The 57671-nt window shown below is 55.3% G+C and carries 45 protein-coding genes (1 of these 45 running past the window's edge); 16 read left to right on the forward strand and 29 right to left on the reverse strand.

Going from position 1 to position 57671, the window contains the following annotated elements; all coding sequences use genetic code 11:
- Positions 1-192 precede the first annotated feature (192 nt).
- Positions 193-4473 (forward strand): DNA-directed RNA polymerase subunit beta', encoded by a 4281-nt coding sequence (rpoC, locus tag ACILP3_RS03395; protein WP_395615267.1) that lies wholly within the window; start codon positions 193-195, stop codon positions 4471-4473.
- 94 nt (positions 4474-4567) lie between these two features.
- On the opposite strand, the gene ACILP3_RS03400 is transcribed toward rpoC, so the two are convergent.
- The 7 genes from ACILP3_RS03400 to ACILP3_RS03430 form a co-directional block, all read right to left on the reverse strand.
- Positions 4568-6700 carry a hypothetical protein gene (locus tag ACILP3_RS03400; protein ID WP_395615268.1) on the reverse strand — a complete coding sequence of 711 codons (2133 nt, stop codon included), beginning with the start codon at positions 6698-6700 and terminating at the stop codon, positions 4568-4570.
- Positions 6701-6885: 185 nt separating this feature from the next.
- Positions 6886-7161 (reverse strand): hypothetical protein, encoded by a 276-nt coding sequence (locus ACILP3_RS03405; protein WP_395615269.1) that lies wholly within the window; start codon positions 7159-7161, stop codon positions 6886-6888.
- Between the two features lie 61 nt (positions 7162-7222).
- Positions 7223-8092 carry a UTP--glucose-1-phosphate uridylyltransferase GalU gene (gene galU, locus ACILP3_RS03410; protein ID WP_395615339.1) on the reverse strand — a complete coding sequence of 290 codons (870 nt, stop codon included), beginning with the start codon at positions 8090-8092 and terminating at the stop codon, positions 7223-7225.
- A gap of 31 nt (positions 8093-8123) precedes the next feature.
- Positions 8124-8663: a peptide-methionine (S)-S-oxide reductase MsrA gene (msrA, locus tag ACILP3_RS03415; protein WP_395615270.1), complete on the reverse strand. Its 540-nt coding sequence runs from the start codon at positions 8661-8663 to the stop codon at positions 8124-8126.
- 4 nt (positions 8664-8667) lie between these two features.
- The gene (locus ACILP3_RS03420; protein ID WP_395615271.1) at positions 8668-11736 is read right to left on the reverse strand and encodes an efflux RND transporter permease subunit; all 3069 of its coding nucleotides are present in this window, start codon (positions 11734-11736) and stop codon (positions 8668-8670) included.
- A 3-nt stretch (positions 11737-11739) separates the two neighbouring features.
- A complete protein-coding gene (locus tag ACILP3_RS03425; protein ID WP_395615272.1) occupies positions 11740-12795 on the reverse strand; it encodes an efflux RND transporter periplasmic adaptor subunit in 1056 nt (351 codons plus the stop codon).
- A 162-nt stretch (positions 12796-12957) separates the two neighbouring features.
- Positions 12958-13917 (reverse strand): L-threonylcarbamoyladenylate synthase, encoded by a 960-nt coding sequence (locus tag ACILP3_RS03430; RefSeq protein ID WP_395615273.1) that lies wholly within the window; start codon positions 13915-13917, stop codon positions 12958-12960.
- A gap of 51 nt (positions 13918-13968) precedes the next feature.
- Between ACILP3_RS03430 and ACILP3_RS03435 the strand changes: the two genes are divergently transcribed.
- Both ACILP3_RS03435 and ACILP3_RS03440 read left to right on the forward strand, forming a co-directional pair.
- Positions 13969-15705, forward strand: a complete 1737-nt coding sequence (locus ACILP3_RS03435) for an acyl-CoA dehydrogenase (RefSeq protein ID WP_395615274.1) — start codon at positions 13969-13971, stop codon at positions 15703-15705.
- Positions 15702-16517, forward strand: coding sequence for an ATP-binding protein (locus tag ACILP3_RS03440; protein WP_395615275.1), 816 nt, complete (start codon positions 15702-15704; stop codon positions 16515-16517). Before ACILP3_RS03435 ends, ACILP3_RS03440 begins: the two co-directional genes overlap by 4 nt.
- Here the strand turns inward: ACILP3_RS03440 and ACILP3_RS03445 are convergent.
- The 4 genes from ACILP3_RS03445 to ACILP3_RS03460 all read right to left on the reverse strand — a co-directional run bounded on the left by ACILP3_RS03445 (position 16514) and on the right by ACILP3_RS03460 (position 21599).
- The gene (locus ACILP3_RS03445) at positions 16514-17836 is read right to left on the reverse strand and encodes a PQQ-dependent sugar dehydrogenase (protein ID WP_395615276.1); all 1323 of its coding nucleotides are present in this window, start codon (positions 17834-17836) and stop codon (positions 16514-16516) included. The two genes, ACILP3_RS03440 and ACILP3_RS03445, sit on opposite strands and share 4 nt — an antisense overlap.
- A gap of 13 nt (positions 17837-17849) precedes the next feature.
- The gene (locus tag ACILP3_RS03450; RefSeq protein ID WP_395615277.1) at positions 17850-18032 is read right to left on the reverse strand and encodes a hypothetical protein; all 183 of its coding nucleotides are present in this window, start codon (positions 18030-18032) and stop codon (positions 17850-17852) included.
- Between the two features lie 49 nt (positions 18033-18081).
- Positions 18082-21051, reverse strand: a complete 2970-nt coding sequence (locus tag ACILP3_RS03455) for an L-glutamate gamma-semialdehyde dehydrogenase (protein ID WP_395615278.1) — start codon at positions 21049-21051, stop codon at positions 18082-18084.
- 170 nt (positions 21052-21221) lie between these two features.
- On the reverse strand, positions 21222-21599 hold the full coding sequence (locus ACILP3_RS03460) for a glycine zipper 2TM domain-containing protein (RefSeq protein WP_395615279.1): 378 nt from the start codon (positions 21597-21599) through the stop codon (positions 21222-21224).
- Between the two features lie 164 nt (positions 21600-21763).
- Here ACILP3_RS03460 and ACILP3_RS03465 point away from each other — a divergent pair, with 164 nt between their 5' ends.
- Positions 21764-22735 carry an esterase-like activity of phytase family protein gene (locus tag ACILP3_RS03465; RefSeq protein ID WP_395615280.1) on the forward strand — a complete coding sequence of 324 codons (972 nt, stop codon included), beginning with the start codon at positions 21764-21766 and terminating at the stop codon, positions 22733-22735.
- Positions 22736-22818: 83 nt separating this feature from the next.
- Here ACILP3_RS03465 and rpmB read toward each other — a convergent pair whose 3' ends face one another.
- Positions 22819-23109 carry a 50S ribosomal protein L28 gene (gene rpmB / locus ACILP3_RS03470; RefSeq protein ID WP_125230549.1) on the reverse strand — a complete coding sequence of 97 codons (291 nt, stop codon included), beginning with the start codon at positions 23107-23109 and terminating at the stop codon, positions 22819-22821.
- Between the two features lie 130 nt (positions 23110-23239).
- On the opposite strand from rpmB, the gene tadA reads away from it, so the two are divergent.
- Positions 23240-23695 carry a tRNA adenosine(34) deaminase TadA gene (tadA, locus tag ACILP3_RS03475; protein WP_395615281.1) on the forward strand — a complete coding sequence of 152 codons (456 nt, stop codon included), beginning with the start codon at positions 23240-23242 and terminating at the stop codon, positions 23693-23695.
- On the opposite strand, the gene yghX is transcribed toward tadA, so the two are convergent.
- From yghX to ACILP3_RS03490, 3 genes are read right to left on the reverse strand one after another with little or no spacing between them, the layout of a single operon-like run.
- Positions 23692-24594, reverse strand: coding sequence for a YghX family hydrolase (gene yghX / locus ACILP3_RS03480; protein ID WP_395615282.1), 903 nt, complete (start codon positions 24592-24594; stop codon positions 23692-23694). The genes tadA and yghX overlap by 4 nt on opposite strands.
- A gap of 10 nt (positions 24595-24604) precedes the next feature.
- Positions 24605-25405, reverse strand: coding sequence for a LytR/AlgR family response regulator transcription factor (locus ACILP3_RS03485; RefSeq protein WP_395615283.1), 801 nt, complete (start codon positions 25403-25405; stop codon positions 24605-24607).
- The gene (locus ACILP3_RS03490) at positions 25402-26538 is read right to left on the reverse strand and encodes a sensor histidine kinase (RefSeq protein ID WP_395615284.1); all 1137 of its coding nucleotides are present in this window, start codon (positions 26536-26538) and stop codon (positions 25402-25404) included. Before ACILP3_RS03490 ends, ACILP3_RS03485 begins: the two co-directional genes overlap by 4 nt.
- A gap of 89 nt (positions 26539-26627) precedes the next feature.
- On the opposite strand from ACILP3_RS03490, the gene ACILP3_RS03495 reads away from it, so the two are divergent.
- Both ACILP3_RS03495 and ACILP3_RS03500 read left to right on the forward strand, forming a co-directional pair.
- Positions 26628-27221, forward strand: a complete 594-nt coding sequence (locus tag ACILP3_RS03495) for an HD domain-containing protein (RefSeq protein ID WP_395615285.1) — start codon at positions 26628-26630, stop codon at positions 27219-27221.
- Positions 27222-27341: 120 nt separating this feature from the next.
- Positions 27342-27467 (forward strand): hypothetical protein, encoded by a 126-nt coding sequence (locus ACILP3_RS03500; protein WP_295444678.1) that lies wholly within the window; start codon positions 27342-27344, stop codon positions 27465-27467.
- A gap of 336 nt (positions 27468-27803) precedes the next feature.
- On the opposite strand, the gene ACILP3_RS03505 is transcribed toward ACILP3_RS03500, so the two are convergent.
- Positions 27804-32453: an NAD-glutamate dehydrogenase gene (locus ACILP3_RS03505; protein ID WP_395615286.1), complete on the reverse strand. Its 4650-nt coding sequence runs from the start codon at positions 32451-32453 to the stop codon at positions 27804-27806.
- A 185-nt stretch (positions 32454-32638) separates the two neighbouring features.
- Here ACILP3_RS03505 and ACILP3_RS03510 point away from each other — a divergent pair, with 185 nt between their 5' ends.
- The gene (locus tag ACILP3_RS03510) at positions 32639-33982 is read left to right on the forward strand and encodes a dicarboxylate/amino acid:cation symporter (RefSeq protein WP_395615287.1); all 1344 of its coding nucleotides are present in this window, start codon (positions 32639-32641) and stop codon (positions 33980-33982) included.
- On the opposite strand, the gene ACILP3_RS03515 is transcribed toward ACILP3_RS03510, so the two are convergent.
- Entirely contained in the window at positions 33979-34716 is a 738-nt protein-coding gene (locus ACILP3_RS03515; RefSeq protein ID WP_395615288.1) for a class I SAM-dependent methyltransferase, read from the reverse strand. The two genes, ACILP3_RS03510 and ACILP3_RS03515, sit on opposite strands and share 4 nt — an antisense overlap.
- Before the next feature lie 173 nt (positions 34717-34889).
- On the opposite strand from ACILP3_RS03515, the gene ACILP3_RS03520 reads away from it, so the two are divergent.
- Positions 34890-36191 carry a spinster family MFS transporter gene (locus ACILP3_RS03520; protein ID WP_395615289.1) on the forward strand — a complete coding sequence of 434 codons (1302 nt, stop codon included), beginning with the start codon at positions 34890-34892 and terminating at the stop codon, positions 36189-36191.
- 9 nt (positions 36192-36200) lie between these two features.
- On the opposite strand, the gene ACILP3_RS03525 is transcribed toward ACILP3_RS03520, so the two are convergent.
- From ACILP3_RS03525 to ACILP3_RS03550, 6 genes are all read right to left on the reverse strand, one after another.
- Positions 36201-37490: an adenylosuccinate synthase gene (locus ACILP3_RS03525; RefSeq protein WP_395615290.1), complete on the reverse strand. Its 1290-nt coding sequence runs from the start codon at positions 37488-37490 to the stop codon at positions 36201-36203.
- Positions 37491-37628: 138 nt separating this feature from the next.
- Positions 37629-38741, reverse strand: coding sequence for an ATP phosphoribosyltransferase regulatory subunit (locus ACILP3_RS03530; protein WP_395615291.1), 1113 nt, complete (start codon positions 38739-38741; stop codon positions 37629-37631).
- A 53-nt stretch (positions 38742-38794) separates the two neighbouring features.
- Entirely contained in the window at positions 38795-40378 is a 1584-nt protein-coding gene (serA, locus tag ACILP3_RS03535; RefSeq protein WP_395615292.1) for a phosphoglycerate dehydrogenase, read from the reverse strand.
- Positions 40379-40475: 97 nt separating this feature from the next.
- A complete protein-coding gene (locus tag ACILP3_RS03540) occupies positions 40476-41606 on the reverse strand; it encodes a phosphoserine transaminase (protein WP_395615293.1) in 1131 nt (376 codons plus the stop codon).
- A gap of 103 nt (positions 41607-41709) precedes the next feature.
- The gene (locus ACILP3_RS03545; RefSeq protein ID WP_395615294.1) at positions 41710-42024 is read right to left on the reverse strand and encodes a PepSY domain-containing protein; all 315 of its coding nucleotides are present in this window, start codon (positions 42022-42024) and stop codon (positions 41710-41712) included.
- A 30-nt stretch (positions 42025-42054) separates the two neighbouring features.
- Positions 42055-42627 carry a sulfite oxidase heme-binding subunit YedZ gene (locus ACILP3_RS03550; RefSeq protein WP_395615295.1) on the reverse strand — a complete coding sequence of 191 codons (573 nt, stop codon included), beginning with the start codon at positions 42625-42627 and terminating at the stop codon, positions 42055-42057.
- 238 nt (positions 42628-42865) lie between these two features.
- On the opposite strand from ACILP3_RS03550, the gene ACILP3_RS03555 reads away from it, so the two are divergent.
- Both ACILP3_RS03555 and ACILP3_RS03560 read left to right on the forward strand, forming a co-directional pair.
- The gene (locus tag ACILP3_RS03555) at positions 42866-43420 is read left to right on the forward strand and encodes an extensin family protein (protein WP_395615296.1); all 555 of its coding nucleotides are present in this window, start codon (positions 42866-42868) and stop codon (positions 43418-43420) included.
- A 39-nt stretch (positions 43421-43459) separates the two neighbouring features.
- Positions 43460-44326 (forward strand): LOG family protein, encoded by an 867-nt coding sequence (locus ACILP3_RS03560; protein WP_395615297.1) that lies wholly within the window; start codon positions 43460-43462, stop codon positions 44324-44326.
- A 10-nt stretch (positions 44327-44336) separates the two neighbouring features.
- On the opposite strand, the gene ACILP3_RS03565 is transcribed toward ACILP3_RS03560, so the two are convergent.
- Positions 44337-44972: a c-type cytochrome gene (locus ACILP3_RS03565; RefSeq protein WP_395615298.1), complete on the reverse strand. Its 636-nt coding sequence runs from the start codon at positions 44970-44972 to the stop codon at positions 44337-44339.
- A gap of 146 nt (positions 44973-45118) precedes the next feature.
- Here ACILP3_RS03565 and ACILP3_RS03570 point away from each other — a divergent pair, with 146 nt between their 5' ends.
- Complete coding sequence (locus ACILP3_RS03570) at positions 45119-46012, forward strand: prephenate dehydratase (RefSeq protein WP_395615299.1); 894 nt, start codon at positions 45119-45121, stop codon at positions 46010-46012.
- A 379-nt stretch (positions 46013-46391) separates the two neighbouring features.
- Positions 46392-46646, forward strand: coding sequence for a DUF2171 domain-containing protein (locus tag ACILP3_RS03575; RefSeq protein ID WP_395615300.1), 255 nt, complete (start codon positions 46392-46394; stop codon positions 46644-46646).
- A gap of 21 nt (positions 46647-46667) precedes the next feature.
- On the opposite strand, the gene polA is transcribed toward ACILP3_RS03575, so the two are convergent.
- Together polA and ACILP3_RS03585 are read right to left on the reverse strand one after the other, a co-directional pair.
- Complete coding sequence (gene polA / locus ACILP3_RS03580) at positions 46668-49484, reverse strand: DNA polymerase I (protein ID WP_395615301.1); 2817 nt, start codon at positions 49482-49484, stop codon at positions 46668-46670.
- A 69-nt stretch (positions 49485-49553) separates the two neighbouring features.
- Complete coding sequence (locus tag ACILP3_RS03585) at positions 49554-50432, reverse strand: DMT family transporter (RefSeq protein WP_395615302.1); 879 nt, start codon at positions 50430-50432, stop codon at positions 49554-49556.
- A gap of 165 nt (positions 50433-50597) precedes the next feature.
- On the opposite strand from ACILP3_RS03585, the gene ACILP3_RS03590 reads away from it, so the two are divergent.
- Complete coding sequence (locus tag ACILP3_RS03590; RefSeq protein ID WP_395615340.1) at positions 50598-52148, forward strand: CpaF family protein; 1551 nt, start codon at positions 50598-50600, stop codon at positions 52146-52148.
- Here the strand turns inward: ACILP3_RS03590 and ACILP3_RS03595 are convergent.
- Together ACILP3_RS03595 and ACILP3_RS03600 are read right to left on the reverse strand one after the other, a co-directional pair.
- Positions 52145-52273, reverse strand: coding sequence for a hypothetical protein (locus ACILP3_RS03595; RefSeq protein WP_395615303.1), 129 nt, complete (start codon positions 52271-52273; stop codon positions 52145-52147). The two genes, ACILP3_RS03590 and ACILP3_RS03595, sit on opposite strands and share 4 nt — an antisense overlap.
- A 108-nt stretch (positions 52274-52381) precedes the next feature.
- A complete protein-coding gene (locus tag ACILP3_RS03600) occupies positions 52382-53209 on the reverse strand; it encodes a carbon-nitrogen hydrolase family protein (protein ID WP_395615304.1) in 828 nt (275 codons plus the stop codon).
- Positions 53210-53466: 257 nt separating this feature from the next.
- Between ACILP3_RS03600 and hslV the strand changes: the two genes are divergently transcribed.
- Together hslV and hslU are read left to right on the forward strand one after the other, a co-directional pair.
- On the forward strand, positions 53467-54033 hold the full coding sequence (hslV, locus tag ACILP3_RS03605; RefSeq protein ID WP_125230572.1) for an ATP-dependent protease subunit HslV: 567 nt from the start codon (positions 53467-53469) through the stop codon (positions 54031-54033).
- 72 nt (positions 54034-54105) lie between these two features.
- Entirely contained in the window at positions 54106-55410 is a 1305-nt protein-coding gene (gene hslU, locus ACILP3_RS03610; protein ID WP_395615305.1) for an ATP-dependent protease ATPase subunit HslU, read from the forward strand.
- A gap of 11 nt (positions 55411-55421) precedes the next feature.
- Here hslU and ACILP3_RS03615 read toward each other — a convergent pair whose 3' ends face one another.
- Positions 55422-57671, reverse strand: the 3' portion of a protein-coding gene (locus ACILP3_RS03615; RefSeq protein ID WP_395615306.1) for a M16 family metallopeptidase. It continues 624 nt past the right edge of the window; 2250 of the gene's 2874 nt are visible here — the last part of the coding sequence; its start codon lies beyond the right edge, outside the window; the stop codon is at positions 55422-55424.

Genomic DNA, 57671 nt, shown 5'->3' on the forward strand with positions numbered 1-57671 from the left:
GAAAGCTTCAACGTTCTGGTCAAGGAAATGCGTTCATTGGGTCTCAATGTAGAGCTGAAAGCGCATGATTTGATCGAAGGTGACGAGGGCTTTGCCGAAGCAGCGGAATAAAGCAGAGATGGGCGGATTTCGGTCCGCCTCCTGCCCCCGCCTTTAGGTTTTCATGGGCACATGCCCAATGAGGAAAAGAATATGAACGAACTGAGCAAATTCAACAATCCCGTCGCCAAGGTCGAAACCTTTGACCAAATCCAGATCGGGATCGCATCGCCGGAGAAAATCCGCAGCTGGTCTTTTGGCGAAATCAAAAAGCCGGAAACCATCAATTACCGGACGTTCAAGCCAGAGCGTGACGGCCTGTTCTGCGCACGGATCTTTGGTCCGGTAAAGGATTATGAGTGCTTGTGCGGCAAGTATAAGCGCATGAAATATAAGGGCGTCGTCTGCGAGAAATGCGGCGTTGAAGTTACCGTCACCAAGGTGCGCCGTGAGCGTATGGGCCATATCGAATTGGCTGCGCCGGTTGCGCATATCTGGTTCCTGAAATCGCTGCCTTCGCGCATTGGCTTGTTGCTCGACATGCAGTTGAAGCAGCTTGAGCGCGTATTATACTTCGAAAACTATATCGTGACGGAACCTGGCCTGACCGCGCTGGAGAAGTTCCAGTTGCTGAGCGAAGACGAATTGCTCGACGCGCAGGACGAATATGGCGAAGATGCTTTCACCGCCAGCATTGGTGCCGAAGCCGTTAAGACCATGTTGATGGACCTCGACCTTGAACAAGAGCGCACAGATTTGCTCGACGAGTTGGCGGTCACCAAGTCCGAACTCAAGCCAAAGAAGATCATCAAGCGTTTGAAGGTCGTCGAAAGCTTCATCGATTCCGGCAACAAGCCAGAGTGGATGATCTTGGACGTCATTCCGGTCATTCCACCAGAGTTGCGCCCGCTGGTACCGCTCGATGGTGGCCGCTTTGCAACCTCCGATCTGAACGATCTCTATCGCCGCGTCATCAACCGTAACAACCGTTTGAAGCGCCTGATCGAGCTTCGCGCGCCGGACATCATCGTCCGGAACGAAAAGCGTATGTTGCAAGAAGCTGTCGACGCCTTGTTCGACAATGGCCGTCGCGGTCGCACGATTACGGGTGCCAACAAGCGTCCGTTGAAGTCGCTCTCCGACATGCTCAAGGGCAAGCAGGGCCGTTTCCGCCAGAATCTTTTGGGCAAGCGCGTCGATTATTCGGGTCGTTCAGTCATTGTGACTGGTCCTGAACTGAAATTGCACCAATGCGGCCTGCCAAAGAAGATGGCGCTCGAACTGTTCAAGCCGTTCATTTACTCACGTCTGGATGCCAAGGGTCTTTCGATGACCCTGAAGCAAGCCAAGAAGTGGGTGGAAAAGGAGCGTAAGGAAGTTTGGGACATCCTCGATGAGGTTATCCGCGAACATCCCGTATTGCTCAACCGCGCACCAACGCTGCACCGTTTGGGCATTCAGGCGTTCGAACCTGTCCTGATTGAAGGCAAGGCTATTCAGCTTCACCCGCTCGTTTGTTCGGCATTTAACGCTGACTTTGACGGTGACCAGATGGCCGTCCACGTTCCATTGAGCCTTGAGGCGCAATTGGAAGCACGCGTCTTGATGATGTCGACAAACAACATCCTGTCGCCAGCCAATGGTAAACCAATCATCGTTCCTTCGCAGGACATGGTCTTGGGTCTCTATTATCTTTCAATGGATCGTCGCGGCGAACCCGGCGAAGGTATGATGCTGTCCGATATGGCCGAAGTGCATCAGGCGCTTGAAGTGGGTGCGGTCACGCTCCACTCCAAGATCATCGCCCGCGTGCCACAGACGGGTGAAGACGGCGTAGAGCGCATGGTTCGCTTTGACACCACACCCGGCCGTATGTTGCTCGCTGAAACGCTGCCAAAGAGCCACCGCGTGCCTTTCGAAACGGTTAACCGCCTTCTCACCAAGAAGGAAATCGGCGACGTTATCGATCAGGTCTACCGCCACACCGGTCAGAAAGACACGGTATTGTTCGCAGACGCCATCATGTCGCTTGGCTTCAAATATGCGTTCAAGGCCGGTATTTCGTTCGGTAAGGACGATATGATCATTCCGGAAGAAAAGACGGAAATGGTTGCAGAAACCAAGGCAATTGTTGCCGATTTCGAGCAGCAATATCAGGACGGTCTGATCACGCAGCAAGAAAAATACAACAAGGTGATCGACGCCTGGTCCACGTGCGGTGACAAGGTCGCCAGCGCCATGATGGATAAGCTGAAGGCTTCACCAATGGACGAGCATGGCCGCGAATTGCCTGTCAACTCGGTCTATATGATGAGCCACTCCGGTGCGCGTGGTTCGCCAGCGCAGATGAAGCAGCTTGCCGGTATGCGTGGATTGATGGCCAAGCCTTCGGGCGAAATCATTGAAACGCCAATCATCTCGAACTTTAAGGAAGGTCTGACCGTTCTCGAGTATTTCAACTCGACCCACGGTGCCCGTAAGGGTCTGGCCGATACAGCATTGAAGACGGCTAACTCAGGTTATCTGACACGCCGACTGGTGGACGTATCGCAAGATTGCACCATCGTTGAAGTCGATTGCGGTACAGAGCGTGCTTTGGAAATGCGTTCGATCGTTCAGGGTGGTTCGACTATCGCCTCGCTGGGTGAACGTGTCCTTGGCCGTACTACGGCAGAGGACATCATCGGCCTTGATGGCAAAGTGTTGATCCCATCGGGAACCTTGCTCGACGAGCCAATGGTTGTGGCGATGGAAGAAACCGGCATTCAAGCCCTTAAGATCCGCTCGCCATTGGTGTGCGAATCCAAGGTCGGCGTTTGCGGCACATGCTATGGCCGCGACCTTGCACGCGGTACGCCCGTGAACATCGGTGAAGCGGTCGGCGTCATTGCTGCCCAGTCCATTGGTGAGCCTGGTACCCAGTTGACCATGCGTACGTTCCACATTGGTGGTGCAGCGCAGCTGAACGAGCAGTCCAACCTTGATGCTACGGCATCGGGTAAGGTCATGTATCGCGACCTGCCAAGCATCGTCGATAAGCGGAAGAAGCGTTTGGCAATGGCGCGTAACGGTGAATTGATCATCGTTGACAAGGATGGCCGTGAGATGGAAATCCACCGTCTGCCTTATGGTGCGACTTTGGCATTCCCGGATGGCGCCGACGTCAATGTGGGTGACCGTCTGGCCGAATGGGATCCATTCACCATGCCAATCATCACCGAAAAATCAGGTATTATCAAATATCAGGATTTGATCGACGGCAAGACGCTAACCGAACAGACCGACGAAGCAACGGGTATTGCCCAGCGCGTCGTTATCGAAGATCGTGCCGGTAGCCGTACCAAGAAGGAAGACCTTCGTCCGCGCATTACCTTGTTGGATGACGATAGCGGCGAAGCTGCACGTTATCTGCTTGGCGTTGGCACGATGCTGTCGGTCGAAGACGGTGCCACGGTGCAGGCGGGCGATGTCATCGCACGTGTGACCCGCGAATCCGCCAAGACCCGCGACATCACCGGTGGTCTGCCACGCGTTGCCGAATTGTTCGAAGCGCGCATTCCAAAGGACAATGCGATCATCGCCAAAATCTCGGGCCGCGTTGAGTTCGTCCGTGACTATAAAGCGAAGCGTAAGATTGCGATTGTGCCGGAAGAAGGCGATCGGATTGAGTATCTCATCCAGAAGTCCAAGGTACTTGACGTTCAAGAAGGCGATTTCGTTCGTAAGGGCGATAACCTGATTGCTGGTTCGCCGAACCCGCATGATATTCTTGAAGTCATGGGCATTGAAGCACTGGCTGAATATCTGGTTGCCGAAATTCAGGAAGTGTATCGTCTGCAGGGCGTGAAGATCAACGATAAGCACATCGAAACGATCGTTCGTCAGATGCTGCAAAAGGTTGAGATCACCTTCGGTGGCGACACGACTTTGCTTCCTGGCGAACAGGTCGACCGCGAAGAAATGGACGCGATCAACGCAAAGCTGACCAAGGGCCAAGCACCAGCAACGGGTAACCCTGTATTGCTCGGCATCACCAAGGCTTCGTTGCAGACACGCTCGTTCATCTCGGCAGCATCCTTCCAAGAAACCACACGCGTCCTTACACAGGCCGCTGTGGAAGGTAAGAAGGACATTCTGACCGGTCTGAAGGAAAACGTCATCGTGGGTCGTCTGATCCCTGCGGGAACTGGTTCTGCCATGAACCGTATGCGGATTGCGGCGACAAGCCGCGACGTTGCGCTTCGCGCCAGCTACAAGAAGCTGCAGGAAAGCCTGATTGCGCCAGAGACAGCGGCTGAAGAGCATGCTGCCGAATTGGCTCAGGGTCCTGAAGCCGCGATCGGCGACGATGTGTTGGCAAAGGTCATTTCAGATGACCTGACCACCACCGACGCCGCTATCGACGATGTCGTTGATACGAGCGAAGAAGAATAAACTTCGCTTATAAGGCAAACAAAAACCCGCCGGATGCATTTCCGGCGGGTTTTTTGTTGGTCCGCTTTGCCTCAAACAATAAGGGGGTAAAGACCTAGAATTTACCCGACAACGATAGTTGCAACAACGGGTCTAAGCTGTTTTTACGGTTTACAATCTGCCCAAGGCTGCCCGATGCCCGTGTTCCTGCATAAATGAAGCGGTCACGTCGAAACCCTGCCGTATCGGTCACTTGAAAGCGGATTGTTCCCAATTTAAACTTGCTATATTCTATAAAAATCGTGGTCCGATTATCCTCTTTCTGTCGACGCTTTTCATTGAAAAAATAAGCAAAATTAGCGTCCTGAATGCCGAACGATGTGCCAAAGACGAGCCCTAAATCGGCCATGTCATAGCGAATGTCCCATTGCTGATGCCACAATGGCCGGTGTGATACGCGTCGGTTAAAACCCGTTACGGGGTCTGTGACGCGGCTGCCATGATAATGGCTAACATGGCGAACTTCGACACCGGTAAAGCCGATAGGCTTAGTTAGCCAATCCAGAGGCAGCGTGATTTCTAACTCGCCATTCCACTTTGTGCTTTTGCCAATATTACCAGTGCCATCAAATTGGGCCGTAATATTGCCGCCCGCGTCGCGAACAGTAATCGGCACCAGATCCTGCGTATCGCTGACCAGCTGATAGTCGCCACGAAACTGGACACTGCCACGGTCCAGGAACTTATGCCGGATCAGCGCGGATAATGTCGTGGTCTTCTCTGGTACCAGATCGGCATTACCCGCATCCACCTGATTGCCGACGGTCACGTCCACCGATGTTGCGAATTCGTTGAAGTCTAATTGCGCCACTTGACGTTCGGCACGCAGTTCTAGCGTGGTCTGCGGGTTGATGGTCCAAGTGGCGATTGCGCGGGGCTTGATAAAAAAGAAGCTGCGCTTGGCGGTGCTGTCACCGGATAGCGTTAGCTTGGAAAATTCGGCGATCGCCCCAGCTTCAATCTTCCACGCTGGCCCAACCGTCCATACATCGCTGACAAAAGGTTCAAACCGCGTTTCTTCGACCAACACATTTGATGCTGGGAAATTCGTAACGGCGCCTGCTACCGAGTTAGTCACACTAAACTGCGCATCTAAGCGATTATAAGCGATCTCAGCGCCGAATTGGACAGCGTGCCTGCTAAGTCCAGCCCAATCATTTTGCATGCGCACAACGGCTTCCATGGGCTCGTTTCGGCTTCGTGTCTCAAACAGCGACACTGGCTGCGCAATACGGGCTGTCTCAATACTACTGAATCTGCTTTGTTCCCCGGTGCGGTATAGTCCAACAATCTTGGTATTGGTTTTCGGTAACGCAGAAAATTCAATGTCGCCGCCCAATTCGTAACTCAGGTCGCCAATCGGCCCCTCGCGCCTCAAAAATTCTTCGCCCGTGCGGATCTGCGCTGCATTGGAATATTCGGCCTTGCGAATGTCAAACTTGTCGTCCCAGCGCACTTGTCCATTGATGTTGAGTTTTGCTCCCCCTAATCTGGTTTTAATGGCGCCCCCGAGTGCAGCTTCGTCATTGCCGCCTTTCCCAGCATAGGATCGCCGCTCCACAAGTGCTCCGGATGCAGTCTTAAAGTCCTCCGGACCAAAACCATAAAACCGTTCCGAAGAAGACGAAAAGTTTAATTCATAGCTTGTGTCGCCACGGCGCATCGTCGCCGATGTATGGAGTGATGGCTGGAACCCATAACGCGTTCCCGCCACGATGGTGGCTTCATAGGTTCCGTTGACCTTTGTGGTGCGCTTGCGGACAACATTGATCACTTGACCCTGCCCTTGCGTTTCGCTGTCTGCACCCGCTTGCTCCGAAAGCGATATGAAGGCCACTTGGCTTGCGGGTATTCGGGAGAGGATGGTCATGATGTCATCCGATTTGGTTGATGGGCGATCACCGTCAACCAAGACATTGCCGGCATTTTCACCGAAACCTCGGCGGCCTTCACCGCGATCAATTGAAAAGCCGGGAATGCGTTTCACCATATCGAGCGCAGTCACGGGCGCATAAGCTGCAAAAAATTCAGGGTCGAATTTCCGGCCGCCCGTTGGTGTTACGGACATGTCAGCGTTGGCGTTGGCGTCGGCGTTGGCGTTATCGACATGGGCATGTGCAACGCTGGGCATAACCAGCATAGCCGCTGCTGTGGTCAGCAACGCCCACCGAATTTTCAAACCAAACATTAAAAAACCTCCCGCAAGCCCCACGACATTCCCGACCATCATCGTATGAACATGGGGTAGCAGTGCGGGATGCTGTTGCGCCAGCCGCCTTCGACCAACGGGCTATTGGGTCGACAAGCCGCAAAACGTACGCCGCTTCGGCCCTATGTCGATGTTTCTAATACGTTAGCGGAAAGATGGCGTTGTTACCCGCCGCTCCGCTCATCCTCAATCTGGTCACGAATGTCTCTTGCTTTTTTGCAAGCATCTCTGTCGCCATCAGCGCAGCGTTCTTGGACTTTTTTCAGCTGCCTGGACAGTTTACCAACATTTTCTTCACGCTTACGCATGTCACGTCCACGTTTTTCATCGGACTCAGACTGGCTGGTAGTGAGTATATCGGTGGTTTTAGATACGATCTTCACTGGCGCTGTGACAACGTTTGAGACCATGGACGCGACGCATCCTTGCAACAAAATCATGGGCGCAATCGCCAACACCAACCTTACATTCCGTCCCACAATATATCCTCTCAGAAACCAATTATTTAAGCAAATTCAATGTAATAGTGCGTATTTGCTCTGCCATATCTGGGCGCTGCAGCGCTAAGGCTAAATTTGCCTCAATATATCCGACTTTTGACCCGCAATCATAACGATTGCCGTTAAATGTCAGGGCATTAAAGGGTTGCTGACCAATCAACTGTGCCATGGCGTCGGTAAGCTGTATTTCACCGCCAGCGCCTTTTTCCTGCCCTTCAAGTATGCGCATAACCTCCGGCTGAAGGATGTAACGCCCAGACATGATCAAGTTCGAAGGCGCATCCTCAACCTTCGGCTTTTCAACTAAGCCCAATACTTCGGTCACCGCGCCAGTCGCCGCGCCCGGTGCAATCACACCATAGCTGGAAACAGAATTACGCGGCACTTCAAGCACGCTGATAACGTTCCCGCCAATCTGGTGATACGCATCGACCATCTGCTTCATACATCCCGGCGATCCGTGCATAAACTCGTCGGGCAGGAAGATCGCAAAAGGCTCATCCCCAATGATATCACGCGCGCACCAAATGGCGTGGCCAAGGCCCAAGGGCTCTTGCTGCCGAACATAGACACAATTGCCGGGGCTCAGCCGCGTGCTCTCCAAAACCGACACATCTTTACCGCGTGCGGTCATGGTGTGCTCAAGTTCAAACGCGATGTCGAAATGATCCTCAATGACGCTTTTGCCGCGACCCGTGACAAAAATCATCTGCTCTATACCGGCCTCGCGGGCTTCATCCACCGCATATTGAATGAGCGGGCTGTCGACAATCGGCAGCATTTCTTTGGGAATGGCTTTTGTCGCGGGCAGGAACCGTGTTCCCAATCCAGCAACGGGAAAGATAGCTTTTCGAACAGGTTTATGTGTCATCATATCTGATTAACGCACGCAACAACAAAGTCTATGCAGAGTTGGCAATCCGTGCGGCAAATCCCTTTTTCAACTTTGCCAATTTTGGCGGAATAACCGCGAGGCAATATGGGTTACGCTGCCCTTCGCCGCCCCAATATTCTTGGTGATAATCTTCGGCTGGATACCAAGTGGCGAGAGCTTCAATTGTCGTTACAATGGGTGCCGGCCAATCGGCTGCGGCCTTTTTTATACCCGCTTCGGCCTCTGCGCGCTGTTCGTCGGACAATGGAAAAATTGCCGAACGATATTGGGTGCCAATGTCATTACCCTGCCGATTAAGCTGGGTCGGATCATGCGTTGCAAAGAATATTTCAAGCAAATCGGCATAGCTTATGACATCTGCATCAAATGCGATGCGAATGGCTTCGGCATGCCCCGTATTTCCGCCGCACACATCTTTGTAAGTGGGATCAGCCGTATGGCCACCAATATAACCGCTCACGACGCTGCTAACGCCGTTCAATTGGCCAAAGACCGCTTCGGTGCACCAGAAACAACCTCCGGCAAAAATAGCTTCTTCTTGTGGCATGGACCTATCCTTGAACTTGGACGGGATCTACGGTCTTTGCTGCATCCCCGCGCACCACCAGCAGATACATCGCCGGCGTAACAATACGTGATAGCAAAGTTGAGGAAATCAACCCCCCGATTAACACGATTGCCAACGGCGAATACAGGCTGCCGCCAAATAAAGCGAGCGGCATGAGGCCGCCAATAGCTGTCACAGACGTCAGCAGTACCGGAAGAAAACGTACTTCGCCGGCCTTTTCAATCGCTTCACGCAAGCCGTATCCACGTTGTCGCAACTGCGTGGTGAAGTCGACCAATAATATGGAGTTTTTAATCTCGATTCCGACCAAAGCAATAAATCCAATGATCGCGAGGAAGGACAGGTTGTTGCCAGTCAAAACTAAAGCGATAAGCCCGCCGAAGGTACCCAAAGGAATAACACCGGCGACGACCAACGCCTCTTTAAACCGGCCAAATTCAGCGACTAATATCGCAAAAATGCTGAACAATGCGACCATCACGACAGGACCAAAGCCAGCGAATGTATCGTTGATTTTTTCCGCTTCACCGCCAACGGCGATGGAGTAGCCAAGCTTGAGCGGAATCTGATCCATCTTTTTCTGCGCGTCAGCATTGACTTTGGAGACAACGACGCCTTCGTTGATCTGGGCCGTAACGCCAACATAACGTTGCAGATTGTATCGATAAATCGCCGCGGGCGTTGATTCCAGCGTCGGGTTTGAAATCTCCGCCAATTGCACAGCCTGTCCGCTACGGTTCGAAACATAAATCGATTCCAAGGCAGAAACCGGCTGTGTCCCTGCAAGCGGCAAGCGAACCACAACCGGATAGCTATCCCCTTCCGCGTCGCGATAAGTGCCTGCCCGCTCGCCGCTGAGCGCAAGCCTTATGGCCCGCCGCGCCGCGCCAGCAGGTATATCCAGCAACGCCGCTTTGGAATCGTCAACGCGTATGTCCAAATCGACCTTATCAAATGCAACAGGGTTGTTAATGTCGCGGGTACCGGGCGTTTCGCGCAAGACTTGCTCCATTTGCCCCGCGAGGCGTTTTAGCTCGTCCTGATCCGGACCATAGACTCGGAATTCGACAGGTGCGTTGATGGGCGCGCCATTTTGAAACAACACCAGCTTGATCCGCGCGCCCGATATCTGGTCCAATTGCTTGCGCAACCTGCCCACCATCGCCTGCGATTTTGCCCCTTGCCAATTATCCATGATGGCGAGGACTTCTCCATGGGTCGGGTTTTCGCCCCGCTGAAAAACATTGTAAAAAACGGGCGGATTGTAACTGCCGACATTTTCAGCCCGCACTTTGATCGCAGGTTCGGTTTTTAGTATCGCGGACACTTGCCGTACGATGCGACCCGTTTCGGCAACGCTCGCGCCCTGCTCCGCTTCTATTGTGACTCGGAAATAGGATGTGTCCGCGTTTGGAAAAAGGCTGAAGCCAAGCAATGGCACCAAAAGAAATGCGGCGCAGGTGCCAATCAACGCGCCCCATACAGAGCGGCGCGGCCGGTCTAGCGCCCAATGGAGCATTGGGTGGTAGAAACGGTCAATTTTGCGCATCAGCCATTGCAAGAGCGGGCTGCCTTCCTCCGGCTCATCGCCTTTGAGAATTCGGCTCGCCAAAAATGGTATGATCGTGAGCGAAACAATCATCGATGCCGTAATTGTTGCAACGATGGTGGCGATGAAGCTCTGGGTAAATTTGCCCGCACCTTCGGGCAAGAAGAACAAGGGCAAAAAGGCAAAGACCAACACGCCGGTTGACCCCAAAACCGCCATCGTAATCTCTTTGGTGCCGTCAATGGCCGCTTCGCTGCGGCTTTTCCCCATGCGTAGGTGTCGGGCGATATTTTCAACCACAACAATCGAGTCATCGACTAACAATCCCAATGTCAGGATGAAGCCTGCGACAACCAATTGACTAAGGTTAAAACCATAAGCCGATATCGCCAGCAATCCCGATGCAATCGACAGCGGGATCGATATCATCACGATGACCGACGCCCGCCAGCCCAAGGGCAACAAAGTGATCAGCACCAGAAACAAGGCAATTGCAAAGTCGCGCGCGAGCTCGTTTAGGCGCTTTCGAATATCCCTGCTTTGGTCAAACTGGATGACGGCCTTTATATCGGGCGGCAACAATGCCTGTTGTCTTGCAAGCTCTTCGACCAACCTATTGCGTAACTTCGTGGCATCGGTGCCCTGTTTTTGATTGGCCGTAATGAAGACGGCGCGCTGGCCATTATGGCTGACTTTCACACGCTGTTCTGCGGCGCTCATGTTCACGTCGGCGACATCACCGACACGGATTATCGACCCGTCATTTGTCCGGATTGGAAGATTACGAATTTTTTCGAGGTCGCGAAACGCGCCGCCTGTTTCCACATTGAACCTGCGTGCGCCGCTAATGACTGCGCCAGCGGGCACATCCGCACCGCCAACGCGGATTGCATCGACCACAACGCTGGCGGGCAAACGCAGTTCGGCAAGCCTACCTGAATTCATCGCCACGCTTATTTCCGGTTGGGGCAGGCCGTAAATTTCAGCTTGCCGAACCTCTTTATACCGCCCCAAAGCATCGCTGATATCGCGGGCATATTTCTCCATCCGATACCAGCTTGCACTATCGCTCAGCAGCGCAATTTGCAGAATCGACGCATTGGTTGTGCGGATTTTTTCGAATTGCAGCGCCTGCATATCCGACGGAAGTTGGTTCCGGATGGCCGTGACTTCACGCACGGCATCGTTAAAATATTGGTCCGGATCGCCCGCCCAGTCAAACTCTGCCCGAATGACGGCATTACCGTCGCTGCTGGAAGATACGACGCTTTGGACGTCCTCAAGCCCCTGAACCAATTCTTCAATCGGCTTGGTAATGGTTTGCTCAATCTCCGCCGCATCGGCCCCGGGCTGCGATGCCACAATTGACACGATAGGCATCGAAAAATGCGGGTCAACCGCGCGGGGAACTTGCTGAAATGCGGAAAAGCCCAACGCGCTGAGCAGCGTGAACAGCACCAGTGTCAGCTGCCATCTACGAATTGCGAACTCCGCGATATGCATGAACTAGCGCAGTCCCTTAACCACACGCACGGCAGACCCAGTGCGCAGTTTTTCCTTACCAGATGTCACGATCCTGTCGCCTGGCCGTATCCCGCCGGACACATTAACAAAATCATCAGCGACGCGTTGTATCAGGACATTGCGCGTTTCAACGCGGTTCTTGGCATCCACCACATAAACCAAGCCTTCGCCCGTGCGGACACCGAACAAGGCGCTTGCTGGAATTTGCAACTGTGCACCAATATCCGACGCTGGCAGCTTTATGGTTGCTGTCCCTATCTGCCCCGACCGCAATGTTGGCCGATTGGGCAGCCGAAATTGGACGGAAAACGCGCCTGTGGCCGCGTTCGCGCGACCGTCAATTTCCGATATCGTCGCCGTCAGCGGTGAATCACCTGTGGATTCAATGGAGATATCCGCCGCCATGCCAACACGCAGGTTCGACGCATCACGATCAATGATGGGAACGCGGAAGACAAAGCCGTCATCAGCCTCGCCTAACATTAATGCGGGCGTTCCGGCGGCTATGACTTGTCCGGCCTGTACATTGCGCATCAGCACAACGCCGCTGGATGGCGCATAAAGCCGCGCCGTATTGCTAGCAAATCCTGTCTGCCGCACGCGCGCCTCTGCGCTCTTTAACATTGCTTCAGTCGCCTCAAACCGCGCTTTGGTTATCCAACCATCGGCGTAAAGCGCGCGGACGCGATCAAACTCTGCCCGAACGCGATCACGCTCTGCCGTCGCAACGCTCATGTCGGCGCCTACATTTGTCGTATCGAGCGCAGCCAGTAACGCGCCGCGCTCTACAAAATCGCCTTCTTCAAAACGAACAATTGCGACCTTGCCTGCGGTTGTAAAACCCAAAGGCGTTTCGCGGCGATAACGGACCGTGCCGACGGCGTTGATCTCTCGCTCTGCGCTCTGATTTCCGACGGTGAATATCTCAACGGGAAAGGCGGTCTTGGACGCAACTTTGCTTTCGCTCGCGCTGTCGCCGCAGCCAGCAAGTGAAATCAGCAACAATAGCCCCGTCGAAAATTTTGAAGATACTGGCAAATGGCCCTCCTCTAAGCCGCCTCACCACATCTGATAGACAAATATTCTTTAGGATGAAATAGCGTTTTAATATGCAACTTATTTTTTAGATTGCCGAAATTTAACAAGGAAAATGGCAGAGAATGATTTGCGGCAACGGTCCACAGACTCAAGGCAATTTCATCATCGGACGGCGGCCCGTGATAACCTGTCGTTAATCGCTATGCCTATGCCCTCATGCGGGATCGGCGCGACCGCGATAGCAGCAGCCGAACTTTCATCCGCATTGTGCAGCGCCTCAAACAAATTCGCGGCGGCCTGTGCCAAATCGCCAGCGACGGATAGGTTTTCGTCGCCTGCAACTGCGCCAAAACCAATGAGATATTCATCACGCACAGGCGCCGTGACGTTCAAGCGGACAGGTTTTGACGGCGCATAATGACTAGCCATTTGGCCAGGCGCCTCAATCGAGTTCATGGGCACAGACAAAGGCGGATATCCAAGCGTCTGTTCAATTTCCATGGCGCTGACTGGCCCTGGTCTTAACAGCTGCCAACCATCATCGCGCACGGCAACGATCGTTGATTCCAACCCTGCCGAACATGGACCCCCGTCCAAAATCATCGGCACAGCCCCGCCAAGCCCTTTTAAGACATGATCCGCCCGTGTCGGGCTGATCGCGCCGCTTCGGTTTGCAGAGGGCGCAGCGAGGCTTAAATCGCTTTTTAGGAGCAATGCCTGCATCACGGGATGTGCGGGGCAGCGAATGGCGATAGTAAGCAGCCCTGCGGTTACCGCGCGGGCGACGGGGGCATCGGGTTGCAAAGGCACAACCAGCGTCAGCGGCCCCGGCCAGAAAGCCTCTGTTAGTGCCTGCGCAGTAGCGTTAAACACACCAAGCTTTTCTGCGGCTTTCCGATCACGGACATGCACGATAAGGGGATTAAAATCGGGACGCCCCTTTGCCGCATAAATATGCGCCACCGCCTCTGCATTTTGCGCGTCTGCCGCAAGGCCATACACCGTCTCAGTGGGAATCGCTACAATCTGTCCGGCACGAAGAAGCTGCGCCGCAGCCGTAATTGCAGCGTCGTCAGCGGGTACAACCCAGCCATTCCCCAAGGTATTTGAGCCAAACATCATAAACGGCTATAGGCGGATGCAGATCCGATTTAACAGGAATTTTTATTCAATATGGCGTTTTCAGCACCCGTCGCAGAACAAAATTTTGTCCTCAAGCATATCGTCGGCATCGACGCATTGGCGCAGCATGCGCGTTTTGCCGATGCGACGCCCGATATGGTGCAGGCCATAGTCGAAGGCATTGGTGCCTTTGCCGAAGGTGAATTTGCCCCGCTGAACCGCATTGGTGACACCGTTGGCGCGCGGTTAATCGATGGCAAAGTGGTGATGCCCGACGGTTTTGTCGCAGCATATAAATCTTATGTTGCCAATGGCTGGGGCGCAATCAACGCGCCTGCCGAATTTGGCGGCCAAGGTCTGCCTTTCTCGCTGGCGACAGTCGCGCTTGATTCGCTTGGCGGCGCCAACATGGCCTTTGCCTTGTGCCCGATCCTCTCGGTCGGCGCGATTGAGGCGATCAACCATCATGGCACCGACCGGCAGAAGAATTTATTTCTGCCCAAGCTTTCGACAGGGGCATATTCCGGCACGATGAACCTGACCGAACCGCAGGCCGGTTCCGACGTCGGCGCGCTGAAGTCGACCGCAACCCCACGCGGCGATGGCACGTACCAGATCAAGGGCACGAAGATTTACATCAGTTTTGGCGACCATGACATGGCGGAGAATATCGTCCATTTGGTCCTCGCCCGCACGCCCGATGGCCCCGCCGGGACAAAGGGTATTTCCTTATTTCTGGTGCCCAAATATCAAGTCCATGCCGATGGCAGCATCGGTAACGCCAATGATATCAAGGTCGTATCGATCGAACATAAGATGGGCATTAACGCCTCGCCCACATGCGTCTTGGCCTTTGGCGAAGAAAGTGATTGCATTGGCGAGCTCATTGGTCCCGAATTTGGCGGCATGCGCGCGATGTTCACGATGATGAATAACGCCCGCCTGAATGTCGGCCTGCAAGGTGTACAAATTGCCGAGGCGGCCACGCAAAAGGCGGTCTGGTTCGCACGCGAGCGGGTGCAATCGGCAAAGGCCAGCGGACCATCGCGCGAAGCGGTGGCGATTGTCGAACATCCCGATGTGCGCCGTATGTTGATGCGGATGAAGGCGGGGACGCAGGCAATACGCGCTTTATTATATCTCGCCTCTGGCTATGTTGATCGGGCCACGCTGGGCGAGGCAGGCGCGCAGGATATGGTTGATCTGCTGACACCGCTGGCCAAAACTTATGGCACAGATATGGGCAGCGAAATCGCCTCACTTGGCATTCAAGTGCATGGCGGCATGGGCTTTGTCGAAGAAACAGGTGCAGCGCAATATTATCGCGATATCCGGATTGCGGCGATTTACGAAGGCACCAATGGTATTCAAGCGGCGGACTTGGTTGGCCGTAAGCTCGCGATGCAGGGCGGCGACGTCATCCGCAACCATCTTTCCGCGATATCAGCCGATGCGGCGGGGCATTCCGGCCTGTTGGCGCTGGCGGCGGCAAATGCGGAAGTCACCGAATATATGCTCGGCGCAGAGGTCGATGATCGCTTGGCGGGCAGCTATGCCTATACCAATATGATGGCGGTGGTGACGTCGGGTTGGCTGATGTTGAAGCAATATCGCGCCGCACAGGCCGAAATCACCAATGGCAACACCAGCGCATTTTTGCGCAGCAAGGTTGCAGCCTGCCGTTATTATCTGGATGTCATGGTGCCTGAGGCTTTGGCGTTCAAAGCCACCGCGATGGCGGGTGCAGAATTGCTTTACGCATTGGACGCGGAGGAACTGGCGGCTTGAACGAGCAAACGCTTAGACGCATTGCCGAAGCGTTGGAGCGGCTATCACCCCCGCCAGCGCCGCCAACGGACCTGTCGTCCTTTCCAGCCTATCATTGGAACGGAACAGCCTTGGCAGCGGTGCAAGATTTTAAGCCACTGCCCATTGACTTGATCGTCGGGGTCGACCGGCAAAAGACGGATTTACATGAAAATTGCCGGCGGCATGCGTCTGGCGCAGCGGCGCATGATGTTTTGCTGTGGGGCGCACGCGGCATGGGCAAATCCGCCTTGGTCAAATCTGTGGTGGCGGCCCTGCAGGAAGATGGCTTTTTCATCGCTTTGGTCGAAGCGTCTTCCAGTCATTTGACGAGCCTGCCAGCCTTGTTTGAAGAATTAGGCGCGTCGGGTCGGCGCTATTTGTTGTTTGTCGACGATATCTCGTTCGAACCGCACGACCAAAATGCGCGTCTATTGCGATCATTGCTGGAGGGCGGCGTGGAGGCGCGTCCAAACAATGTCCGGCTATGCGTCACATCAAACCGCCGAAATATTGTTGAACGCGACAGCCAGGCACAGGCGGACGCCATGAATGCCCGCGATTCCATTGACGACAGCCTTGCCTTAGCCGACCGATTTGGCCTGAAACTGGGCTTTCAATATCCCGATCAGGACGCGTATTTGCACATGGTCAGCAGCTATGCCGCCCATTTTGATCTGGACTGGGACGAAGCCGACGCGCTGGCCTTTGCCCAAGGACGCGGCGGTCGTTCAGGCCGGATCGCGTGGCATTATACCGTGGATATCGCAGGCCGCGCAGGCCGAAAAATTTAATTCTTCGCCCGTACGCGCCAGATGATGTTGCCAACGTCATCGCTGACCAACAAGGATCCATCCTTTGCCATCGCCAGCATCGTCGGGCGTCCCTGCGCATTGCCATCCTTGTCCAAAAAGCCTGTAAGGACATTGATAGGCTTGCCCGAGGGTTCGCCCTTGGCAAAGGGAACGAAGATCACATCATAGCCCGACACAGGCTTGCGGTTCCACGAACCATGGCGGGCCACAAACGCCCCTTCGGTGAGGCCAGCACCCAGCTTTGCATTATAACCAAACGCCAACCCAAGCGGCGCGGTATGCGCGCCAAGGGCATAATCGGGGCGGCGTTCATATTCGCGCTTTGCGGGCTTTGGCGGCGATACGCGGGCGTCGGTAAATCCGCCCCAATAATGTTGCGGCCAACCATAATCGGCGCCAAATTCCACAAGCGCCAAATAATCAGGCACCATGTCGGAGCCCAGCATGTCGCGTTCATTTACGACGCTCCACAAACGGCCCTTATTATCCCAATCCAGACCAACGGGGTTACGCATGCCAATCGCGTAGGGAATTTTCTTGTCCTTCGCGATGTCATATTCCAACACCATGGCACGGCCATTTTCGGTCTCCATACCATGTTCGCCAATATTGCTGTTCGATCCCACCGCGATGTAGATTTTCTTGCCATCGGGTGACGCGGCAAGGTTGCGCGTCCAATGGTTATTGGGGGCCATGGCGTTGAACTTTGTCAACTCCTTACCCTTGGCCGTAATTTTCGTATCGCCCAATGTATATGGGAAAACGACCAAGCCATCGGTATTGGCAACATACAGTTTCTCACCAATCAGGACCATGCCGAACGGCGAATTCAGCCCCGTGAGGAACGGCGTTTTCAATTCGGCCTTGCCATCGCCATCCGCGTCCCGCAGCAAAGTGATGCGGTTGGCAGAAGGGACACCGGCGCCCGCTTTGCCCATCAGCCATTTCATCACAAAGCCTTCAATGCCGCCAAGGTCACGTGGTGGTGAATTTGTCTCGGCCACTAAAATATCGCCATTGGGCAAAGTATATATATTGCGGGGATGGTCGAGACCTTCGGCAAAGCGTTCCACGATAAGGCCAGGCGCGGCAATCGGCGCTTCGCCAGCTTGCCAGCGGTCAACCTCTGCAACAGCGATAGTCGGTAAAATCTGCGGACGCGGCGCGGTAATTTCGGGCGAAGCACCGGTAACCGCATCCAACGAAAGTTGGGCAACATCGGGCCGGGTAATGTACCAAATGCCAGCAATCGCCAGAACAATGACGATCAAAACGATATTGCGCACATGCTTCCACATATTACTCGCTCCCTTAACGACGCTTGCGATCCATGACCCAAATCAGCACTGCGACAATGCTACCGATGACCATACCAATAACCGCTCCGGCGGAGGGTTGGTCCATGGCAACGCCGACAATGGCCCCGATTAAAAGACCAAAGGCAATGAAGATGCCGCCGGCAAGGCGGGGCTGACTATTTTCTGTTCCGGACATGCCGCCCCTTTGCCACCAACTGCGATGCGCAAGCAAGCAAGATGTTTATCTAACTTCCGTCATCCAATGACAGCAACGAGGCATTGCCGCCCGCGCTTGTCGTATCGGTGCTCGTCGTGCGTTCGGCGCAGAAGCGATAAAGATAATGAGGCCCGCCCGCCTTGGGCCCCGTGCCGGACAGGCCTTCGCCACCAAAAGGCTGGCTGCCAACGACCGCGCCAATCATCGACCGGTTGATATATAGATTACCTACACGCGCCAATTGTTCGATCAATATGCTGCTGCCTGCAATACGACTGTGTAGCCCCATCGTCAGGCCAAAGCCCTTGGCGTTTATCTTCGCAATGGTCGCCTCCAGCGATCCGGCTTTCCACGTTACCACATGGACCAATGGGCCGAAAAATTCGCAGTTCAATTCATCGATATCGTCCAATTGGATAACCGTCGGCGGCACGAACAGGCCGTTGGCGGGAACTGCTATTTCATGGATGATCCGGTCTTTCACACTGGCACGATAGGCCATCAACATATCATATGCCGCCTGATCAATCACTGGCCCAATATCCGTGGCCGGGTCCGCAGGATCGCCCATATTGAGCGTATCCATCGCCCCGCGCAGCATTTCGAGCGTATGTTCGGCAATATCTTCTTGCAGCAGCAACAGCCGCAGCGCCGAGCAGCGTTGGCCAGCCGATTGAAAGCCCGACACGATGACATCACGCACAACTTGTTCGGACAAAGCCGTCGAATCGACAATCATCGCGTTCAAGCCGCCTGTTTCGGCGATCAAAGGCACCAAGGGCCGATCATCATCAGCGACCAAATTGCGTGCAATCGCCTTTGCGGTCGGAACCGATCCGGTAAACACCACGCCCGCTATGCGTATATCCGCCGTCAGCGCCGCGCCGACATCCCCTGCCCCTGTCACAATCTGCAACGCGCCCTTCGGCACGCCAGCGGCATGGGCTAGGGCGACCGCGAACCTGCCGATGGCCGGCGTTTGCGGCGCTGGTTTGGCCACCACCGTATTGCCGGCAACCAAGGCGGCAGCGACTTGCCCTAAGAAAATCGCCAGAGGGAAATTCCACGGGGCAATGGCGATCCACACGCCGCGACCTTCATGGCGCAGGACATTGCGTTCACCCGTTGGCCCCGGCAATTCAATCGGGACCAAGTCGGTGCGCGCGCGCGCGGCGTAATATCGGCAGAAATCAATCGCCTCGCGGACTTCGGAAAGCGCATCGGATATTGTTTTGCGGGCCTCTTGCACGGCAATGGCCATGAGCTGGCTGCGGTTTTCCTCCAATAAATCTGCCAGTCGATCCAGGCAATCGGCGCGGGCGGCGACGGGTGTGCCCGACCATTGCGGATAAGCCGCAAGCGCAGATGTCACAGCCTCTGCCGGACTTACACTTAAGTCACCGTTCAAATTTACGGGCATGGCCATTTGGGCAGCGGTTTCTTGCAATATAACCGCGTCATCTAAATCTAGGCCGCTGCTGTTCACGCGCTCGGGCTGAAAAAGATCTGCAGGCGCGGCAATTGCGGGATGGCGCGTGCCGCCAACGGCCATGATTTTTTCGACCGGGTCCGCCAATAATTCGTCTTCGCTAATCGATTGATCCGCCAATTGGTGGACGAAACTGCTGTTCGCGCCATTTTCCAACAGGCGGCGGACAAGATAAGCCAGCAAGTCGCGATGTCCGCCGACCGGCGCATAGGTGCGGCAATTATAGCCATCCTCACGCACGAGGCGATCAAACAACCCCTCCCCCATGCCGTGGAGCCGCTGAAATTCAAAATTGCGCTGCGCGCCCGTCCATTGGAGGATAGTCGCGACGGTCAAGGCATTATGCGTCGCGAACGCCGGACGGATATTGCGCGCAGCAAGCATGTCCTTTGCGCAAGCAAGATAGGACACATCGGTCGCGGCCTTTCGGGTGAACAATGGAAAGTCGCTCAGGCCACGTTCCTGCGCATGTTTGATTTCGCTGTCCCAATAGGCGCCTTTCACCAAGCGCACTTGTAAGATGCGCGACGTGTCGTGGCCCAAGGCGTCGGCCCAAGCGAGCACGGGACGGGCGCGCTTGGAATAAGCTTGCACCGCCATGCCAAGCCCATCCCAACCAGACAAAGCTGGATCGCGCGCGACCTGCTCAATGATGTCGAGGCTCATCTCCAGCCGTGCGGCCTCTTCGGCATCAACCGTCAGTTGCACACCCAGCGAGGACGCAGAACGCGCCAGTTCGCGCACCATCTCTGCAAGTTCTGGCACGCATGTTGCGCTTTTTGCGGTTTCGTAGCGCGGGTGGAGCGCGGATAATTTGACCGAAACGCTATGCCCGCGTGCGGGGTTGCGGCCAACGGCGGCAACGGCGGCGGCATAGGATTGGAAATAACGTTCGGCATCCGCTTTGGTCCGCGCCGCTTCGCCAAGCATGTCGAAACTGGCGGTAAAGCCGCGATTATCCTTGGACTCCATCCGCGCCATCGCTTCGTCAATGTCACGGCCCATGACAAACACCTGCCCCATCAGCCGCATTGCTGCGCCGACGGCCTGACGCACAAAGGGTTCGCCGGCCTTTGCAATCAGGCGCTTCAATGTGCTCGTACTGTCGCCCAACACGGCCTTACCCAGCACTAAACCCCAAGTGGCACTGTTGACCAGCATGCTGGACGATTGTCCCTTATGATCACTCCAATCGGCGTCTGTCAGCTTGTCCGCAATCAGCAGGTCTGCCGTCTGCGGGTCGGGCACGCGTAAAAAGGCCTCGGCCAGAGACAAGAGCGCCGTGCCCTCTTCTGTGCCAAGGCGGTATTGCTGCAAAAAGGAGTTTACCCAGCCATCGGCCTGCACCTTGCGCAAATCGTCGAGCAGGCCGCGCGCACTGCGCACGATATCCCCCCGAATCGCCCCATCGACCGTGGCAGCGACCACAAGTGGTGCCAGCACGTCAGGTTCTGACGTGCGATGAAAGGACCGGATGGACAAGCGCGTGGAATCGAGTGCTGCGTTCATAGCCGCGCTTTGCAGGATAAAAACAAAGCAGACAAGTTTCAGTTGTAACGAAAAAGCCAGCCTTCTTCAGAAGACTGGCCTTAAGGTCACGTCAGGACAAAACCTGAATGACATTCTGCCCGGCGCTTAACACGGTTCAGGAGCGTCGCCGGACGGAATTTCTAAAACTTTTAGCGATAGCGGCGGCAGTTATTGTCCGACTTGTCGATAGCGCGTCCCGCCAAGGCACCGACCGCTGCGCCGATAATACTCGCTTCGGTCTTGTTGCCGCGACGCGCGACTTCGTTACCCAGCAGGCCACCTGCAACCGCCCCGATGACCGTGCCGCCCGTGCCCTTATCGCAACGCGCATTGTTGCGATAGTTATTGTTCCGGTAATAACGGTCACCACGGCGATATTCACGGCGGTCATAGCTGCCCTGACGATCATCTTGGCTGTAATAATCATCATGATAACGTTCGCGCGCCATTGCTGGCGTTACGGAAAATCCGGTTACGGCCGTCGCTGCAAGAACCAGCGCGCCGATGCTTTTCTTCAAATATGTCATTTTCGATACTCCTTCGTTTTTTCAAGGCAGGCTCGCATGGGGGAAATAGACGATTTGTTTTGCCAACTTTTGCCTTATGGACATCCCCTATTGCACCGAAGCTGAATGCGATTGTTATCGTTCGTTCATCTTTGGATGCAAAATGATGAACGGTTGGGAGTGTCATGACGGCAAAGATCAAACGTCTTGCGCTGGCCTGTGCGTTAGCGGCGCTGGCCATTGGCGGTGTCCGCACGATTTATCCGAGCAACAGCCAAGACATCAGCTTGCGGCCGCTCGCCCTTAACCCCGATAACCCAGCCCAAAAGCAGGTAGGCGCGTTGGAATTTGTCGCAGCGTGGGAATTACGCAGCCGCAACGAAAATTTCGGCGGTATTTCGGCACTGGTTGCCATCGCCAATGACCGCTTTGTCGGCATTGGCGACGCAGGGACTTTCATCCGCTTTGATTTGACCGATGATGGACGGATCGACCGCACCACAATCGCGCCGCTGCCAAATCTGCATGGCCCAAATGCAAGCTATAAAGACCGCGATAGTGAGGGACTGGTCTATGATCCCGATAGCGACCAATATTGGGTCAGTTTTGAGGGCAAGCACGCGATCCGGCGGTACAACGCATCTTTTGGGGGCGAAACCGGCATAGTCCGCCCGCCCGAAATGCAGCATTTGCCACGCAACAAAGGTGCCGAAAGCATCCTGCGATTGAAAGACGGTCGCTTTATCGTGATTGCCGAGAATCTCGACGGCGATATGCATCAGGCATTTTTGTTTTCTGGTGACCCGGTGGAAAGCGGCAGCAGGATCACGCCATTTCAATTCCGACCGCCAACCGGCTATCGCGTGACCGATGCCGTGCAATTGCCCGATGGGCGAATCGCGATTTTGCAGCGCGCCATAGCGTTTCCATCGGAATTTACCGCCAAGGTGTCACTGCTCAATCCCAAAAGCATCCGTGCCAATGGCGTGGCTTCGGCCAATGTCATTGCGTCGCTTGCACCCCCATTGCGCGTCGACAATATGGAAGGGATCGCCGTGACCAGCGATGGCGACAGCATATTCCTATGGCTCATCTCGGACAATAATTTCACCCTGTTCCAACGAACGATATTGATGAAATTCCGTCTGAACCAATAAGCGGACAGCAAAAAGCCGGAGGCATAGACTGCCCCCGGCTTATGATTCGTTTTCGCAAAAGGCCGCGCCAGCAGCCCTTGGCCTTACGCCGCAGCTTTTTGCTTCTTGGCGATTTCTTTTTTCACTTTGCGCGCATTGGTCGAAAGCTTCTCGTCCGAAGTCTTCAACAACCAATTGTCGAGACCGCCAACATGCTCCACCGAACGCAGACCGTGGGTCGACACGCGGAACTTGTAGCCTTGCTCCAATGCGTCCGACAACAATGTAACATTCTGCAGATTTGGCAGGAATGTACGTTTCGTCTTGTTGTTGGCGTGGCTCACATTGTTACCGACCAAACGGCCTTTACCGGTGAGTTCGCAGATGCGCGCCATGATATATATCCTGTATAAATGAGTGTATGCGGAATCACTGACCCGCGAAAGTCGCTGCCCCTAACCTTCCACGCCGAAAAGGTCAAGCCGATGTGTGGTCAAAAGCGGGAATCTGCGCTACCAAAACAACATGTCCCTGACCAAAGCCCGCGAAATGATGCATGAAGCGCTCAATCTTGCCCGCGCTGCGGCTGTGCAAGGTGAAGTGCCCGTTGGCGCAATCATCGTCAAGGACGGGGTCATTATCGGGCGCGGTGCCAACCGACCGATGGAAAGCCATGACCCCACCGCCCACGCCGAAATCATCGCCATTCGAGAGGCAGCAGCCTATCTTGGCAATGACCGCCTCACCGGATGCGACCTGTGGGTGACGCTGGAGCCCTGCGCGATGTGTGCAGGCGCAATTGCCCATGCCCGTATCGCGCGGCTCTATTATGGCGCTGACGATGCCAAGGGTGGCGCTGTAGCCCACGGCCCCCGCTTGTTTGAACAATCGACCCTGCACCACAGGCCAGAGGTATATGCCGGAATCGCCGCAGAGGAATCTGCGGCCCTCCTAAGGGATTTTTTCGCTAGCCGCCGTTAACGCAGATTTTCGTCAAAAAACGTCAGTGTTCGGGCCCAAGACAATTCTGCCGCCTTTGTGTCAAAACGCGGCGTGCTGTCATTGTGAAAGCCATGCTGCGTTCCGGGGTAGAAATGCACCTGAAAACGTTTTTGGTTTGCGATGAGCGCAGCCTGATAGGGTAACCAACCTGCGTTGATCCGTTCATCCACCTCGGCATAATGGACAAGCAACGGCGCTTTAATGGCTGGCACGTCTTCCGCGCGTGGCTGGCGACCATAATAAGGCACCGATGCCGCCATTTCGGGATAGGCCACCGCCAGCGCATTGCACACGCCGCCGCCATAGCAAAACCCAACCGCGCCCACCTTGCCCGTGCTTTCGGGATGATCCCGCAGATATTCAAAGCTGGCAAAAAAATCCTCCAGCAACTTTGCCGGATTCAGCTTCGCCTGCAACGCGCGGCCCGTTTCGTCATTACCGGGATAGCCACCAACCGAGGACAGACCATCAGGGCCAAGCGCCATATAGCCCGCCTTGGCCAAACGCCGCACGACGTCTTCGATATAGGGGTTAAGCCCCCGATTTTCGTGGATCACCAGCACCGTCGGCAATTTGCCCTTTGCCTTTGCGGGCTTGGCCAGCAAGCCATTGATGCTGCCATGACCATCGGGGCTGGGCACTGTCACGCGTGCGGTGATGATGGCGGGGTCATCCACCTTCACCTGCTGCGCCAGCGCGTAATCGGGCCGTAGCTGATTAAGAATCATTAGGCCCGTGACGCCGGCCGCCGCAAATTTCCCCGCCTCACGCAGGAATTCCCGCTTGCTTATCTTGCCATGGACATAACCATCAAAGATTTCGAGGATATAAGGATGAAAATCGCTAGCCTTCATGCGGGTTGGCTTGGCTGGCTTCATACCTAATTCCTTAATGGACAAAACGGGCAACGACGTCACGATAGGACCGGCTGACCTTCACCTGCGCGCCCGATTCCAGCACCAAAAAGCATTCGCCATTGGTATGCGGCTTTACTTGACGGACCTGATCCAAATTGACGATCGTGGAACGGTGGACACGTTGGAAGGTGCGCGGGTCGAGCCGCTTTTCCAAATCCTTCATAGTCTCACGCAAGATGAGCGAATTATCAGCGGTATAAATGCACATATAATCACCCGCCGCGTCAATGCGTTCAATGCTCGCGACATCGACGCGGAAAATCTGGCCGCGATCCTTGACGTTAATTAGCTTTTCAAAGCGGGTGGATGCCAGATCGTCATCCAATGAAACCAAATTGTCCGCCGCATTTGGCGCAACTTCGTTGATAACTGTGCGCAAGCGGTCAAGCTCTTCTGATGTCCGCTTGTCGGACAGCCGGCTACGCACGCGGTCCATGGTATCGGCCAGCCGCTCAGGTTCCACCGGTTTCATCAAATAATCAATGGCCTGCGCCTCAAACGCCTTAATGGCATGTTCGGAATATGCGGTCACAAATACGAACAAGGGCGGGTCGATGTCCATCACCCCTTGCACAACCGAAAAGCCGTCAAATCCCGGCATTTGAATATCGAGAAAAACCAAGTCGGGTTTTAACGTCTTGATTTTACGAATGGCCTCGCGACCATTGTGGCAGGTGGCCACAATTTCGATATCTTCAAAAGGTTGAAGCCGTAATTCGAGCCCCTGAATGGCCAGCTTTTCATCGTCGACCAATATTGTACGAATGCTCATGCGGATATCTTTCCTTGCCGTCGCGCCCCCGCTTGATTGTCTTCCCCTGCTGTAATCCTGCTTTGATAAGGGAGTTCCAACAAAACCTCAAACCCTCCGCCAGCTTTTACATAATGTTCAAAGCGTTGGTCCTCGCCATAAGCTTGCGACAGACGCTCTCGCGTGTTCGCCATGCCGACACCTGTGGATAGGCTGTGGTCTTGTTGCCCCGGCTGCAAGCCCGGGCCAGTGTCCGAAACGGTGATCCGCACCCTTTGGCCGACGAGTTGAGCGGTGACGGAAATATCAGCGCCCTCTTCCTTGGGCGTCACGGCATATTTGATGGCATTTTCCACAAGTGGCTGCAGCAACAGCGACGGGACCAATGCATTCTCAACCGCAGGCTCAATGATGAAATATGTCCGCAAGCGTTCTTCAAACCGCATTTTTTCAATATCGAGATACAGTTTCAGCGTCTCAATTTCCTGAGTCAGCGGCACTTTCGCCGCAGCCTCGTTGATGAGGGTAAAGCGCAGGAAGGAAGACAATCGCGACAGCATGGCATTGGCTTGTTCCGTCTGCTTCAACAGCACTAGGGTCGAAATGCTATTCAATGTATTGAACAGGAAATGGGGGTTGAGCTGATAACGCAGCATCGTCAGCTGCGCGCTAGTCGCCTGCGCTTCCAAGCGCATCATCTGGTCGGCTTGCTCTTCCGCGCGGACAAAATAATTGATGGCGTAATATAATGCGGACCATGCCGCCAGAAGCACCGAGTTGATGTAAATCGCCGCCAACCACAATTGCGCAAAGGGCGTTTCATCGACCCCATCACGAATGGTTTGAAGCACCCACACATCCAAATAGGCATAGCCAAGCGTCGCAAGTGAGACGGACACGAAGGTCAGGCTCCATGTGATAAACGGCCGCTGATCAATCAAGAAACGGTATATTACCGAGAGAAGCAGCGTGATCGAATAGCCGGTCACCGCAGAAATCAGGATGGGCACTAGGAAGCTGACGGGCTGCCCCTGCGCGATACCGGACGCTGCGCGCAGAATGACCGCGCCTGCCCAACCGGCCGAATGCAAGTTCCAAAAAGCGCGATTCTTGTCCGCGAAAAAGGGTTTATCTGTGAGCTCTAATACCGCCATAATTTCGGTCTAGCCGGATTTCGCGCGCGCATGAAGCCCTTGTTTCGTCTGCCAACGCTGTTAAACATCGCAAGTGAGAGGATAGCGAAATGGACAGCCAAGAAGACCGCGCACATTTTCACGATATGTCGCAGAGCACGCAAGAGGATTGGCAGATCATCATGCGGCACAATATCCCGTTTTCGCAAAATGGCGGACGCCGGATTTTGGACCATCTCAAATTGCTCGATGGGGATTTTGGCGGATTTGCAGTCGACCGGTTGACGCATTCCTTGCAGACCGCGACGCGCGCATATCGTGATGGTCGGGATGAGGATTATGTCGTGATGGCCTTGCTGCATGACATTGGTGATACGTTGGGCGCAACCAACCATCCGGACATTGCCGCTGCTATATTAAAGCCGTTCGTTTCGGAAAAGCTCCTTTGGATTGTGCAGAATCACGGCATTTTCCAAGGACAAAATTTCTTCCATCATCTGGGTCTTGACCGCGACATGCGTGAACAGTTTCGCGGGCATGAGTGGTTTGCCGATACCGAAGAGTTTATCGACAAATATGACTGCCCATCCTTTGATCCGGATTATGACACGCTGCCGCTGGAGTTTTTTGAACCGATGGTGATGCAGCTTTTCCGCAGCCCGCTCAACAGCATCTACAAGCGCGCGGCAGAGGCCGTCGCTTAAACCAGCCATTTTTCCAGCGTCCTTATAAAGAGGGCCGTTGATGCTTATCTTTACAACATGTGGGTCGGCGCATCCTGACCCAAGCTAAGCCTACGCACGCCTCCTCCGAAGGAAAATATCATGGCGAAGAGCCAAAAAAAGTCGAGCCGTGAAGTCCGCAAGCCAAAGGCGGAAAAGCCGAAAAAGCAAAACGCATCAAACCCGTCGACAAAGGGCAATCCAGCGGGCTTAGCGACAAAAAGCTGAGGGTTTAAAAAGTTCAGCATGACGTTGGGGGGATGCGTCGTCTCTTCCCCGTCGCCCACGACCGTCCCTCCTTACCGTCACCCTGAACTTGGTTCAGGGTCTATTTCTCGTCTCTACCCTTCGGTCTGTTTGGCACGATGGATGCTGAACCGAGTTCAGCATGACGTTTGGGAAAAACGCGCTCTCTTATTCCCGTCGCCCCAGCGTAGGCTGGGGCCTATCACGTCTATCGACCAAGCGAAGTGCTATCCGGACAGGCGCGATAGGCTCCAGCCTGCGCTGGAGCGACGTGGTGTTGGGGGGAGCGCGTCCTCTTTTCCCCGTCACCCCAGCGCGTTAACGCCCCAGCAATATCCGTGCCTGCCCCGCAACTTGTGCCAACATGGCGGGGGTCGGCGCACCTGCCATGCGGGCACGGTCCACCATCGCCTTGAACGCCCGCACACGCACTGCGTTAGCAACCAGCCAGTCTTGCGCATCCTCAAGCGGTTTCTTGGCCGCACGACGCCGCAGAAAGTCGAGGCGCATGGTTTGAAAATCTCGTGCGAGGCCAGCAACCAACAGCCGCTCCCACGGATCTTGCGGGTCGACCTGCATGGCGGTTCCCTGCGCCCAGCTTAAACCCAGCGCATCACCAAGGGCGGTAAAGGCGCGCGTTAGTGCGGTTACATCGCCTTTTTGCGCAGAGGAAAGCGCCGCCAGACCAATGGCGCCATCCAATTGCGCCAATTGCACCAGACGGTCCCCAATTTTGCGTGGCGCACCATTTTCGGTCAACCGCGCACCAAAACGTTCGGTCTGAAGCCGGACATCCTGAGGCAATAGCCCGTCCAATGCCGCCGTTAGCTTTTGCACCACGGGCGCATAGACCGCCGTCGCCGCCGCGACATCGCGACCTTCATGGGCATTGCGGATGATATCCGCCATTTGCGCGCGCACTTCCAAGGCCGCTTGGTTGAAGAGCATCAGCCGCGTGGTTTCCGGCATCGCGGTTATATCCATCATATTCCACAAGGCAGGCAGATCATAAATGCTCTCGGCTATGGCAAAGGCGGCGGCAACATCGCCAAGGCTGCAGCCTTCCTCTTCCGCCAATTCAAATGGGTGCAACATGCCAAGCCGGTTGATCATGCGGTTGGCCAACTTCGTGGCGATGATTTCCTTGCGCAGCCGGTGCCCCAAAATCGCCGACTTATGCGATTTGACCATCGCGTTCGGGAATGCCGCTAGAAGTTCGCCATCCATCGACTTGTCCTGCGCCAAAGGTGCGTCCTCAACACCATCCTGCGCTGCAAGCTTCGCTGTGGAGAGCAATATCGCCAATTCCGGGCGCGTGAGCCCGCGCCCTTCGCTCGCACGCCGAAACAGTTCTTCATTAGGCGCAAGTCCCTCAACCACACGGTCCAGTCGGCCAGCGCCTTCAAAAATCTCGATAAGCCTTACATAGGCCGGCAAATCCCCCGCACCGCCAGTTTCCGCAATAGACAAGGCAAGCGTCTGCAGACGGTTATCCTCCAACACCAAATGCGCCACCGCATCGGTCATCTCCGCCAGCAAGACATTGCGCGCGGGCTCCTTCAACTTGCCTGCACGCATCTGCGCATTCAGGGCGATTTTGATGTTCACTTCATTGTCGGAACAATCGACGCCCGCGCTATTGTCGATGAAGTCGGTGTTGATCCGGCCACCGCGCAGGGCAAAGCCAATACGTCCGGCCTGCGTCACGCCAAGATTTGCGCCCTCACCAATCACATGCGCCTGCACGTCTGCGCCGTTCACCCGAATAAAGTCATTGCCGGGGTCGCCGACGTCCAAATGGCTTTCGCTCCGGTCTTTAATATATGTCCCTATGCCGCCGAACCACATCAATTGAACGGGCGCTTTTAATATTGCGGTCATCAACGCAGATGGTTCAATTTCTTTCGCAACAATGCCAAGCAAGCTACGGATTTCAGATGTTGTTTTGATGATCTTGTCCGTACGCGCAAAGACGCCGCCGCCCTTGGATATCAACTTTGCATCATAATCAAGCCAGCTGGACCGCGGCAAGTTGAACAAACGCTGACGTTCTTTCCAACTGGTCGCAGGGTCGGGATCGGGGTCGAGGAAAATGTGCCGATGGTCGAACGCCGCGACAATTTTCAACGTTTTTGAAAGCAACATGCCATTGCCGAAAACGTCCCCTGACATGTCACCAACGCCTGCAACCGTCACCGGCTCTTTTTGGACATCAATACCCATTTCGGCAAAATGGCGCTGCACAGATAGCCAGCCGCCCTTTGCGGTAATGCCCATCGCCTTATGGTCATACCCAACCGAGCCACCACTCGCAAACGCATCACCAAGCCAGAAATTACGCTCCAGCGCGATGGCATTCGCGGTGTCGGAGAATGTCGCCGTGCCTTTGTCCGCCGCAACCACGAAATAAGGGTCGTCACCGTCATGGATGACGACATTGTCAGGATGCACAATCCGGTCGTTGACGATATTGTCGGTAATCGACAGCAAGGTCCGGATGAAGATTTTATAGGCCTCTGTGCCTTCGGCAAACCAGGCATCGCGGTCAACGCGCATGTCGGGCAGACGCTTGGGGTAGAAGCCGCCTTTTGCACCGGTCGGGACGATAACCGCGTTTTTAACGCGCTGCGCCTTCATCAGGCCCAAAACCTCGGTGCGGAAGTCATCACGCCGGTCGGACCAGCGCAAGCCACCGCGCGCAACGGGTCCAGCGCGCAAATGAATGCCCTCCACGCGGGGCGAATAGACAAATACCTCGCGCCAAGGCAGCGGCGCAGGCAGGCCAGGCACTTTTGCGCAATCCAGCTTGAACGCTAAGGCTTCGGCTGCCGCTGCGGAAAACGCATTGGTGCGCAATGTTGCCAGCACCACCGCCCAAAACCGGCGCAAAATGCGATCTTCGTCAATCGCCGAAACCGCCGCCAGATCGGCGGTGATGGATTTTTGATATTTTGCCGCTTCCTTGTCGCGGCTGCCGTTGGTTGCCGGATTATGCAAAGCATCGAACAGGGATATGATCGACCGCGTCACATTGGCGTTTTTGGCCAAGGCGGACACCACTGTTGGCATGCCATAGGCCACACCTGTTTGACGCAAATAGCGGTACCATGCGCGCAGCCAAATGACCGATTGCGGCGCAAGCCCGCCAATCGTGACCAGTTGGTTGAACACGTCATTTTCAAAACTGCCATCTAAAACTTGGCTCAGCGCACCTTCAAGGACGCGCGGATTTTCTAAGACAGTTGCAATATCGCCGCCGCGCAAGGCAAGACGGAAGTCATGGATATAATGACCATCGCCCAATGCGGTCGGCGTTTCCTCCAAAACATCAAAACCGAAATTCTCCAGCGCGGGCACGACATCGCTCAACGGCAGGGGGGCGCCATGGCTGTAGATTTTCAGCCGAAGCTTGCCCTCTTCTATAAACAGCCGGGTGATCTTGCTATGGTCACGTTCCATGGCGAGCAAGCCAATCATGTCCCGCGCAGCCTCCTCGGTCGAGTAGCTACTGCGGTAATTGGGCGGGAAGCCAGCGCCGTAGCGCACAAGCATGGCGGCGGCGCGTTTTTCATCGGTCAGTTGCGCCAATGCAACCTCAACCGCTGGTTCCCATCCACGCACCATCAGCTCCAGCTTTGCATCGAGGCCAGCTTCGTCCACTGTCTGCCCACGATCCGGCAAATCGAGCGTATAGCGCAACAAAGCCACGCCGCCGTCGTCCAAACCGATGGTCCAACCTAATAAAGACCCACCTGTGGCATCCATCAACATCGTCTGGATCTGCTTACGGATGCCGGTCGACACATCATCGCGTGGCAACCATACAAAGATGTATAAATGACGTCCCAATGGCGACCGCAGCGCAATCAGCTTGGGGCGCGGTCGGTCGGTCAGCGACATGGCAGTCAGCGTCACGCGTTCCAGATTATCAAGCTTGAGCGCAACCAAAAGGTCGTGCGGCAGCGCGGTCAGCGCATGGGCCATCGCCTTGCCAGCATGGCCCGAAGGGTCAAAGCCATAACGCGCCATCAACGATGCCAGATGCGTTCTGAGCACAGGAATGGATTCCGGAGCAGTTGCCAGCGCCGCGCTTGTCCAAAGCCCGGCTGTGACGGCTAAGCCCGTTACCCGATCGCCCGTTTGCACCGGCGTAACAATCAGGTCCAATTGAACATTGCGATGGACGTTCGAAACACGGTTGGATTTCAACACCAAGGGCGCAAGACCGCCGGCTTCAAACCAATTTATGGCAAGGCTGACACTATCTTCCGAAAGCACAGGCGCGTCGCTCACGCGCGATAGGCCAAGGCGGTTGGACCGCGCACCATCGCTGCTGATCCGCTCATGCGCCAATATCGTCATGTTATTGTCGTGGAACCACCGGATCAGGGCGGTACCTTCGCTATCCGGCAGGCTGTCGGCGTCGGCGGACAAGGCAGCGAGCATATCGCGCCAATCTGTTACCGCGCCGCGAACATCGGCGAGAACAGCGGCCAAATGCGCCTCAAGCTGACGTCGTTCCTTGGCGTCAACGCGCTCCGTCTCCAGATATATGAAGGATTCGCGTGCCTGCCCATCCATTCGTTTACGGCTGATTGAAGTCAAAGCGCGGGCGTCATCGCGGACAACGCTCAACACTGGGTGGATGATACGCTTCACCGCTATCCCATGAGCAGCAACCGCAGACGACACCGAATCCACCAAAAAGGGCATGTCGTCATTATTCAGCGATATGCGCATCATTAAACGGCCATGCCTATCGGTAAAGCTATCCAATGCAATCGCCGCGCTGCCCGCCTTGCGATGCAGGCCTGTTTCGATGGTGAAGCGCGCGGCATCTTCGGCCGCCTTGGCATCAAAACCTTCATTTTCGCCCGGCAAAGCGGTCTCGGTAAAGGCGCAGACCATATCCTTCAAAAGGGTCTTGTCGATTTTTACCGCGTTCTTCACAATTTTGGCGGCCGCCATGAAATGATCTCCTGAGCCCGCAAGCATCTGTTTATGCGCCATGTTCAACGACACAGTGCGTTGTAATTTTATTACAAGACTTATGGCGTCCTTCTCAAGCTTAAACAAGTCACGTCTGTAACTTCTTGCGACCTGCATTGCTCCTGTGTAGCGTAAAATGAATCAAGGGATGTTTGGAGGGTTGCGTGGATAAACGGCTTACATTGTGGATTTTGGCAGGAATGATCCTGGGCGTAGCAGTCGGCTATGCGGTCCATGTCAGTTTCGCGCAGGACAGCACCTATTTTGAATATTTTTTAAAGACGTTTAACCTTCTATCCAATATATTTCTGAACTTAGTCAAACTGTTGGTTGCGCCACTCATTCTGTCAACCATCGTCGTTGGTATCGCGCATATGGGCGACAGCTCGGCGCTCGGCCGCATCGGTTTTCGGGCCATCACATGGTTTATCATCGCCAGCTTCATCTCAATTGGCCTTGGCTTGTTGATGGTGAACCTGTTCCAACCGGGCGTAGGCGCGCCCGTTGACAGCATTGCAAATGCTGCTGCAACCATTGGCGAGGTCAAGAAACTCGACTTTTGGGAATTCATTCTTTCGATTTTCCCCAAAAACGCTTTTGAAGCGATGGCCACCAACAACATATTGCAGATTTTGGTGTTCGCCTTGTTCGCTGGCATCGCGCTTTCGGCCCTGGGTGAAAAGGGTGCGCCTTTGGTGCGGGGCGCAGAGTCACTTGCAGAAATGATGCTTCAGATAACGCATTATGTGATGCGTTATGCCCCCGTCGCAGTTTTCGGCGCATTGGCAGCTGTGGTTTCGAAAAGCGGCTTGGCGATCCTTGCGACCTATTTGGAACTGGTGACGGAGTTTTATCTGTCGCTCGCCTTGTTGTGGACGATCCTCTTGTCCGTCGGCGCAATCTTTCTCGGTCGGCGGATTTGGACGCTCATCCGCTACATCCGCGAACCTATGTTGATCGCATTTTCTACCGCATCCAGCGAAGCGGCCCTGCCCAAATTGTTTGAACAGCTCGACCGTTTTGGGGTTCCGCGCCGGATTTCGGGCTTCATGCTGCCCTTGGGTTACAGCTTCAACCTTGATGGTTCGATGATGTATATGAGCTTTGCCACAATCTTCATCGCGCAAGCTTATGGCATTGACCTATCCATCGGCACGCAGATCCTTATCCTGCTTACCCTCATGATTTCCTCCAAGGGCGTCGCCGCCGTGCCGCGCGCTTCGTTGGTGGTCATCACCGGTACATTGGCCATGTTCGACCTTCCAGTAGAAGGCGTCGCACTCATTCTGGCTATTGACCAGTTCCTCGATATGGGCCGCACCGCGACCAATGTCGTCGGCAACGCCGTTGCAACGTCCGTCATTACCAAATGGGAAGGCATGTTGGAGGTGGAACAGCCGGATTATGTCGAACCACCGCACGCCCCTGCGCACACCGCAGCGCACGGCAAGGCTGGGCTAGACCTCGCCAGCGATATGGTCACTGACGAGCGGTCGACCAAAATTTAGGCGGGGTGTTTGTAACCTAGCAAGGTGCCCTTGGCGCCTTTGCTGTCGAGCGTGAAGTCCATGTTCGGATGGTCTTTGCGCCAGCGCCGCGCCACGACACGCTCGCCGGGTCGCGCGGCGTCATCCAACAGCACCTTGCCGCCGGGACGGATGAGCGGAAACAGGCTTGCGGCCGCACCGCGCACATGTGGATGAATGGCCCAAGGCGGACCATCGACTATGAGCAAGTCAATCTCTTTGGGAACATCGGACAGTTGATACCAGTGCCCCGGCCAACCAATGGGTGGTGTGCCCAGCGGCGCGTGCCGGATTTCTGCGTCCATATCATTGTCGCGTATCCAGTCTTGAGTCGTTTGCGCAAACGCAGCATGTTGGTCAAAGCTGACAATCTTTCCGCCACCAAAAAGCTGCAACGCGCGCGCAGCGATAAAAGTGGAGGCCCCGCAGCCCAATTCGACGACTTGTGCCGGTCGCATGTCTTCGATTGTCGACACAATGTGCCACAAAAAATTTGTATCGGCTTTCCAACTACCTAAATTAGGCAGCGCATCGATAGGTAATCCGAGATAGGCAAGCAGAGCAGCCTTGTCTTTTTTGCGGCCTCCATCAAGGCTGCGCAGCAACCACGGCCATTGAATAGCACCATAAGCCATGACCATCACGCGGTCGCCCAAAGACAAGCTAAGGTCCAACTCATGAAGCGGCATCAAGGCCGTCGTTTCGCGTGTAGTCATCGCGTCCCAAGAGCGGTGAAGCGGACAACAGTCAATCAAAGAGTGATCGGACCGACGGATTATCTCCACACATGGCACGGCACGCCGTTTACAAAGCGCGCTGAACGCACGTTTCAGGGCTTTGACAATGTGGAAAAACCTTCCATAACATCATGCAGGAAGAGGAGATATTCATGGACAATGGCCAGACGGCACCGGCTGCAAAATCGACGATTACAAATCCCAAATTGCTGCTGTGGATATTGATGATTGTTTATGTGTTTAATTTCCTCGACCGACAGATTGTCAACATTTTGGCTGAACCCATCAGCCGGGATCTCGATCTGTCCGATACCCAAATTGGTTTGTTAACTGGTCTTGCCTTTGCGCTTTTCTATACATTGCTGGGCATCCCCATTGCGCGTTATGCGGACAATAGCAGCACCAATCGCGTTGGCCTGATATCGATATCCTTGGCGGTCTGGTCCGCCATGACAGCCTTATGCGGATTGGCACAAAATTTTGCGCAATTGGCGCTCGCCCGCGTAGGCGTTGGCGTAGGTGAAGCAGGGTGCACCCCCGCCGCCCACTCGCTGATCACCGACAGCGTCCCGCCGGAAAAAAGATCCTCTGCCATCGCATTTTACGGCCTTGGCATTCCGATCGGCAGCTTATTGGGCCTCGTCATCGGTGGCGTTTTGAACGATGCTTATGGCTGGCGCGTAGCATTTATGGCGGTCGCCATTCCAGGCCTCATATTGGCGGCTGTCCTGCCCTTTATATTGCGCGAACCCCGCAAGGCCGAAGCGGCTGCCCGCGCATTGTCCGGCGAAAAGGCCCGCGATGTTCTTTCGACCAAAGACGCGCTTAAAGAAGTGTTCAGTTCGCGCGCCTTTGTGATGTTGGCCATTGCGGCATCATTCACCGCGTTTCTGTCGTACGGCAAAAGCGTTTGGGCAGTCATTTTGTTCATTCGCTCGCACGGCCTTAGCCCCGGGGAAACCGGCCTTTTGCTTGGCCTTGTCTTGGGCGTGGCGGGTATGATCGGCACGTGGCTGGGCGGCATGATGGCCGACAAGTTCGGCAAAATCGATAAACGTCATTTGTTGACCACACCGGCCATCGGGATGGTGATTGCCGCGCCCATATTGTTCTTGGGCTATTTCGCAACCGACTGGCGCGTGGCGATACTCTTATTATTTGTGCCATCGGCATTAAACGCGGCTTATTATGGCCCGACCTACGCCTGTGTCCAAGGATTGGTAAAGCCAGAGGCCCGCGCTGTCGCCGCCGCGTTTATGCTGTTCGCGCAAAACCTGATCGGCCTTGGATTAGGCCCCTTGTTGTTCGGCATGATGTCAGACGCGTTCAAGCCATTGGCCGGCGATGACAGCGTCCGTTGGGTGCTCTACGGCGCAGCATGGCTTGGCCTCATCCCTGCTTTCTTCTTCTGGCGCGCTAGCTTGCGCCTGAAGGCTGAACTGAAAACAGGTTAGGTCCAGACCCTAATCCGCAAAGGGATCGCGCACCAAGATCGTATCTTCGCGCTGCGGCGAGGTGGATACCAAGGCAACGGGTGTTTCGATCAATTCCTGCACACGCGTGATATATTTGATCGCTTGTGCCGGAAGGTCGGCCCAACTGCGCGCGCCTGCGGTGGTTTCCTGCCAACCGGGCATTTCTTCGTAAATGGGCTCGACAGCGGCTTGCTCTGCCGCATGCGCAGGCAGATAATCATAAACCTTGCCATTCAGGCGATAGCCCGTGCAAATCTTGATCGTATCAAAGCCGTCAAGCACGTCCAACTTTGTCAGCGCAATGCCGGTCACGCCGGATACGGCGCAGCTTTGGCGCACGATTACGGCGTCAAACCAGCCACAACGGCGCTTGCGCCCCGTGACAGTGCCAAATTCATGGCCGCGTTCACCCAGCCTTTGACCCGTTTCATCTTCAAGCTCGGTCGGGAATGGCCCTGACCCCACCCGCGTGGTGTAAGCCTTAACGATACCGAGCACAAAGCCCGCTGCACTTGGGCCAAGGCCGGAACCGGACGCCGCGGTGCCCGATACGGTGTTGGACGAGGTTACGAAAGGATAGGTGCCATGGTCAACGTCGAGCAATACGCCCTGCGCGCCTTCAAACAATATCCGAGCCCCTGCCTTGCGCACATTGTTCAGGCGCCTCCAAACGGGCTGGGCATATTCGAGAACGAAGGGCGCAATTTCTTTCAGGTCAGCGATCAAGCGCGCGCGATCAACGGGCGGTTCGCCAAATCCGGCGCGTAAAGCGTCATGATGCGCGCACAAGCGGTCAAGCTGCGCATCCAGAGCATCAAGATGGGCAAGGTCGCACACGCGGATCGCACGGCGGCCCACCTTGTCTTCATATGCAGGGCCAATGCCGCGACCCGTCGTGCCAATCTTGCCCGACCCCGCCGCAGTTTCCCGCAGACCATCCAAATCGCGGTGAATTGGCAAGATCAATGCGCAATTATCCGCGAGCGCAAAATTCTCGGTCGTGATGGAAACGCCCTGCCCGCGCAGCTTCGCCATTTCGTCGCGCAACGCCCAAGGGTCGAGAACCACACCATTGCCAATAATCGACAATGTGCCGGTAACTATGCCCGAAGGCAGCAACGACAATTTATAGACATTGTCGCCAACGACCAAAGTATGGCCAGCATTATGCCCGCCTTGAAAGCGGACGACGGCATCAGCGCGTTCCGCCAGCCAGTCGACAATCTTACCTTTACCCTCGTCGCCCCATTGTGCGCCAATTACGGTTACATTCGCCATCAGATATTCCCTGTCAAAGCCAGATAGCTCTGGGGCCTTTTTCTGCGCAGGAGGTTTTTCCTGCGAAGGGATTCGCCGTGGCCTCCGTTATGATTATGCGAGGCTGGCGTCCACCCTAAAGCTGCATGGGCGATGATTTCAGGCGGGAATGGCTTGACCGTTTATCCAAATATGGGTGCAGCCCAGCACAGCTGCACTGTCATTTTCATCCAAGGCCGATACCGTCACCCAACCGTCATGCCGCATTTTTGCGCCAGTCGCCGCGTCAGTGCCAAGCGGCAGGAAAAGACGACGGACGACGCCTTCGTCAGCCAGATCAATCAATGGATCGGGATAGAGCGAGAAGCCCGTGGCCGGTTCCGATGGTCCATCGGCACGATGAATATAATATGTCCCACCGCGACCAAGCGCAGCGCTGTAACCTTTGGCAAAGATCGTGAAGCCGAACCAGCTTTGATATTCAAAACCATGCCGCTCGGTCGGATCCAGCGTCACATTGGCACGGCCTGCAATAGTTCCCGCAATGGCTTCCAAAGCGCGTATTCGCGACGCCAGCGCCCCGCCAGCGTCAATCGCCCGCAATTTCTCAACCGCTTCTGCAAATGGACCCGTCGCCGCGAGCAGCGGCAAATAGGCATCCGCCCCCAGCGCACTCAGTCCGCCTGCATCCTTCATATCCAGCTCGGACCGAACGGCATCAATTTTGTCCGCCGCCAAAGGTAGCGCCTTTTCCGCCAGCCGTTCCACAAGATCAGGCAAGGTGAAATCGATGGTAATGTCTTTCACGCCCGCCGCCTCAAGCGCATCAATGGCAACGCCAACAATTTCGCAGGCGGCAGCGACGCTGTCATTGCCGACCAATTCCGCGCCCAATTGCGTCAATTCCCGTTCAGGGCGCAATTGTTTGGCGCGCAGGCGCAGCACCTGCCCATGATAGGCCAAGCGTAACGGGCGCGGGGCATCCTTTAGGCGGGTCGTCGCAATCCGCCCGACCTGCACCGTGATATCACCGCGCAGCGCCAGCGTATGGCCCGACACAGGGTCTGTAAAACGCAAATGCTGATTACGCGCTGCATCGCCGCTATGTTTGGCGAGCACCGATTCAAATTCCGCCATGGCCGGTGCCACGCGCGCATAGCCATAGCTTGCCAGCACATCGATCATCGCCCGCGAGACCCGCGCCGCAACCTCCGCTTGGGGAGGCAGACGGTCACGGAACCCTTCGGGTAGCAAATCAGGTGGAATATTCATGCGCACTCTTTACCGCAAAAGTCCAAGCGGGGAAGCCCCGCTTGCGCCATGACCTAAAACTTAAGCGCCTTCACAGTTTTTACGCCGGGAAGCGTACCCAGCTGTTTGAGGACCGCTTCCGGAATCGCCGCATCCATCGACAGTAGCAAAACGGCTTCGCCGCCCGCGCTGCGACGGCCCAGATGGAATGTGCCAATGTTCAATCCAGCCGCACCTAAGGTCGTGCCAACACGGCCAATAAAGCCCGGCGCATCTTCGTTGACGATGTAGAGCATGTTACCTTCCAGCTCCGCCTCAAGGCTGATGCCGAAAATCTCCACAAGCCGCGCTTCGCTATTGGCAAACAAGGTGCCTGCAACCGAACGTGGGCCTTGGGCGGTATTGACGGTGACGCGGACCAATGTGTGGTAGGCACCTGCCTTGTCATGACGGACTTCGCGAATGTCAAAACCGCGCTCTTTTGCCAAAAACGGCGCGTTGACCATGTTCACCGCGTCGGAAAAACGCCGCATGAAACCGGACAGCACAGCCGCCGTAATCGGCTTGATATTCAGCTCCGCCGCAGCGCCTTCAACCTCAATCGCGATATTGTCGAGATTGTCATGCGCCAATTGGCCAACCAGCGAACCCAATTTGAGTGCAAGGGTCGTATATGGCTTCAACTTCGGCGCTTCTTCGGCCGAGAGGCTTGGCATGTTCAGCGCATTGGTGACGCCGCCATTGACCAGATAATCCGCCATTTGTTCGGCCACCTGAAGCGCAACATTGACCTGCGCCTCATTGGTCGATGCACCCAAATGCGGGGTGCAGATGAAATTTGGCGTACCGAACAAGGGCGATTCCTTTGCCGGTTCGGTCACAAAAACGTCCAAAGCTGCGCCGCCGACTTGGCCGCTGTCCAATGCCTCTTTCAGCGCAGCTTCATCAATCAAACCGCCACGTGCGCAGTTAATGATGCGCACGCCTTTCTTTGTCTTGGCCAGATTTTCCCGCGACAATATGTTGCGCGTTTGGTCCGTCAACGGCGTGTGCAAGGTGATGAAGTCTGCCTTGGCAAGCAAGGTATCAAGGTCGGCCTTTTCAATGCCCATTTCAATCGCGCGATCGGCGGTGAGGAACGGGTCAAAAGCCACGACCTTCATCCGCAATCCCAGCGCGCGGCTTGCGACAATCGATCCGATATTGCCAGCGCCGATTAAGCCCAGCGTCTTGCCGGTAACTTCGATACCCATGAAATCATTTTTCGGCCAGTGACCAGCTTGCGTCTGCGCATTCGCCTCTGGCAATTGCCGCGCGAGCGCGAACATCAAGGCAATGGCGTGTTCGGCGGTCGTAATCGAGTTACCAAAAGGCGTGTTCATGACAACAACACCCTTGGCCGACGCATAAGGGATATCGACATTGTCGACGCCGATGCCCGCGCGGCCAATAACCTTCAGGTTTGTAGCGGCGTCCAATATTTGTTTCGTGACCTTCGTCGACGAACGGATCGCCAAGCCGTCATAATCGCCGATGATCGCGGCAAGTTCGTCGGGCGTTTTGTCGGTGATGACATCAACGTCGCAGCCGCGTTCAGTGAAAATCTTAGCGGCGTTTGGATCCATTTTGTCGGAGATGAGTACGCGTGGTTTGGTCATGTGGAGTTCCATTTCAAATATCGTCATGCTGAATGTGTTTCAGCATCGTAATTTCACGGTCGAAGCTAAGGTCCTGAAACAAGTTCAGGACGGCCGTTTAGGATTGAGAATTTGCGCTGTGATACGCCCAATCGAGCCAACGCCCGAGCGCTTGAATATCGGCGGTTTCAACGGTCGCGCCGCACCAGATGCGCAGGCCCGGCGGGGCGTCACGATATCCGGCGATGTCATAGGCCGCATCCTCTGCCTCAAGCAAAGATGCCATTTTCTTGATCATCGCTTCGTCCGCACCTTTGACAGTCAAACAGACCGATGTTTTCGAGCGGATGGCGGGGTCAGCGGCGAGGAAACCAAGAAAGTCACTTGCCGCTACAATATCGTCCAGCGCCGCAGCATTGGCGTTGCTGCGCGCCATCAGGCCCTGCAATCCGCCAAGGGTCTGCGCCCATTCCAGAGCAAAAATCACATCCTCGACAGCGAGCATCGACGGTGTGTTGATCGTCTCACCTTTGAAGATACCTTCGGCGAGCGCACCTTTGGACATCAAACGGAAGATTTTGGGCAGCGGCCATGATGGCGTGTAGCTTTCCAACCGCTCGACAGCGCGGGGGCCGAGAATGAGCACGCCATGTGCGCCTTCGCCGCCTAGCACTTTCTGCCAACTAAAAGTTGTTACATCGAGCTTATCCCAAGGCATGTCATAGGCAAATACCGCCGAGGTAGCATCGTTGAAGGTCAGGCCTTCACGGTCATCGGCTATCCAGTCGCCATTGGGAACGCGCGCGCCAGACGTCGTGCCATTCCATGTAAAGACGACATCATGGGTGAAGTCGACCGCGCTTAAATCCGGAATTTCGCCATAAGGCGCGTTCATGACATGGGCGTTCAGCTTCAATTGCTTGTTCACATCGGTGACCCAGCCTTCGCCAAAGCTTTCCCACGCCATCATCGTGACGGGGCGCGCGCCCAGCATGGTCCACATCGCCATTTCAATCGCGCCCGTGTCGGAACCCGGGACAATGCCAATACGATGCGTATCGGGTACCTGCAGCACTTCGCGCATCAGGTCGATGGCAAGTTGCAGGCGTGACTTGCCAATTTTCGCACGATGCGAACGGCCAAGCGATTCGGTTTGAAGTTTTTCGGGGCTCCAGCCTGGCGGTTTCGCACAGGGGCCGGAGGAAAAGAACGGACGCGCCGGTTTAACGGCGGGTTTTACTATAGTCATGTAAGCGTCTCCTTGCAGAGAGCAGCGCGGCGTTGGGACCGCGTGGCCCGAAGCCGCGTTTAGGCGCGGCCCCGGCTTTGTCAACGACTATTACAAAAAGCTATTAATAACCCGCCTTGCGAAACAAAACTTCGCCACGGCGGTTAACATATAGTTTTTCTAAGGTTACAGGGTGAAAATAGGCTTCCACACGGTCGCCTTCAGGGGTCGTGCCATATACTTCATAGCAGCCGCCATCGACTTTCGACTTACGCACCGTCCAGCCATCTTTGGTCAGCTTGTCGGTCAGCGCCTTTTGACTTTTCCATCCGGATACGGGACCTGATTTGCAGGTGATTGCGCCGGTTGCCGATGCAGGGACCGATGCAAAGGCAATAGCGGCCACAGCGGCGAGTGAAAGAGGTGTCCATAAACGCATATTCATGCTCCTTTAAAAATAGGTGTAGGGTCAGACCCTAATCGGGCGGAAATATCGTGCCGCAACGAGCAGCACGAGTGGAATAAAGTGTACGAGCGCTGGTCCTAAATTATTGTGGATGAATATCCAATGGACAAGAACGAGCACAGCAGCAGGATATACAAGGCGTTGAAGACGCTTCCAACCCGCCTTGAGCGCGCGCATCGACGCATCGTTGCTGGTCAAGCCCAAGGGTACAAACAACAGCATCGCAGCCCAACCGGTCCAAATACCCAGCGCCAAGAATTCGGCGAGAATATCATCTAGATTCCCCATATCGATGATATAGAAAACCAGATGCAAAACCGCATAACCAAAGGCCGCAACGCCCAATGCCCGGCGGCGCTGAATGAGCCAGCTCAACCAAGGCCTTGGCCCAATCAGCGACAATAAGGGGCTAAGCACCATCGCAGCAATCATGAAGCGTGCCGACCATTCACCCGTTGGATGCAGCATATCCATCGCGATGAGATCGCCGAAAACATAAGGGCGCATCATTAACACAGCAGGCAAGCACAAAAGCGCCCAGAATGCCGGCTTCTTATTAAGAATGATTCGCAACATGCGTCCGCGTTAATCGCCTGTCGCACGCTATGCAACGCGCAAATTATGTCAGCGACTGTCCTTTGCGTGCCGTGCGGGCAGCTTCACTTCATTTTTTGGCTGCGCTGTCTCATTTTTGCGTTAAGACGCCATCATGTCGTTGCGTTTGTGTCAAAGATTTCTGCTAATCATTGGCGTGCTTGCGCTGGCGTCGTGCGGCGGACGGGAAAAACTGCAATCGCCGCGATCCAGCGACAATATGACGTCACAAAATGCCCGCCAATGCTTGGCTGACCTCAAGTCCAAATCGGTGCGCTTTTCTGGACTGCCTAATAAAAGTTTCAACGGCGGATGCCGAATGATCGACACCATCAAGGTCATGGATTTTGGCATGGCGACAACAAATTTGGGGGCAATGACCTGCCCGCTTGCGTCAAACTTCGCCGATTGGACGCGCTATGCCGTGGTGCCTGCGGCCAAGCAATATCTGGGCAGCGAGGTTGTGAAGATTGAAACCATGGGCACATTCAACTGCCGCGCTGTTAATGGCAGTCGGTCCGGCAGATTGTCCGAACATGCATTTGCGAATGCCGTTGACGTATCCGCCTTTGTCCTGCGCGATGGACGGCGCGTCTCGGTGCTGAACGGTTGGCGCGGATCACCCAAAGAACGGGCATTTTTGCGCCGCTTGCATCAATCTGCCTGCAAACGCTTTGGCACCGTTCTTGGCCCCGAATATAACGCCGCGCATGCAAATCATTTCCACTTCGACATGGCCAAATCGATGCGCAACGGCACCGCTTATTGCCGATAAAGGTGGCAAAAGAGATGGATGCACCCTACATGCAGGGTAATGACAGACACAAAAATTAACGATCGCCGCTTTTATAAAGCTCAACAAGAAGCGGATTTTGCCGAACAGCAACTCTCCACACCGCAAACACAAAGCAAGTCCTATCGACTGGCTTTTCAGGATACGGACTTCCTCCTTCGCGAAGATCTGCGCCCTGTGCGTTTTCAGCTCGAACTGCTCAAAACCGAAATGTTGCTCGATGAGGCGAATATCGGTTCCATGCTGGTCATCTACGGTTCGGCGCGTATTCCCGAGCCTGAGGCTGCGGACGCGATGATCGCCGCTGCCGACGGTGAGCGCGCCAAGATCATCGCCGAGCGGATGAAAGAAAAATCCCGTTTTTACGAAGAAGCACGGCATTTGGCGCAATTGGCCGGAAAAGCCAATGTGACCGATGAAGAAGGCCGTCGCCACTTTGTGGTATGTTCCGGCGGTGGTCCATCAATCATGGAAGCCGCCAATCGCGGTGCGCATGATGTTGGCGCAGAATCGGTTGGCCTAAATATCGTGCTGCCGCATGAACAAGCGCCGAACCTGTTCGTGACACCCCGATTAAGTTTCCAATTTCATTATTTCGCTTTGCGCAAAATGCACTTTCTGCTGCGCGCGCGCGCCGTTGCGGTGTTCCCCGGCGGCTTTGGCACGTTCGATGAGTTTTTTGAGCTGCTGACGCTGGTTCAAACTGGCAAGATTAAGAAGATGCCAATCCTGTTGTTCGGGCGTGAATTTTGGAACCGCGTGGTGAATTTTGAGGAACTTATGCTCGAGGGCGTTATCAGCCCGCGTGATCTGGATTTATTCCAGTTCGTAGAGACCGCAGAAGAGGCATGGGATGCCATCTGCGATTTCTACGAAGTGTCACATTGATATAACCCGATTACGTCGCTGGCGCTGCGGCGGCCGCTGGTGCTGCGGCATCCGTTGCTGGCGCGGCAGCAGCGTCACCCGCAGCGGCAGGGGCTGCTGCATCAGCAGCAGGCGCTTCCGCCGCAGGGGGTGTTGGCAATGGCAAGTTTGAACCTTGCGCGTTCATATATAAAATCAGGTTCGCGCGTTCTTCGGGATTGCTCAGACCAGCGAAGGTCATCTTAGTACCTGGCGCATATTTTTTAGGGTTGGCCAGCCATTTGTCCATGCCTTCCCAATCCCAGTTACCCGGAATGCTTTTCAACGCGTCGGAATAGGCAAAGCCAGCGACATGGCCATGTGCCTTACCCATGGATGCCCAGAGATTCGGGCCAATGCCATTTGCGCCGCCTGGCGCAATAGTGTGGCAAGCCGCGCATTTTTTGAACGCTGCTTCGCCCTTGGCAATGTCTGCGGTCGCGAGCAACGTTGCAATCGGCACAGCAGCGGCAGCACCCGCACCCGCAACATCTTCAACAGCAACGGCATAGCCCTCTTTCTCAGGCGCCTTCCCTTTGAAATACATGCCTGTGACGATGCTTAGTCCAAGCGCGACGACGCCGCCTGCCAAAACCCAGCCAGCAATTGTGTTACTACGATCATCCATTGTTTATCAGCCTTGAAAGTGCGTTAAAACACCGGCGCAGAATGACGGCCGGTTTCACTCGCCCCTCTAATCGCGAGTGCTACGCCGTGCAAGTGTCCAAATCCACCCTTGCCCGATAAGTCTGCCTATCCTAACGCCTTCCCAGCATGAACAGTTATCCCGCCCCCGCACTGGCAATCGTCAAAGACATGACGCTTGCTGCACATCAACATCCGGCCAAAGCGATTGCCTTTCAAGGCGCGCCTGGCGCAAACTCGCATTTGGCGGCATTGGAATATGACGCAGACTGCTTGCCCCTGCCCTGTTTTTCGTTCGAAGACGCCATTGATGCGGTCCAGGACGGAACGGCCGCGTGCGCGATTATCCCCATTGAAAATTCGCTGCATGGCCGCGTTGCCGACATCCACTTTCTGCTACCAGAATCGGGTCTGAGCATCATATCTGAGCATTTTATGTCGATCCGCCATTGCCTCATGGCCAAATCAGCAGATGCTGTGCTCAAAACCGCGATGAGCCATCCGCAAGCACTTGGCCAATGCCGACATTTTTTACGCGCCAATGGCATTATCCCTGTGGCCTATGCGGATACCGCGGCGGCAGCGGCATTTGTCGCGGCCAATGACGACCCGTCGGCTGCGGCCATTGCGCCGCCGATTGCCGCAGATCTTTATGGCCTCGTCGCCATTAATGATGCTGTGCAAGACGATGACAGCAACACCACCCGCTTCGTCGTCCTTTCACGCACGCCTGCCGAGCGCAGCAGCCTCACGGGCACGTTAATGACCACGCTGATTTTTGAGGTGAAGAACATTCCCGCCGCTTTGTACAAGGCGATGGGCGGCTTTGCGACCAACGGCGTCAACATGACGAAGCTGGAAAGCTATCAAAACGGCGCAAGCTTTGCCGCGACCGAGTTTTTCACCGATATCGAAGGTGCACCGGGCGACCCAGCCGTAGACCGCGCATTGGAAGAGCTGCGCTTCCACTGCAACTCGGTCCGCTTGCTCGGAACCTATAGGCAAACCCGCGAGCGAGGTTGAGGCTGTATCGGCGGGAATGGCTTCAAGGCCTGTCCCCGCCCAGCAGCTTTCCCGTCGTCCCTGTCGATCTAGCCATAGACACGTCATAGGCACCAGCCTGCGCTGGTGCGACGGTGTTTTTTGCTGAACAGGTTGGTTAAGGGGATGACGCAGTAGTTACCATCATAACAGTTGGTCTGGAGCCGACTTAGTTCCCCTCCCGCCTGCGGGAGGGGAGTTTGTTTGGTCTCAACGCCCTTTCCCGTCTGCGGGAGCAGCGTTTGCTATGGTCTCAACGCTCCCGCTCGCTTGCAGGAGGGCGTTATCTTGCGCAACGTCGCCCAATTGGACCCAGAACGGGTTTCGGGCGTTAGCCAATCCCCAAACTAAGGAACATATTATGGCCGACCTATCGCAGATTAAAGAACATGCAGAAGTTATCGGCGCTGACGGGGTGCATGTTGGCACCGTTGACGGCGTTGAGGGCAACCGCATCAAGCTGACCAAGACAGATTCTGGGCAAGGCGGCCATGAAGGGCATCATCATTATATTGATGGCGGGCTGGTCGCCACGGTCCACGACAATACCGTCCGCCTGTCGGCCAATGGTGACGTTGCCGTCACCTTTGAACAAGAAGAAGACGCCAAAAGCTAGGCACAGCGCGGCGGCGGTGCCTTAGTGCGCCGCCCCCCAGCTTGGCCCAGTACCGATTTCTATGCCCAACGGCACCGAAAGCTTCACCAGCGGCTGCGCTGCATTGGCCATGACGTTGCGGATGATGTCGCTGGCGGCGGCGACGTCGGCTTGCGGCAATTCAAACACCAGTTCGTCATGCACCTGAAGCAGCATTTTGACATGCCCCAACCCAGCGGCTTCCAACGCTGGCCCCATGCGCACCATTGCGCGCTTAATGATGTCGGCGCTTGTGCCTTGGATTGGCGCGTTGATTGCGGCGCGTTCGCTGCCCTGCCGTTCGGCTTGATTGGGCGACGTGATGCGCGGGAACCATGTTTTGCGGCCAAAAAGCGTGGTCGAATGACCGCATTCCCGCACGGTTGCCATCGTTTCCTGAATATAATTGGATATGCCGGGAAAACGTTTGAAATACGCGTCGATCAGCGCCTGTGCCTCTTCGGGGGAGGACTCCAGACGCTTTGAAAGGCCCCAGCGCGAAATGCCATAAAGGATCGAGAAATTAATCGTCTTGGCGCGCCCTCTTGTGTCGCGGTTGACTTCGCCAAACAGCTCAAGCGCGGTGCGGGCGTGAATATCCTCACCTTTTTCAAAGGCGTCACGCAAGGGTTCGACATCGGCAAAATGCGCCGCCAAGCGCAGTTCAATCTGGCTATAGTCGGCAGACAAAATGACGTTGCCCGCTTCTGCGATAAATGCGTCCCTGATCTGACGCCCCGTTTCGGTGCGGATCGGGATATTCTGCAAATTGGGGTCGGTCGATGACAAGCGCCCGGTCTGCGCGCCAACAAGGCTGTAACTTGTGTGCACGCGGTCGGTTTTGGGATCAATCTGTTGCTGCAGGCTGTCGGTATAGGTCGATTTCAGCTTCGCCAATTGCCGCCAGTCGAGCACTTTGCGCGCGATCTCTATGCCTTGGCCGGCAAGGTCCTCCAACACAGTTACGTCGGTGGAATATTGCCCAGACTTGCCTTTTTTCCCGCCCTTATAGCCCATTTTGCCAAACAGGATTTCGCCCAATTGCTGCGGACTGCCAATGGTGAAGATTTGCCCTGCAAGGCCGTGAATTTCCTTTTCAAGCAATTCCATTTGCACGGCGAATTCGGACGAAAGCCGCGCCAAAGCGGCGCGGTCAACCTTGATGCCCAAGCATTCCATTTTGGACAATATAGGCACCAAAGGACGGTCAACCAGTTCATAAACGCTGGTCGCTTTTTCGGGGCTCAGCCGCAATTTGAGATGGTGCCACAAGCGCAGCGTCACATCGGCGTCCTCCGCCGCATAGCGCGTCGCGTCGGACAATGGCACGGCGGCAAAACCAATCTGGCTTTTGCCCGTGCCCGTCACGCTTTTATACGATATGCATTCATGGCCCAGATGCGTCTTGGAAAGCTCATCCATGCCATGCGCCTGTCGTCCGGCGTCCAGTGCAAAGCTCATCACCATAGTGTCGTCATAGGGCGAAATCAGGACATTATGCCGCGCCAGCACCGACATGTCATATTTCAAATTTTGCCCGATTTTGAGGACTATTGGGTCGCAAAGCAGCGGGCGTAACTTCGCAAGCGCGGCTTCCATTGGAATTTGCGTCGGCCGTTCGGCGAACATATCCGTGCCGCCATGCGCCAGCGGGACATAGCATGCCTCACCCGGCGCAACCGCAAGGCTGAAGCCCACAAGGTTGGCACTTGCGGCCTGCAAGCTATCGGTTTCGGTGTCAAAGCCCAAAGTGCCAGTTTCGCGCGCGCGGGCAATCCAATGGTCCAGCCGTGCGATATCGGTGACGCATTCATAACTGGATGTATCAATTTTCGGCATGGGCGCAGGGACGGCGGATGCCCCTGTCACCGGCGCGCGTTCCGCGCCATCGCCTGCGTTCATCGCCTTGGGGTTGCCTGCAATCGCCTTATTGGCCGCCGCTATATCTGCGACATGCCCAATACGTTTCAACAGCGAATTAAACCCGTGATGCTGCAAAAACTCTGTCAAAGGTTCTTCGGGGATAGCACCCAGAACCATATCCTCCATTGCAATCGGCAACGGGCAATCTTCCTTTAACGTCACCAAAACCTTGGACAATCGGGCCTTGTCCGCATGCTCGATTAAATTGTCGCGCATTTTGGATGGCTTCATATCGGGTGCTGCCGCCAATACGCTTTCAAGGTCGCCAAATTCCTGGATCAGCTTGGTCGCGGTCTTTGGTCCAACGCCAGGGACGCCGGGGACATTATCCACGCTATCGCCCATCAATGCGAGCACATCGCCGACCTTGTCCGGACCAACGCCGAATTTCTCGAACACTTCCTCTGAACGAATGCGTTCGTTTTTCATCGTGTCGAACATGTCAATGTTCGGCTCGACAAGCTGCATCAGGTCCTTGTCGCTGCTGACAATCGTGACATGCCAACCCGCCGCGCAGGCCGCTTTGGCATAGCTTGCGATCATGTCGTCGGCTTCGACATCATCTTCCTCAATCAATGGCAGGGAAAATGCGCGCGTCGCGTCGCGGATCATCGGAAATTGGGGCTTGAGGTCTTCGGGCGGGTCGGGGCGATGCGCCTTATATTGGTCATAAATCCGGTTGCGGAATGTCTGGCTGGATTTGTCCAACACCACCGCCATATGCGTCGGGCCATCGGCTTGGTTCAAATCATCCGCCAGCTTCCACAACATCGTCGTATAGCCATAGACGGCGCCCACCGGCTCCCCATGCTTATTGGTCAGCGGTGGCAGCCGGTGATAGGCACGGAAAATATAGGCGGAGCCGTCAACGAGGTAGAGATGCTTTTGGTCAGACATGACGTTGCGATAGCAGGCCGTTTTGGCCAAGTCTTTTGCTAATTTGCCGCTTTGGCATTGCGCAAAATTTTAACGCGACCCGCGCCACAAGATGAGCCCGCTTGCGATGATGATGCCCGCCCCTGCAAGGGACATGAGGTCAGGCCAATCGCCAAATAATATTATCCCCAACCCAACGGCTATCAAAAGCTGAACATATGTCATGGGTGCGATTTCTGCGGCAGACGCGCGCGTCGTTGCCATGAAAATCAACCAATGCGCAAAGCTGGCGGTGACGGCAACCAACGTGCAGCGGGCAATGACCGTCCAATCCGGCACCCCGATCACAAGCGCCTCAACACCCGAAAAATGACCAATAAAGGCCGCGCTCAGGATGAAAGGCACGGCGATCGACGCCACCAAAAACTGCATCAGCAAGGGCGACCCTGCCCCCGCCACGGCGCGGTTGCCGATCATCATGAATGCCATGCTGATTGCAGCCGCCAGCGGCAGCAGCGCCACCCAGCCAAGTTCGGCAACATTGGGTCGCATGATCAGCAGCACGCCGCCAAAGGCAAGCAATATGGCCACCCATTTGGTCGCATGGGCGCGTTCATGCAAGAAAATGGCGCTGAAAACCGCGGTTATCATGGGGCTGGTGAACCCGATGGCGGTCGCGTCCGCCAAAGGCATCAGAAATATGGAGGAAAAGAAGCAGATCGTCGCCAACGCCACGGAAAATCCCCGCAACAATTGCACTTTGGGCATGGGCAACGCAAAACCCTGCCGCCCTTCTTTCAGGAACAGCAAAGTGCCAAGCCCAATCGCACCAATCGCATAACGTAGCGCCGCGACAGCGGTACCCGGCCAAGCCCCTGCGATAGATTTGATGACCGCGTCGCCCATCGACAAAAGGGCAAAGCCACACAGCGCGTATAAAAGGCCCGACCGAGCCGAGGATGATGTCACGTACATTTCCCTAAAAGCTACGCTGCCTTAATCGGCTTTGCGAAGAATAGAAAGCAGCGCACCGTTTGAGCCAAGCATAAAGGTCACGGCATGCATTACCAATTTGTTCACCATTTTTGTTTAGCACGCATCATCAACAACACTGGTTCACTGGAGCAGCACAGCGTGATCGCATTTGGGAAAAAATCAGGCTTAACGGCAGGACGTCCATCATTCGGCGTCGCCCGCCCTATGAACGGCGGTGTTTTGCCAGTGGCACAGCAATCTGCCAGCTTACAACCGCAGGCCGATTATCTGGGGTCAGCCGATGGCGGCGCGCAATTCCCATCTCTGGAAGATGTCGCGCTGCCCGTTGATGGGCGCGTTCCGCAAACCGCCATGGAAGAGGCGATGACGCGCCTCTCCGACCGCGCAAACAACGCCGCCCCGGTGGATGAAGGTCCGCAGGGTTTTGAAGCTTCGGTGCATAAGATCAAGGAACAAGTGCTGCCCCGCTTGCTTGAGCGCGTTGACCCCGAAGCAGCGGCATCACTCAACAAAGAAGAACTGACAGAAGAGTTTCGCCCAATCATCTTGGAGGTGCTGGCTGAACTCAAACTGACGCTTAATCGGCGCGAACAATTTGCGCTGGAAAAGGTCCTCATCGACGAATTGCTTGGCTTTGGCCCGCTTGAAGAATTGCTAAGCGATCCGGACATCACCGATATCATGGTCAATGGCCCCCTGCAGACCTATATTGAGAAAAATGGCAAGCTGCAGATTGCACCAATCCAGTTTCGCGATGAGGAACATCTGTTTCAAATCGCCCAGCGAATCGTGAACCAAGTCGGCCGCCGCGTAGACCAGACTACGCCGCTGGCCGATGCCCGCTTAAAAGACGGTAGCCGCGTAAACGTTATCGTGCCGCCTTTGTCCTTGCGCGGTACCGCAATCTCGATCCGTAAATTCTCCGAAAAGCCGATCACCATTGATATGCTCAAAGGATTTGGTTCGATGAGCGAGGCCATGGCCACGGCATTGAAAATCGCAGGCGCAAGCCGGATGAACATTGTCATTTCGGGCGGTACCGGTTCCGGTAAAACCACGATGCTTAACGCCTTGTCAAAGATGATTGACCCGGGCGAACGCGTTTTGACGATTGAAGACGCCGCAGAACTGCGGCTTCAGCAGCCACATTGGTTGCCACTGGAAACCCGCCCGCCAAATCTTGAAGGCGATGGTGCAATCACCATCGGTGACCTTGTGAAAAACGCCCTGCGTATGCGCCCTGACCGGATTATCTTGGGCGAAATTCGGGGTGCGGAATGCTTCGATCTGCTCGCTGCGATGAACACGGGCCATGACGGCTCCATGTGCACGCTTCACGCCAACAACCCGCGCGAGTGCCTTGGACGTATGGAAAACATGATCCTCATGGGTGATATCAAAATCCCCAAAGAAGCCATTTCGCGCCAAATCGCCGAATCTGTGGACTTAATCGTGCAGGTCAAACGTCTACGCGACGGTTCGCGCCGGACCACGCAGATAACCGAAGTCATCGGAATGGAAGGCGACATCATCATCACGCAAGACCTTTTCAAGTTCGAGTATCGGGATGAAGACGCCGACGGCAAAATCCATGGCGAATGGGTTGCAGGCGGCGTTCGCCCCTATACGCTCGAAAAGGCGCGGCAATTTGGCTTTGACCAACCGTTTTTGGAAGCCTGCTTAGGTTAAAGGCCCTTAATGGCCAGTGCCACAGACAGCACCATTGCCAGAACCGAAAACACGGTAATGGCCGTCCATGGCATGAACCCCACATCTTCGATATTCATCCGATTATGACGGCGGCGATCAGCCAAGCTGCTGACTAGCACCACTGAAGCAAATATCACGGATGAAATCATCCACAGATGATCTTGCCACCTAAGTTGTTCAAACCATTCCATTGGGTCGCCCTTAACGCGGATTTATCCGGCTATGAAGGGCGAAGAAATGTTTCGCCGGTTTGCGCGCACGGGAATTTGCTTTCGCACCCGCATCGTGCTGTCGAGATCCAGATCAACCCACGCCAAGCCGGCTGCGCTGCCCATATCGAGCAATATCGTGCCCCAAGGGTCGATGACAAGCGAATGCCCATAAGTTTGGCGGCCATCTTCATGCACACCGCATTGCGCCGCCGCGATGACAAATGCCGCGCTTTCAATGGCCCGTGCGCGCAATAATATATGCCAATGCGCCTCACCCGTGGGGACAGTGAAGGCAGACGGTAGCGCAAGGATATCAACGCCCGATTTGGCATAAGCGCTGAACAGATCAGGAAAGCGCATATCATAGCAAATCGCCAGCCCCATCAGGCCAAGGGGCGTTTGAACCATCACGGGATGTTCTCCGCCGATATAAGCGGCTGACTCACGCCAAGTTTCACCCGACGCCAGATCAACATCGAACAAATGCATTTTGTCATAACGCGCCGCAATTACGCCGTCTGGAGAGATGATTATGCTACGATTGGCTAACTTCTCCGCGCCCTCGTCCAAAATAGGCATGGAACCGATATGGACCCAAATCCGATGTCGGGCGGCCGCCGCGATCAGGCTTTGCAGGGCCGCATTATGTGCTTCATCTGCCATATATTGGCGCGCGCGCGCACGATCACGGTCGAGCAAAATCGACATTTCTGGCGCAAAGTACATGGCCGACCCATTTTCGGCGGCTCTGGCAATCGCATCGGCCATGTCCGAAGCATTACGCATCGGATCAATAGAACTTGTCATCTGATGCAAAGCTATCCGCATGAAAAACCTAATAAATGATATCTAAATCGAAAATGTTGTCGCTGTCGGCCAATCATTTCACTGGGCAAGCAACATTGCAAGAAATATGCAACGCTGCGATATTCATTGATAAAGCCAAGCTGCCCAACAAAGGCAGGGATATGGGACAAACGAGATGACAAAGAAGCTCAACATTCTGGTGACAGGCGGTTAACCGATATTCAGGGGACATAAGCGCTCACTTGCGCTTTGGGCGGATGTTTCCCATATTCCGAGTCATGGAAACACAATCGCACGCAAATCCGGTGACATGGTATGGCACCACAATATTATCTGTCCGCAAAAATGGCAAAGTGGTGATCGCTGGCGATGGCCAGGTGTCGATGGGCCAGACGGTGATGAAGCCAAACGCCAAGAAGGTGCGGCAATTGCATGATGGCTCCGTCATCGGCGGGTTTGCAGGGGCAACTGCCGATGCCTTCACCCTTTTCGAACGGCTCGAGCGCAAGCTTGAACAGCATCGCGGACAATTGATGCGCGCGGCGGTCGAATTGGCCAAGGATTGGCGGACCGACAAATATCTGCGCAATTTGGAAGCAATGATGATTGTGGCGGACAAGGATGTGACCCTGATCCTGACGGGCAATGGCGATGTGCTTGAACCCAATGACGGCATTGCGGCGATTGGCTCCGGTGGAAATTACGCTTTGTCCGCCGCGCGCGCCTTGGCCGATTATGAAACGGATGCCGAAAAAATGGCGCGACATGCCATGAAAATAGCCGCCGAAATCTGCGTCTATACCAATGACCATCTGACGGTCGAAACATTGGATAGCGCCCAATAGGCGCGCTTTACTTGCCCACTTCGCTTGCCCTCTTCACTTGAACGCCGTTCGCAACTTCCCATTTAGGCCGTAATGAAAAACGCACTGACCCCAAAAGCCATTGTGGCTGCACTTGACGAACATATCATTGGCCAAGCGGACGCAAAGCGGGCCGTTGCGGTGGCGCTGCGCAATCGCTGGCGTCGCCAACGGCTCGGTGCGGATTTGCGCGATGAGGTAACGCCCAAAAACATATTGATGATTGGCCCCACAGGGTGCGGCAAGACGGAGATTTCCCGCCGCTTGGCCAAGCTGGCCGATGCCCCGTTCATCAAGGTGGAGGCCACCAAATTCACCGAAGTCGGCTATGTCGGCCGCGATGTGGAACAAATTGCCCGCGATTTGGCCGAAGAGGCGGTCCGCTTGGAAAAAGAGCGCCGCCGCGAACATGTGCGCGAAGCGGCGGAAACAGCCGCAATGGAGCGCATACTGAAAACGCTGGCTGGCGATACGGCTAGCGAGGCGACACGCGAAGCATTCCGCCAGCGCATTCGCGAACGGCATATGGACGACGTCGAAATTGAAATCGAAGTATCTGACAGTCCGACAATGCCGATGGAAATACCGGGCATGGGTGGCAATGTCGGGATGATCAATCTTGGCGAGATGATGGGCAAGGCCTTTGGCAAGGACAATCTGAAACGGCGCAAGATGAAAGTCCCCGATGCGTGGAAGAAATTGGTCGAGGAAGAATCCGAAAAGCGTTTGGACCAAGACGATGTGAACCGGGTCGCGCTTGCCGATGCCGAGGCCAATGGCATTGTGTTCTTGGACGAAATTGACAAGATTGCGGTGTCGGACACGCGGGGCGGCGGATCGGTCAGTCGCGAGGGTGTTCAGCGCGACCTGCTGCCGTTGATTGAGGGGACCACGGTCGCGACCAAATATGGCCCGATGAAAACCGACCATGTATTGTTCATTGCCTCGGGTGCTTTCCACATTTCCAAGCCAAGCGACATGTTGCCCGAATTACAGGGCCGCTTGCCCATCCGCGTCGAATTGCGCGCGCTCGAGCATGCCGATTTTGTCCGGATATTATCCGAAACCCGCGCCAACCTGCCGATGCAATATAAAGCCTTATTGGCGACCGAAGAGGTAACATTGGAATTCAGCGATGACGCCATTGATGCCATTGCGCGCATTGCGGTGGACGTGAATTCTTCTGTTGAAAATATCGGCGCGCGGCGCTTGCAGACGGTGATGGAAAAACTGCTTGAAGAGATCAGTTATGACGCGGAGGACCGCAAAGGCGAGACGTTGAAGATTGATGCGGCCTATGTCAGCAAGCAGCTTTCGGGCATCGCCAAGGACACAGACCTGTCCAAATATGTTTTGTAACCATGGCCGCGTTACCGCGCGGTAGTGACTGCTCCGTCACCTGATTGCGGGGCAACGACAAGCTTCCACGCCTTGTCTTTGACAAAATAGCGCTGAGCCAATGCCTGCAAAATGGCCGGTGTTACATCATTATAGTCGCTGTACAGCTTGCCCAATGCGGCAAAGCGTTCGGGGTCATAAGTCGCCCCTTTTAGCTGATTCAGCCAAAAACTGTTGCCTGACGCCGCGCGCTCAATGGCTTGCTTGGTCGGCTCGACCGCGCGCTTCAATTCGTCGGCGCTCACGGGATTAGCCATCAAGTCCGCCGCAACGGCTTCAGCAAAAGCGAAGAAACGGTCCACATCCCCCGGCTTAACTTGCGTATACGCCATCAAATACCCGCCGCTGTTAAAATCGAGCGGCCAGTTGGCGGCCATGTCGGGGCTGTAGCTTGCGGCTTGTTCAGCGCGGAATTTTTCAAACAAGCGATCACGGAAGATTGCCGCCAATGTTTCCAGCTGACGCCCCTCGGTAATGCCTTGAATGCCCCCGCCCGTTGGCCACGCCATGACTGCTGCTGATTGATCACTGGCCCCGCGATGCATCAGGCGCACAGGCGCAGCCGTGGGCGCTGGGAAGCGCACATCGCTGGCCGCTGCCGATACCGGCAATGGCGCGCGCGGCGCCATCGCACCGAAGCTTTTTTCCAATGCGGCGATTGCGTCCGCCTTTTCAAAATCCCCGAAAAGCAGAACCTCAATGGGGCCCTGCGCCATCAAAGGCTTCCAATAGGATTCAAACTTCGCTGCATCAATTTTCGCCACTTCTGATGGGGTAGCCGCCTTCCAACGCGCATCCTTATTCCGCAGCAGATATTCCAGATCACGTTGCAACACCGACGTCGCCGACATTTCAAAACTGGCATAGCCAGACATAGCCAACGCCTTGGCACGTTCAACGGGCGCCGCATCCCAACCGGGAAACTCCATCTTGGTCGCAATCAAAATAAGCTGGTCGGCAAGATCATCTGGCCGCGTATTTGCACCAAATTGGAAAGCGTCGTCATCAACCGAGAAATTGAGCTCAATGCGCCGTCCATTGACCATCTGATCAATTTCGGTGCGTTTGATATTGCCAATGCCATTTTCAGGCAGAACCAATTGCCCTGCCCACAATAGACCGCCTTTGTCCGGATTGACGGCCTTATATCCACGGCCAAAGCGGACCAATATGCGAATCTGACCGCTTTCGGCTTTATTGGGATACAGCAATGCGCGCACGCCATTGGATAGCTCCAGCCGCGTGAGGTCCCATCGCGACAATAGTTCCTCGGCCACCAGCTTTCCCGGCGCGCCCAATTGGGGCAGCGCGGCAAAGCCAATATTATTTTCAGACAGGCGCGCCGTTGTATTTGCGGCCACCGATGCGTTCAATACCGCCAGAGCGCGATTATCCGCGTCGGATATCGTGGTAGGCGACGAGACCATCAACCGGATCACATCGGCGCTAAAAAGCTTCTGTGTCGACTCCAAAAGCCGTTTGGGCGTGAACTTGTCTTGCATCCCTTCATACACCGCAATGACGGTTTTCGGGGCCGCTACTGTTTCGCGTATGTCCACTGCGCTGACGATATCATCCGCCTGCTTGGCTGCGGCTTCGAACGGATAGCTGTCCAGCATCGTGCGCAGCGCATTACCGAACAATGTCTTTTCGCGCTCAATATCCGCAATCGACGGTGGTGTCGCAACCGCATCGGCAATGATCGCGCGGACATCACGCGTTGCCGCTTCCCATTGATCGCCAATGGGTGTCAGCGAAACCAATGTCGCATCGGCGGTGCGCGAAATATCTTCCTGCGCGATCTGTGCAAATAGATAATTGCCGCCATTGCGCGCCTGCACCTCAAGCCTGCGGTTAATGATTTGCATCGCCAAGGCATCGATAAGCAATTGTTCATTATAGAGTATCGTGTCGTTCACTTTGCGCCAGGGCCGCAGATAGGCAAGGCTGACCGTCGTTGGCAATGTCGGCTCAATCAACACACGCGCAGCTGTGCCTTGCGGGCTGGGGTCGCCAAAATCTGGCTCCGGCGCGCTTTGGCCTTTGCCTTTCCAATCGTTGAAATATTTCTGCACCAGATTGGCAAGCTTGGCCGGTTCCATATCGCCAGCCATAACGACAACGGCGTTTTCGGGCCGATACCAACGGTCATGAAAGGCAGAGAGGCGGATGGCATCTGCCGCCTGCAACGTTTCTGCTGTTCCAATGGTGGATCGGTTTGC

The sequence above is a fragment of the Sphingorhabdus sp. genome, assembly GCF_044239665.1.
In the GTDB taxonomy this organism is placed as follows: domain Bacteria; phylum Pseudomonadota; class Alphaproteobacteria; order Sphingomonadales; family Sphingomonadaceae; genus Sphingorhabdus_B.

Excerpts from the sequence above, each read along its gene's own strand:
- ACILP3_RS03435 (WP_395615274.1), top strand. The coding sequence starts at position 13,969 with ATGGCGTTTTCAGCACCCGTCGCAGAACAAAATTTTGTCCTCAAGCAT.
- ACILP3_RS03540 (WP_395615293.1), bottom strand. The coding sequence starts at position 41,606 with ATGACTATAGTAAAACCCGCCGTTAAACCGGCGCGTCCGTTCTTTTCC.
- hslV (WP_125230572.1), top strand. The coding sequence starts at position 53,467 with ATGGAAACACAATCGCACGCAAATCCGGTGACATGGTATGGCACCACA.
- ACILP3_RS03455 (WP_395615278.1), bottom strand. The coding sequence starts at position 21,051 with ATGAACGCAGCACTCGATTCCACGCGCTTGTCCATCCGGTCCTTTCAT.
- ACILP3_RS03520 (WP_395615289.1), top strand. The coding sequence starts at position 34,890 with ATGGACAATGGCCAGACGGCACCGGCTGCAAAATCGACGATTACAAAT.
- ACILP3_RS03530 (WP_395615291.1), bottom strand. The coding sequence starts at position 38,741 with ATGAATATTCCACCTGATTTGCTACCCGAAGGGTTCCGTGACCGTCTG.
- ACILP3_RS03490 (WP_395615284.1), bottom strand. The coding sequence starts at position 26,538 with ATGGCGGTATTAGAGCTCACAGATAAACCCTTTTTCGCGGACAAGAAT.
- ACILP3_RS03525 (WP_395615290.1), bottom strand. The coding sequence starts at position 37,490 with ATGGCGAATGTAACCGTAATTGGCGCACAATGGGGCGACGAGGGTAAA.
- polA (WP_395615301.1), bottom strand. The coding sequence starts at position 49,484 with ATGTCTGACCAAAAGCATCTCTACCTCGTTGACGGCTCCGCCTATATT.
- ACILP3_RS03465 (WP_395615280.1), top strand. The coding sequence starts at position 21,764 with ATGACGGCAAAGATCAAACGTCTTGCGCTGGCCTGTGCGTTAGCGGCG.
- ACILP3_RS03430 (WP_395615273.1), bottom strand. The coding sequence starts at position 13,917 with ATGATGTTTGGCTCAAATACCTTGGGGAATGGCTGGGTTGTACCCGCT.
- ACILP3_RS03550 (WP_395615295.1), bottom strand. The coding sequence starts at position 42,627 with ATGTTGCGAATCATTCTTAATAAGAAGCCGGCATTCTGGGCGCTTTTG.
- hslU (WP_395615305.1), top strand. The coding sequence starts at position 54,106 with ATGAAAAACGCACTGACCCCAAAAGCCATTGTGGCTGCACTTGACGAA.
- ACILP3_RS03460 (WP_395615279.1), bottom strand. The coding sequence starts at position 21,599 with ATGACATATTTGAAGAAAAGCATCGGCGCGCTGGTTCTTGCAGCGACG.
- ACILP3_RS03560 (WP_395615297.1), top strand. The coding sequence starts at position 43,460 with ATGACAGACACAAAAATTAACGATCGCCGCTTTTATAAAGCTCAACAA.
- ACILP3_RS03445 (WP_395615276.1), bottom strand. The coding sequence starts at position 17,836 with ATGTGGAAGCATGTGCGCAATATCGTTTTGATCGTCATTGTTCTGGCG.
- msrA (WP_395615270.1), bottom strand. The coding sequence starts at position 8,663 with ATGCCACAAGAAGAAGCTATTTTTGCCGGAGGTTGTTTCTGGTGCACC.
- ACILP3_RS03570 (WP_395615299.1), top strand. The coding sequence starts at position 45,119 with ATGAACAGTTATCCCGCCCCCGCACTGGCAATCGTCAAAGACATGACG.
- galU (WP_395615339.1), bottom strand. The coding sequence starts at position 8,092 with ATGACACATAAACCTGTTCGAAAAGCTATCTTTCCCGTTGCTGGATTG.
- ACILP3_RS03555 (WP_395615296.1), top strand. The coding sequence starts at position 42,866 with ATGACGTCACAAAATGCCCGCCAATGCTTGGCTGACCTCAAGTCCAAA.
- ACILP3_RS03500 (WP_295444678.1), top strand. The coding sequence starts at position 27,342 with ATGGCGAAGAGCCAAAAAAAGTCGAGCCGTGAAGTCCGCAAGCCAAAG.
- ACILP3_RS03485 (WP_395615283.1), bottom strand. The coding sequence starts at position 25,405 with ATGAGCATTCGTACAATATTGGTCGACGATGAAAAGCTGGCCATTCAG.
- rpoC (WP_395615267.1), top strand. The coding sequence starts at position 193 with ATGAACGAACTGAGCAAATTCAACAATCCCGTCGCCAAGGTCGAAACC.
- tadA (WP_395615281.1), top strand. The coding sequence starts at position 23,240 with ATGTCCCTGACCAAAGCCCGCGAAATGATGCATGAAGCGCTCAATCTT.
- ACILP3_RS03600 (WP_395615304.1), bottom strand. The coding sequence starts at position 53,209 with ATGCGGATAGCTTTGCATCAGATGACAAGTTCTATTGATCCGATGCGT.
- ACILP3_RS03495 (WP_395615285.1), top strand. The coding sequence starts at position 26,628 with ATGGACAGCCAAGAAGACCGCGCACATTTTCACGATATGTCGCAGAGC.
- ACILP3_RS03400 (WP_395615268.1), bottom strand. The coding sequence starts at position 6,700 with ATGTTTGGTTTGAAAATTCGGTGGGCGTTGCTGACCACAGCAGCGGCT.
- ACILP3_RS03565 (WP_395615298.1), bottom strand. The coding sequence starts at position 44,972 with ATGGATGATCGTAGTAACACAATTGCTGGCTGGGTTTTGGCAGGCGGC.
- ACILP3_RS03420 (WP_395615271.1), bottom strand. The coding sequence starts at position 11,736 with ATGCATATCGCGGAGTTCGCAATTCGTAGATGGCAGCTGACACTGGTG.
- ACILP3_RS03515 (WP_395615288.1), bottom strand. The coding sequence starts at position 34,716 with ATGACTACACGCGAAACGACGGCCTTGATGCCGCTTCATGAGTTGGAC.
- ACILP3_RS03405 (WP_395615269.1), bottom strand. The coding sequence starts at position 7,161 with ATGATTTTGTTGCAAGGATGCGTCGCGTCCATGGTCTCAAACGTTGTC.
- ACILP3_RS03545 (WP_395615294.1), bottom strand. The coding sequence starts at position 42,024 with ATGCGTTTATGGACACCTCTTTCACTCGCCGCTGTGGCCGCTATTGCC.
- ACILP3_RS03450 (WP_395615277.1), bottom strand. The coding sequence starts at position 18,032 with ATGTCCGGAACAGAAAATAGTCAGCCCCGCCTTGCCGGCGGCATCTTC.
- serA (WP_395615292.1), bottom strand. The coding sequence starts at position 40,378 with ATGACCAAACCACGCGTACTCATCTCCGACAAAATGGATCCAAACGCC.
- yghX (WP_395615282.1), bottom strand. The coding sequence starts at position 24,594 with ATGAAGCCAGCCAAGCCAACCCGCATGAAGGCTAGCGATTTTCATCCT.
- rpmB (WP_125230549.1), bottom strand. The coding sequence starts at position 23,109 with ATGGCGCGCATCTGCGAACTCACCGGTAAAGGCCGTTTGGTCGGTAAC.
- ACILP3_RS03505 (WP_395615286.1), bottom strand. The coding sequence starts at position 32,453 with ATGGCGGCCGCCAAAATTGTGAAGAACGCGGTAAAAATCGACAAGACC.
- ACILP3_RS03575 (WP_395615300.1), top strand. The coding sequence starts at position 46,392 with ATGGCCGACCTATCGCAGATTAAAGAACATGCAGAAGTTATCGGCGCT.